The sequence below is a fragment of the Stenotrophomonas sp. GD03930 genome (assembly GCF_029839665.1).
GTDB lineage: Bacteria > Pseudomonadota > Gammaproteobacteria > Xanthomonadales > Xanthomonadaceae > Stenotrophomonas > Stenotrophomonas forensis.
The window spans coordinates 1-57,453 of sequence record NZ_JAOCAV010000003.1; the positions used below are offsets into that span (position 1 = coordinate 1).

The window sequence follows — 57,453 nt, forward strand, 5'->3', positions numbered from 1 at the left end:
ACCCACCCCGCCTACCCACGGATAGCCAGCTTTTGCAGTTGACGTTGACGTTGATTCGGCGGGTGCAGGGCTGCAAGCCCTGCCGGACACCCCTCAACGCCTGGGGGCGAGCTGCTCGAGCAGTTCCCAGGACTTCAGGCCTCGCGGCCCCAGATGATGGGCCAGCACCCGCCGCATCGGCAGCCGCAGGCTGGCCAGGTCGGCCGCGTCAGGCTCTTCATCGGCCGCGAGTGCCAGCAGCGCCGAGCCCGTGGCTGCCGCCTGGCGCTCGCCACTACGCTCGCTCAGCAGCCGTTGCGGCCCTTCCTGCGGGTCCAACGCATAGCGCGCAGCCGGGTCGACCGGCTGGCCGTCGCTGGCGCTGTCCAGTTCGAAACCCAGGCCCAGCGCGGACAGCAGTTCGCGTTCGAAACGACGCAGGGTCCAGGCCAGGCCGGCACCGACCGCCAGCCGCGCGCGCGCCTCACCGTAGGCGAGGTACAGCTCCGGCAACGGGTCCTGGCGAGGGGCCAGGCGCAGGGTCAGTTCACTCAGGTAGAAACCGGCCAGCATTGCCTGGCCGACCAATCGCGGCGCAGCATCCAGCGCCTCGGCAGCGCGCAGTTGCGCCAGCTCGCCGCGCTGCTGGGCGCTGAAACGGATCCACTGCAACGGCTGCAGGGCGGCGCGCAGCACCTGCCCCTTCGCCGTTGAAACACCACGCGCGAGCAGGCCGATGCGGCCATGCTGCGCGCTCAACACCTCGACCAGCAGGCTGGTCTCGCGATAGGCCCGTGCATGCAGCACGAAGCCGGTGTCGTCCTCGATCATCATCGAAGCGACCGGGTCGGCTTACTCGTAGCCGAAGGCCTTCAGCGCGGCCTCGTCATCGGACCAGCCTTCACGCACGCGCACCCAGGTTTCCAGGAACACCTTGGCCCCGAACAGGCGCTCCATCTGCAGGCGGGACTTGGCACCGATCTCCTTCAGGCGCGCACCACCCTTGCCGATCACGATGGCCTTCTGGCCTTCGCGCTCGACCCAGATCACCGCACCGATGCGCAGCAGGTTGCCGTCTTCGGTGAAGCGCTCGATCTCCACCGTGGTGGCGTACGGCAGTTCTTCGCCGAGCTGGCGCATCAACTGCTCGCGCACCAGTTCGCCGGCCAGGAAACGCTGGCTGCGGTCGGTGATCTCGTCCTCGCCGAACATCGGCGGGGCTTCCGGCAGCAGCTTCAGCACGTCGCGCACCAGCGCTTCCAGGCCATTGCGCTTCTGCGCGGAAATCGGGTGCACGGCGGCAAAATCGCGGCCTTCGGTCACCTGCTGCAGGAACGGCAGCAGCGCGCCCTTTTCCTTCAGGCGATCGATCTTGTTGACCACCAGCACCACCGGGATGCCGGCATCGCGCAGCACGTTGAAGGCCAGGCTGTCTTCTTCGTCCCAGCGGCCGGCTTCGATCACCAGCAGGCCGGCGTCGACGCCTTCCAGCGAGCCACGCGCGGCGCGGTTCATCACCCGGTTCATCGCCCGCTTCTGCACCTTGTGCAGGCCGGGGGTGTCGACCAGCACCAGCTGGCCTTCCGGATACGTGGCGATGCCCAGCAGGCGATGACGCGTGGTCTGCGGGCGGTTGGAGACGATGCTGACCTTGGCGCCGACCAGGGCATTGGTCAGGGTCGACTTGCCCACGTTCGGGCGGCCGATGACGGCCACGCTGCCGCAATGATGGGGAGTTTGTTCGCTCACTTGGAATCCAGTTGTTCTAGGACGGCCGCAGCCGCCTGTTGTTCGGCAAGCCGCCGCGAGGCGCCTTCGCCCTCGGTGCTGGCGGCCGGGTCAGCTACGTTGCAGCGTACCCGGAAGTGTTTGGCGTGATCGTCACCGGATTCTGACACCAGCTCGTACTGCGGCAACGCCTTCTGTCGGGCCTGCAGCCATTCCTGCAGGCGGGTCTTGGGGTCCTTCTCGGGCCGGCCGGAGGCCGGCAGTGCCTCGATCGACGCGCTGAACCAGGGCAGTACCACCGCCCGGCAGGCCTCGAAACCGGCATCCAGGTAGATCGCGGCCACCACGGCTTCCACCGCGTCGGCCAGGATCGAGTCGCGGCGATGACCGCCGGACTTCATTTCGCCAGGGCCCAGCGTCAGCCGCTCGCCCAGTTCCAGGCTGCGCCCGATCACCGCCAGCGCGCCTTCACGCACCAGCTCGGCGCGGGCACGGGTCATCGCGCCTTCGTCGGCCTTCGGCCAGCGCCGGTACAACGCCTCGGCCGCCATCATGTTGACGATGCTGTCGCCGAGGAACTCCAGGCGCTCGTTGTGCGGCGCACCCGCACTGCGATGGGTCAGCGCCTGCTTGAGCAGGGCCGCATCGCGGAAGGGATGACCGATCAGGTCGCTACGTTGGATGAATTTACTGGGCACCGCTTCGTGTCAGGTCCTGGGAAGAATCAAAATTGCCAACCACATCGAGGTTGCCGATCAGCGGACGACGCACTTCGTAGTTGACCTTGAGGGTCCAGCCGTTGTCGCGACGATCGAACTTCACATTGGCCGGCTTCACGTTGTCCGAGTAGTTGATGTACAGGCGCTTGAAGAACAGGTCCTGGATGCGGGCCGGTTCCATGTTGCCCACGCCCGGCTCGTTGGCCAGGCTCTTCATCGCCGAGCGCACCGCGTAGTACTCCTGGTACATCGGGAACAGCTTCATGCCGATGTAGAGGAAGAAGCCAACCACGATCAGGACCGTCAGGAACGAGGTCAGGGTCATGCCGCGCTGCGTGTTCATCGTCTTCATTGCGTTCTCCCCAGATACGCGTTGGATGTGAAAATACTCAGGTGATGCCCGATCAGTTGATGCTCGAGCCGATCCGCGACGGCTCGAAGCCATCCTTGCAGAACCAACCCTGGCAGTTCAGCCAGATCAGGAATGCCTTGCCGCGCAGGTTTTCCTCCGGCAGCAGGCCCCAGAAACGGCCGTCATCGCTGTTGTCACGGTTGTCGCCCATCACCAGGTACTTGCCGGCCGGCACGGTCCACTGGCCCTGGCCACGCGGATAGTCGGTCTCCAGCACGGTGTGGGTGCGGCCCGGCAGGTGCTCGACCAGCAGGTTGGCGCCCTCGCCCTGGCCCTTGTGGCCGGCATAGATGCCCTTGTTGTCGTACTTCAGCGGCTCGCCGTTGAGGATCACGCCGTCGCCCTCGAAGACGATGGTGTCACCCGGCACGCCGATCACGCGCTTGATGAAGTTCTCGCCCTTGGCCGGGTCGTTGTCGCTGTGGCCGGGGAAGTGGAACACCACCACGTCGCCACGCGACGGCTCGCCGAACGGCACGATCTTGGTGTTGCTGATCGGCAGGCGCAGGCCGTAGGAGAACTTGTTGACCAGGATGAAGTCGCCGATCAGCAGGTTCGGCATCATCGAGCTGGACGGGATCTTGTACGGCTCGGCGATGAAGCTGCGCACGATCAGCACGATCGCCAGCACCGGGAAGAACGCACGCGAGTAGTCCACCAGCACCGGCTCGGAATCGAGCAGGCCCGCGCGCTGGGCGCGGCGCTTGGCGAGGTACAGCTTGTCCGCGAGCAGGATCAGGCCCGAGGCCAGGGTCAGCACGACCAGGAGGATCTCAAACAGTTTCATTCAGGGTCCTTTGCAACGTCACCAGACGACCGGCCCGCAGGGGCCGGTGCGGGCTTACTTGTTGTCCATCTGCAGCACGGCCAGGAACGCTTCCTGCGGGATTTCCACGCGGCCGACCTGCTTCATGCGCTTCTTGCCTTCCTTCTGCTTTTCCAGAAGCTTCTTCTTGCGCGAAACGTCGCCACCATAGCACTTGGCCAGCACGTTCTTGCGCATGGCCTTGACCGTGGTACGGGCGATGATCTGCGAGCCGACCGCGGCCTGGATGGCCACGTCGAACATCTGGCGCGGGATCAGGTCCTTCATCTTCTCGCACAGCTCGCGGCCACGGCGATCGGCATGGCTGCGGTGCACGATCAGCGACAATGCATCGACCTTGTCGCCGTTGATCAGCACATCCACACGCACGAACGGGCCGGCGTCGAAACGCACGAAGTGGTAGTCCAGCGAGGCATAGCCACGGCTGACCGACTTCAGCTTGTCGAAGAAGTCCAGCACCACTTCGGCCATCGGCAGCTCGTAGCTGATCTGCACCTGGCTGCCCAGGTAGTTGATGCCGATCTGGCTGCCGCGCTTTTCTTCGCACAGCTTGATGATGTTGCCGATGTACTCCTCGGGGGTGAGCACGTTGGCACGGATGATCGGCTCGCGGATCTCCTCGACCTGGTTCACCGGCGGCAGCTTGGCCGGGTTGTCCATGTTGATGATCGAGCCATCGGTCTTCAGCACCTCATACACCACCGTCGGCGCGGTGCTGATCAGGTCCAGGTTGTATTCGCGCTCCAGGCGCTCCTGCACGATCTCCATGTGCAGCATGCCGAGGAAGCCGCAGCGGAAACCGAAGCCCATCGCCTCGGAGCTTTCCGGCTCGAAACGCAGCGCGGCATCGTTCAGGCGCAGCTTGTCCAGCGCTTCGCGCAGGTCCGGGTAATCCTCGGCGTCCACCGGGAACAGACCGGCGAACACGCGCGGCTGCATTTCCTGGAAGCCCGGCAGCGGCTTCGGTGCCGGGTCGCCGGCCAGGGTCAGGGTGTCGCCGACCGGCGCGCCGTGCACGTCCTTGATGCTGGCGGTGACCCAGCCCACTTCACCGGCACGCAGCGCCGGCAGCACCTTGCGCTTCGGCGTGAACACGCCGACGTTGTCGACCTGGTGGTTGCGGCCGGTGGACATCACCTGCAGCTTGTCACCGGGCTTGATCTCGCCCTGCATCACGCGCACCAGCGAGACCACGCCCAGGTAGTTGTCGAACCACGAGTCGATGATCAGCGCCTGCAGCTTCTCGGTGTCGCGCGGCGCCGGCGGCGGGATGCGGTGCACGATCGCTTCCAGCACGTCCTGCACGTTCAGGCCGGTCTTGGCGCTGACCGGCACGGCGTCAGAGGCGTCGATGCCGATCACGGCCTCGATTTCGGCCTTGGCGCGCTCGATGTCGGCGGTGGGCAGGTCGATCTTGTTGATCACCGGCACCACTTCCAGACCCTGCTCGACCGCGGTGTAGCAGTTGGCCACCGACTGCGCTTCCACGCCCTGGGCGGCATCGACGACCAGCAGCGCGCCCTCGCAGGCGGCCAGCGAGCGGCTGACTTCATAGGAGAAGTCGACGTGGCCCGGGGTATCGATGAAGTTCAGGTGGTAGGTCTGCCCGTCCTTGGCCAGGTACGGCAGCGACACCGACTGCGCCTTGATCGTGATGCCACGCTCGCGCTCGATCGGGTTGGAGTCGAGCACCTGCGCTTCCATCTCACGGGCCTGCAGGCCACCGCAGAGCTGGATGATGCGGTCGGCCAGCGTGGACTTGCCGTGGTCGACATGGGCAATGATGGAGAAGTTGCGGATGTTCCGCATCGAATCAGAAGACATAGGTGGCGGCGGCGCGCGGCGTCGTCAGGGTAACGGTCGATTATCGCATGCCCGGCGCCTCGCCGCGAAAACCGCCTCGTCGGGCCGGCCTGGAACGGCCGAAGCCCCGCCGGGGCGGGGCTTCGGGGCAGATGGCCGCCGCCGCAGCGGCCCGGGCAGGCCTTACTGGCCGGCCTTCACCGCCACGAACGCGCTGTTGCCGTTGCCGGTACGCACCAGCAGCATCACCACATCGTCCTTCTTGTAGTTGGACAGCGCGCGGTTGAGGCCATCCACGCTGCCAACCGGGGTGCGCCCGACCTGCAGGATCACCATGCCCGGAGACAGGCCGGCATCACGCGCCGCCTGGCCCTTGACCCCGGTGATGCGCACGCCCTCGTTGCCGTCCAGGCCGAACTGCTTGCGCTGCGGCGCGGTCAGGTCGCTGACGTCCAGGCCCAGCAGGGCATTGGCCCCGGCCTGCGGCGCCGCATCGGGCTTGGCCGTGGCCGCCGCGCGGGCATTGCCCTGGCCATCTTCACTGAGTGCGGTCAGCGTTGCGCTGAGGTCGCGCGGCTTGCCATCGCGGATCACGCCCAGGGTGACCCGGCTGCCCGGTGCCATCGCACCGATCAGCGGTGGCAGGTCCGACCAGCTGTTGACCGGGCTGCCGTTGACCGAGCGCACCACGTCGCCGATCTGCACGCCGGCCTTTTCGGCTGCACTGCCGGCCACGATCTGGTTGACCAGCGCACCGCGGCTGTCCGGCAGGCCCAGGCCCTGGGCCTTCAGCGAATCGATCGGTTCGACCACCGCACCCAGCTGGCCACGGGTGACCTTGCCACTCTTCTTGATCTGCTCGACCGCGCTCATCGCCAGGTCGATCGGGATCGCGAAGCTGATGCCCATGTAGCCGCCCGAGGCGGAGAAGATCTGCGAGTTGATGCCGACCACTTCACCGCGGGTGTTCAGCAGCGGGCCGCCGGAGTTGCCCTGGTTGATCGCCACGTCGGTCTGGATGAACGGCACGTAGCGCTGGTCGGCGCCACCGGTGCTGCGGCCCAGCGCACTGACGATGCCCGCGGTGACCGAGTGATCGAGACCGAACGGCGAGCCGATCGCGACAACCCACTGGCCCGGCTTCAGGGTGTTGGAATCCCCCACGCGCACGGTCGGCAGGTTCTTGCCGTCGATCTTCAGCAGGGCCACGTCGTACTGCTGGTCGCTGCCCACCACCTTGGCGTTGAACTCGCGGCTGTCACCCAGCTTCACCTTCACCTCGCTGGCATCGGCCACCACGTGGTAGTTGGTCAGCACATAACCGTCGGGCGAGATGATGAAACCCGAGCCCATGCCGCGGCCCTTGATGCTGGGGCCGCCATCCTGGCCACCCGGGCCCTGCCCCGGCATCGGGAAGTCCGGACCGAAGAAGCGGCGGAAGAACTCGGGCATGTCATCGTCGCCGCCCATCGGGCCCCGCGAGGCCTGGCGGTTGTTGCGCACGATGGTGGTGTCGACGTTGACCACGCCCGGCCCGACCTGTTCGACCAGGTGGGTGAAGTCAGGTAGGCCGGTGACCAGCGGCTGCGCGGGCGCCCGCGGCGCCGCAGCCGGCGCGGGCTGGGTCTGCGCCGCAGGCGCCGGCGCCTGGGCGCAGGCCATCAAGGGAAGGGTCAGGGCCAGCAGGCCGATGGCCTGCGTGCGGAGTCGGGGAGTCATCGGACGGCAACCTCCGGATCGGGTGGAAAGAGGAATACGGGCCCCGCCGACGGCGGGGCGTGAAAGCGCCCGGCTCAGTCGCGCGGGCGCGGCGGCACCGGCAGGTCATCCTGCAGGCGCGGCTCGAACGGGTAGAACGCAGCACCACCGGCGTGGACCGGGAAGCTGGCATTGAGCGCGCCACCGGCAGCGGGGGCCAGGCTGGAGCGGGGCCACGGTCGCGCCTGCAGTGCTCCCACCTCGCCAAACGGCAGGTTGCGGCTGGCGTTGGCCGGCACGGTCGGGGTCAGCGGCGCCTGCGCGGCGGCCACCGCACGCTGCGGGCTGTCATCACGCTGCGCGACACGCGCGGCCTGCTGGCTGCGGGTCGCGCTGGCGCGACGGCTGTCCTGGCGGCGGCTGGCGGCGGCCATTGCCACCGCCGGTGCAGCCGCCACAGCCATCGCAGCGGTATCCACCGACGCCTCGGTGACCGCAGCCGGGCCGCTCGGCGCCGGCGCCAGTTCAGCCTGGCTGGCGATCACCTGCGGTGCCAGCGGCTCGCCGGGGGCGGTCTCCTGAAGCTTCTCGCCGCCCATGAACAGGGCCACGGCAGCGACCGAGGCGGCCAGTGCGGCACCACCGCCCCAGGCCCGCCAGCCGCTGCGACGCGCCTGGCGGCGCGGCTCGGCCTGCGGTGCCGGTTCGGCCGCGATGGCAGCCGCCACGGCGGCACTGAAGCCGGCCGGGGCCAGTGCCGGGGCCTGCCCGCGCATCACGTCGCCCAGCAGTTGCCAGCGTTCCTGGCAACCCGCCAGCTCCGGATCATGCTCCATGCGGCGCAACAGGAAGCGCGCTTCATCGGCGCCCAGCTCGCCGTCGACCAGGGCCGACAGCTGTTCGCGGTGGCGCTGGTCCAGGCGCTGCCCGGCAGGGGATTGATGGTTCTGCGATTCGTTGAACGGATTGCTGGTCAGATTGCTGGTCATACGCGGCTCTTCTCACGGGTGGCGCTGCCGATGTCCAACAGCGGCCGGAGTTCGGTGTCGATCGCCTCGCGCGCCCGGAAGATCCGTGAACGCACGGTGCCGATCGGGCACCCCATCTTCTGCGCGATATCCTCGTAGCTCAGGCCTTCCACCTCGCGCAGGGTGATCGCCAACCGGAGTTCCTCCGGCAGCGCGTTGACGGCTTTCATCACCGTCTGTTCCAGCTCCTGGCGCATCAACTCGCGTTCGGGCGTGTCGGTATCGCGCAGGCGCGTACCGCTGTCGAACTGTTCGGCGTCGCCGATGTCGATGTCATCGGTCGGCGGCCGCCGATTGTGTGAAGCCAGGTAGTTTTTGGCGGTATTCACGGCGATTCGATGCAACCAGGTTGAGAACTGGGCATCACCACGGAAACTTCCGATCGCGCGGTACGCACGGATGAAAGTGTCCTGGGCGACGTCCTGACATTCGCTCCAGTCGGCGATGTAGCGACCGACGAGGGCCACGACCCGATGCTGGTACTTGCGTACCAGGACATCGAACGCCGCGCTCTCACCGCGCTGCACACGCCGGACCAGTTCCAGATCCAGCTCCTGTGGTGTATCAACCTCGGCCATGAGGGGCCGCACTCCTGTCAGCCCAACCGACGTCGGGCAATGAGACTGCCAATCCCGGGAAAAGTTCAGTCGCCGATCACCTGGCGCCGCACCAGCTTTTAACCACCGTTCCGTTAGCGTCCCGGTCCACGGCCATGGATCCGGGGTCGCCACTCCCCTGCTATTGGGATTTGACGCGGGGGAAACAACCTCTGGATCATAGCCGCTTCTCCATACACAACCGGATGGAACGTCCATGCTCTCAGGCTTCGATGGTCTCCGCTTCAGCCACTGGCACCCCGAGATCCGCGACGACGGCGTGGTGGTTCTCTCCCTGGATCGTCAGGACAGCAGCGTCAACGCGATGTCGCAGGACGTGCTGCTGGAACTGGGCGACCTGCTTGAGCGCATCGCGCTGGACCCGCCGAAGGGCGTGGTGATCCAGTCGCTGAAGAAGGCCGGCTTCATTGCCGGCGCGGACCTGAAGGAATTCCAGGAATTCGACCGCCGCGGCACCGTCAACGATGCGATCCGCCGCGGCCAGGCCACCTACCAGAAGCTGGCCGAGCTGCCCTGCCCGACCGTGGCGGCCATCCACGGCCACTGCCTCGGCGGCGGTACCGAGCTGGCCCTGGCCTGCCGCTACCGCGTGGCCTCCAATGACAGCAGCACCCGCATCGGCCTGCCGGAAACCCAGCTGGGCATCTTCCCGGGCTGGGGCGGCAGCGCGCGCCTGCCGCAGCTGGTGGGCGCCCCGGCGGCGATGGACATGATGCTGACCGGCCGTACCCTGTCAGCCTCGGCCGCGCGCGGGATCGGCCTGGTCGACAAGGTGGTGGCCCCGGCGGTGGTGCTCGACACCGCCGTCGCGCTGGCCCTGTCCGGCACCACCCGCCCGTTCAAGCAGCGCGCGACGGCGTGGGCAACCAACACCTGGCTGGCGCGCACGCTGCTGGCGCCGCAGATGGTCAAGCAGGTCGCACGCAAGGCCAAGAAGGACCAGTACCCGGCGCCGTACGCGCTGATCAGCACCTGGCAGCGCAGCGGCGGCAAGCCGATCCAGGCGCGCCTGGATGCCGAACGCCGCGCCGTGGTGAAACTGGCCAGCACGCCGACCGCGCGCAACCTGATCCGCATCTTCTTCCTGACCGAGCGCCTGAAGGGCCTGGGCGGTGGTGATTCCGGCATCCGCCATGTGCACGTGGTCGGTGCCGGCGTGATGGGCGGCGACATCGCTGCGTGGGCCGCCTACAAGGGCTTCGAAGTGACCCTGCAGGACCGCGAGCAGCGCTTCATCGACCCGGCCATGGAGCGGGCACAGGCGCTGTTCGCCAAGAAGGTGCGCGACGACAGCAAGCGCCCGGCGGTGGCCGCGCGCCTGCGTGCCGACCTGGAAGGCAACGGCGTGGCCGAGGCCGATCTGGTGATCGAGGCCATCATCGAGAACCCGGAGGCCAAGCGTGCGCTGTACCAGACGCTGGAGCCGAAGATGAAGCACGACGCGCTGCTGACCACCAACACCTCGTCGATTCCGCTGGTGGAACTGCGTGACCACATCCAGCGCCCGGCGCAGTTCGCCGGCCTGCACTACTTCAACCCGGTGGCGCAGATGCCGCTGGTGGAAATCATCCATCACGACGGCATGGCGCCGGAGACCGAACGCCGCCTGGCCGCGTTCTGCAAGGCGCTGGGCAAGTTCCCGGTGCCGGTGGCCGGCAGCCCGGGCTTCCTGGTCAACCGCGTGCTGTTCCCGTACATGCTGGAAGCGGCCACCGCGTATGCCGAAGGCATTCCGGGCCCGGTGATCGACAAGGCCGCGGTGAAGTTCGGCATGCCGATGGGCCCGATCGAACTGATCGACACCGTCGGCCTGGACGTGGCCGCCGGTGTCGGCCGCGAGCTGGCGCCGTTCCTGGGCCTGCAGATTCCGGCGGCGCTGCAGACGGTGGAACCGGACAAGCGCGGCAAGAAGGATGGCCAGGGCATCTACACCTGGGAGAACGGCAAGCCGAAGAAGCCGGACGTAGCCAGCGACTACCAGGCACCTGCCGATCTGGAGGACCGCCTGATCCTGCCGCTGCTGAACGAAGCAGTGGCCTGCCTGCACGAAGGCGTGGTGGCCGACGCGGACCTGCTGGATGCCGGCGTGATCTTCGGCACCGGGTTCGCGCCGTTCCGCGGTGGTCCGATCCAGCACATCCGTGCGGTGGGTGCTGATGCGATCGTCGAGCGGCTGAAGGCGTTGCAGCAGCGCCATGGCGATCGTTTCGCCCCGCGCCCGGGCTGGGACAACCCGGCCCTGCGCGAACCGGTGGTGTGAGTTGATCTGCCGGGCCTGCGGCCCGGCACCCGCTGGATCAAAACCCAACGCCAGAGCCAGAGCCAGAGCCAGAGCCAGAGCCGGAGCCGGAGCAACAGCCGGCTCTGGCTTTTCTGTTAGGTGGGTAGTGCGGTGTGGGCAGGCAGGACACGCCGTAAACCCATCCATGGGGCTCGATGGCGCCATCCATGGCGCCAACGGTCCTGCCTGCCCACACCGCCCTACCCCTGACAGTTTCCCGGTGACGGTTGGTGAACTACGAACCCGGTGGGTGTCGACCTTGGTCGACACCTGAGCGAAGCGACCGGCGTTTGATTCTGATTTTGATTTTCTTTTTTCTTCTCCGTGGCTGGACGCCCACGGACACTGTCAGAGGCCGGGCGGGTGGGTTGCGCAGGACCGTTGGCGCCATGGATGGCGCCATCGAGCCCCCATGGGTGAGGGCGCTTTGCTTGCGAAGCACTGCTTCGCAAGCGCCCGAACGCCCAGCCGCCAGCGGCTGGGCCGGACCCCGGAGGGGGGTTTACGGCGTGTCCTGCGCAACCCACCCGCCCGGCCAAACACGAGATACGCATTGCGCGTCCAGCCACGAGGGGCTGCGCCGTTGGGTGGAACCCCAGTCGAGCAAGCTCGACTCTACGGAACAACCTGTTACCCATACGGGGCATGCCCCCGTCACAGCTGCATGCGATGCTGACCACCTGATCCCTGCCAGCGAGAACGCCCGCATGACCACCATCATCGCCCCGCGCGTGCACGACATCGGCGGACTCGAAGTCCGTCGCGCCGTCCCGACCCTGCAGGCACGCAGCATCGGCTCGTTCGTGTTCGTCGACCAGATGGGCCCGGCACTCATGCATCCCGGTACGGCCATCGACGTGCGCCCGCACCCGCATATCGGCCTGGCCACCGTCACCTATCTGTGGTCCGGCGCCATCGGCCACCGCGACACGCTGGGCTCGGACCAGGTGATCCGCCCGGGCGACGTGAACTGGATGACTGCCGGCCGCGGCATTGCCCATTCCGAACGTACACCGCAGCCCGACCGCGATCACGACAACCCGATCCACGGCATGCAGACCTGGGTCGCATTGCCGAAGTCGCATGAAGAGATTGAGCCGGCGTTCTACCACCATGCCGCTGCCACCCTGCCCGAGCAGCGCCGCAAGGGTGCCTGGCTGCGGGTCATCGCCGGCCGCGCCTACGGCGAGGAATCGCCAGTGAAGGTGTTCGCCGACACGCTCAACGTGGCGATCGACCTCGACCCGGATGCGGAGATCGATATCGACAATGGCCACCGCGAGCGCGCGCTGTACATCCTCGAGGGCGACGCGCAGCTGGATGGCGTGGACGTGCCCGCCCAGCACCTGATCATTCCCGAGGCAGGCGCCGTCGGCCGCCTGCGCGCGAAGACCCCGGTGAAGGCGATGCTGTTCGGCGGCGAACCGCTGGATGGCCCGCGCCACCTGTGGTGGAACTTCGTGTCCAGTTCGAAGGAGCGCATCGAGCAGGCCAAGCACGACTGGGAAGCCGGCCACTTCGGCACCATCCCCGGCGACGACAAGGAGTTCATCCCGCTGCCGCAGTACTGAACATCGCGTGTTGCACACATCCGAAGGTGTATCCCTGCACCCGGCGTTGACGCTACAGTCACCCGCTGATCACTGAAATGTGACATAAATCACACTTTCACCGTCAAAGGAGTGCAACACATGAGCATGGGTAAACGCTTGTCCGCCGAGTTCCTCGGCACGTTCTGGCTGGTTCTGGGTGGCTGCGGCAGCGCGGTGCTGGCCGCCAAGTTCGGCGGTGACGGCAATCCGCTGGGTATCGGATTCCTCGGCGTGGCGCTGGCCTTCGGCCTGACTGTGGTGACCGGCGCCTATGCGTTCGGCCACATCTCCGGCGCGCATTTCAATCCGGCGGTCAGCGTCGGTCTGTGGGCCGGTGGCCGCTTCCCGGCCAAGGACCTGGTGCCCTACATCATCGCCCAGGTCGCCGGCGGCCTGCTGGCGGGCTTCATCCTGCTGCAGATCGCCTCCGGTGCCAGTGGCTTCGCCATTGATGGCAGCCAGGCCGGTGCATTTGCCAGCAACGGCTACGGCGCGCTGTCGCCCGGGGGCTACAGCGTGGCAGCCGCTTTCCTGTGCGAAGTGGTGCTCACTGCGGTGTTCCTGATCGTGATCATGGGGTCCACCCATGGCAAGGCACCGGCCGGCTTCGCGCCGCTGGCGATCGGCCTCTCGCTGACCCTGATCCACCTGATCAGCATCCCGGTCACCAACACCTCGGTGAACCCGGCCCGCTCCACTGCCGTGGCGTTCTTCGCCGGCAGCGGTGCGGTCAGCCAGCTGTGGCTGTTCTGGGTCGCCCCGCTGCTGGGCGGCGCGATCGGCGGCATCATCTACAAGTGGATCGGCAACGACCGCTGAGGCCTGTGCGGACCATTGCGGCCGACCATCGGCCGCAATGGTTACGCTTGTAACCGCAATTTGTGCGATCGCTCACGTTCCGTTAAGGTTGAGTTGACCGTCCGTGCACATGCCGGGCGGGGTGGCATCCGGGGATGGGATGCCAACGCCCCCATCCATCGGGCGGCGCCAAACGACACACCACCTTGGGGGATGCATGAAGTTCGCGCCTGTAGTGTTGTCGAGCCTGCTGTTCGCCGTGGCCCAGGCCGCCGCGCAGGCTCCCACCGAATGTCCTTCGCTGCCCGCCAGCAGCGGCCTGCAATGGCAGCAGCAGGCGCAGGCCGATTTCCTGGTCTGCCGCGCCAGCACCGGCGACGGCCGCGAAGTGCTGAGCCTGATGCTCAGTGCACGTGATCCGTCCATTCCACTGAACCGTTCGCTGCGCCAGGAAAAGGGCAGCTTCGGCGGTGAATCACTCTACTGGTACCAGCCCGACCTCGGCGGCCAGCAGCCGCCCGGCTATGCCGAGCGGCGGATCAGCGTGGTCAAGCTCGACAAAGGGCGTTACGCGCAGATTTCGCTGTATCCGGACAGCCCGCAGGAACTGGGCTCGCTGCAGCAGCTGGCGCAGGGCATGAGCCTGACGCCGTCGGCCGTGGCCGCCGGGCGCTGACCGTGATGGGGATGACTGCCTGGCAGCATCCCCGCAATGCGGCCCGATCACCGGGTAATGCCGGCCGCTGGCCGGCCCCCCGATCCGCCTTCGTCCGAGGCGGCTGCCGGCCAGCGGCCGGCACTACCTCAGAACCTGCCTTCCTGGAAATCGACGAAGGCCTGCATCAGCTCCTGCCGCGTGTTCATCACGAACGGGCCGTGCCGCATCACCGGCTCGCGCAGCGGACGACCGGCCACCAGGATCAACCGCGCGCCATCGCGGCCGGCCGAGATGTGCAGCTGCTCGCCACCGCCCAGCACCGCCAGTTCCTGGCGCGCCACGTCACGCGCGGCGTCCTGCTCGCCCACCGTCATCGCACCTTCGAATACATAGGCAAACGCGTTGTGCCCTTCCGGCAGTGCGTAGGTCCAGGCGCGGTCGGGCGCCAGCGTGATGTCCAGGTAGAGCGGATCGGTGGCCGGCTGCACGATCGGCCCGCGGGTACCGTCGACGCTGCCGGCAATCACCTTCACCTCCACGCCGGCGGCCGGCTGCACCCGCGGAATGCGCTCGGGCGCGAACTCCTGGTACTTCGGGTCGGTCATCTTGTCCTTCGCCGGCAGATTCACCCACAGCTGGAAACCGCGCATCTGCCCGCTTTCCTGTTCAGGCATCTCCGAATGCACCAGGCCGCGCCCCGCCGTCATCCACTGCACGCTGCCCGGGGTCAGCAGGCCTTCGTTGCCGTGGTTGTCGCGGTGCCGCATGCGCCCGTCGAGCATGTAGGTCACCGTCTCGAAACCACGGTGCGGATGCTCCGGGAAACCTGCGATGTAGTCCTCGGCGCGGTCGGTGCCGAATTCATCGAGCAGCAGGAACGGATCCAGGTCGGGCAGCGTCGGGCCGCCGATGACGCGGGTCAGGCGCACGCCGGCACCATCGGAGGTGGGCATGCCACGGATGGTGCGCAGTACGCGGACCGGTTCGGGAAAGCTCATGGCGACTCCTGTTGGATGGATGCCCCTGAAGATGGACGCCACACGGCCGTACGCCAATGGACGGCTCCGCAACCGATTGTTCCATCGCTGATGTTCGCTGCACGTCAGCATTCCCTTCGTACGACCAAAGTACTACCGCAGATTCGTCCTGTGCCAATTGACCGTGTCGAGGGCAAGCAGGACTCTTTGTCTGTCTTTCCGGGAGAGAGCACCTCATGAAAGGGTTTTCCAAACTGGGCTGGGCGGTACTCGCCCTGCTCGGCGCGTTCTGTCTGGGCACCGTGGCGCTGCGTCGCGGCGAACACATCAATGCCCTGTGGATCGTCGTCGCGGCGGTGTCGCTGTACCTCGTCGCCTATCGCTTCTACAGCCTGTTCATCGCCAACAAGGTGATGCAGCTCGATCCAACCCGGGCCACTCCGGCGGTGATCAACAACGATGGCCTGGACTACGTGCCGACCAACAAGCACGTGCTGTTCGGCCACCACTTCGCCGCCATCGCCGGCGCCGGCCCGCTGGTCGGCCCGGTGCTGGCCGCGCAGATGGGCTACCTGCCCGGCCTGCTGTGGCTGGTGGTGGGCGTCGTGCTGGCCGGCGCGGTGCAGGACTTCATGGTCCTGTTCCTGTCCAGCCGCCGCAACGGACGCTCGCTGGGTGACCTGGTGCGCGAGGAGATGGGCCAGGTGCCCGGCACCATCGCCCTGTTCGGTGCCTTCCTGATCATGATCATCATCCTGGCCGTGCTGGCGATGGTGGTGGTCAAGGCACTGGCCGAGAGCCCCTGGGGCATGTTCACGGTGATCGCAACGATGCCCATCGCGATCCTGATGGGCGTGTACATGCGCTACATCCGCCCCGGCAAGATCGGCGAGATCTCGATCGTTGGCCTGATCCTGCTGCTGGCCGCGATCTGGTTCGGCGGCAAGGTCGCGGCCGACCCGACCTGGGGCCCGGCGTTCACCTTCACCGGCACCCAGATCACCTGGATGCTGATCGGCTATGGTTTCGTCGCTTCGGTACTGCCAGTGTGGCTGCTGCTGGCACCGCGTGACTACCTGTCGACCTTCCTCAAGATCGGTACGATCATCGCGCTGGCCATCGGCATTCTGGTGGTGATGCCGGAACTGAAGATGCCGGCGCTGACCCAGTTCGCCGCCAGCGGCGATGGCCCGGTGTGGAAGGGCGGCATGTTCCCGTTCCTGTTCATCACCATCGCCTGCGGTGCGGTCTCCGGCTTCCATGCCCTGATTTCCTCCGGCACCACGCCGAAACTGCTGGCCAATGAAGCGCACATGCGCTACATCGGCTACGGCGGCATGCTGATGGAATCGTTCGTGGCGGTGATGGCGCTGGTGGCGGCTTCGATCATCGATCCGGGCATCTACTTCGCGATGAACAGCCCGGCGGCGGTGATCGGCCCGGATGTGGCGTCGGCCGCGCACTACATCACCAATACCTGGGGCTTCACCATCACCCCGGAACAGCTGACCGCCACGGCAGCAGCGATCGGCGAGCCGACCATCCTGCACCGCGCCGGTGGCGCACCCACGCTGGCGGTGGGCATCGCACAGATCCTGCACCAGGCGATACCAAGCAGCAGCGACGCTATGATGGCGTTCTGGTACCACTTCGCGATCCTGTTCGAAGCGTTGTTCATCCTGACCGCGGTGGACGCCGGCACCCGTGCCGGGCGCTTCATGCTGCAGGACCTGCTGGGCAACTTCGTGCCAGCGTTGAAGAAGACCGAGTCGTGGACCGCCAACATCATCGGCACCGCCGGCTGCGTGGCGCTGTGGGGATATCTGCTGTACACCGGCGTGGTCGATCCGTTCGGGGGCATCCAGACGCTGTGGCCGCTGTTCGGCATTTCCAACCAGATGCTGGCCGGCATCGCGCTGATGCTGGGCACGGTGGTGCTGTTCAAGATGAAGCGTGACCGCTACGCATGGGTCACTGCGGTTCCGGCGGTGTGGCTGCTGATCTGCACCACCTACGCCGGCTTCATCAAGATCTTCGACAGCAATCCGGCGCAGGGCTTCCTGGCACAGGCGCACAAGTTCCAGGCGGCGCTTGCCAGCGACACCATCACCGCGCCGGCCAAGTCGGTGGCGCAGATGAAGCAGATCGTGGTCAACGCCTACGTCAATACCGGGCTGACCGCGCTGTTCCTGCTGGTGGTGGGCGCGGTGCTGGTGTATTCGATCAAGACCATCCTGGCCGCCCGCCGCAACCCGCAGCGCAGCGACCGCGAGACCCCGTACGTGGCGCTGAAGCCGCATGAAATGGTGGATCTGTGATGAGCACGCAACTGGTTCCCGCCGGCCAGTACCAGGCGCACCGCCGCATCTGGCGGCGCCTGGTGCAGACCGCTCGGCTGTGCTGTGGGATTCCTGATTACGACAACTACGTCCGGCACATGCTGGAAAAGCATCCGGACCAGGAGCCGATGGACTACAAGACGTTCTTCCGCGAGCGGCAGGAAGCGCGATATGGCGGCCGCAATGGCGGGCGCTGCTGTTGAAGTTGTGTGTGGGTGGCGGGCTTGCAGCCCGCCGCCCGCCGATTCAACTTCAACTGCAACTGCAAGAGCGTCGGCTCTGGGTTTCTGTTTGGTTGGCGGGGCGGTGTGGGCTTGCAGGACACGCCGTAAACCCTTCCATGGGGGCTCGATGGCGCCATCCATGGCGCCAACGGTCCTGCAAGCCCACACCGCCCCACCTCTGACAGATTGCCGGTGACGGCGAGACACATGCGGGGTCAGATCCGTTTCCCGAAGGAAACGGATCTGACCCCATTTTGTTTATCGATATCTGACAGATGTGCCGACCAACGGTCGGCACCCATCAACAGCCGCGTGAACCTGTCGAAGGCGGGGCACTGTGGGTGTGCGGGGTGTGAGCCGCATGGATGCGGCGACCAAGCCCCCATGGATGGGTTTACGGCGTCCCCGCACACCCACAGTGCCCCGCCAACCCACGGAATGCCGCTTCGGCTTTTGACGTTGCCGTTGATTGAAGCGGGTGCAGGGCTGCAAGCCCTGCCGACCTACTCCACCAGGGTGATGGGGGTGAGCGTGACCTTGGCGTTGTTGGCTGCCCCCAGGCGATCGGTATAGGCCTGCCCGCGCTGCAGCAGGTAGAAGCTGTCCAGGTAATCGATGTCGTTGGAGAACCACGACGACGGCATCGCCTTGAGGATCGCGCCGGCAATATCGGCAATGACCGCATACTCCGGTGCGAACGCACCCAGCGCTGCCTTCACACCGTTGCTCAACGCCACCAGCAGGTCCTGGTAGTTGGTGTCACCGTCATCCTCGAACAACTGCACGTTGGCGGCGTTGAACCGATAGTTGCCCCACAGGACCAGCGCCTGCTGCGGCGTATAGTCGGTCTTGTCATGGTCCAGGTAGGGCATGTCGACCGTGGCCATCTCCGGCTCCGCCTTGCCGATCTGCAGCCCGGACACCACCGCGAACACCTCCGCCGCGCCCAGTGCCCACGGCTCCTGGTCGTCGGCCAGGCGGATGCGGTCCAGCCGGGTGATGTCCAGTGATGCACGCGCACCATCGGCCGACAGCTGGAGGCGCTCGGGCGATTGCAGGCCCCGTGCGCGCAGGCCGGCGTTGACCAGCGCCATGCCCTCCTGCACCGAGCGGCGGGTATCGACATCGACGATCAAGACCGGGAATGCCGGTGCCTGCCGTGCGTCCAGCACATGCGCGCGGCCCCGCGCGTCGTAGGCCGTCAGCGTGGTCCAGTCACGATCATTGCCCCGTGGCAGGCTGGCCACCCACAACTGGCGTGGCGCGATGTCAGCCAGCGACTGGCCCTCCGGCACATAGGCGCGCAGCTGCAGCAGCCCCTCGCCCTGCGCTGGCAAGCCCTTGGCCTGGCGCAGCTGCTGATCGTTGCTGGCCAGCGAGACGCTGGCCTGGGTGCGGACGCCCGGGTCGAAGCGCTCCATCACGGCGTCCAGTGCCACGCCCCGTTCCGGTGAGGCCGCCAGCGTGGTGCGCACGGCCTCGGCGAAGCCGGGTTGGGCAATCAATCCCGCCACCTCACGCGCACTGGCCTCGGTTACGGCCTGTATCTGGGCACCACGCGCGGCAGCATCGCCTTGCGCAGCTGCCCCGGCGCTGGCCAACAGCAGTGCCAGCAGCGTGCCCCCCCCAATCATCCGTCGATGCGTCATTCCAGCCCCCAGGCAACGTCGCTGCGGATGAGCGACAGGTGCTGTCTACGCTACGTCGCGATCACCATACGATCCGGTATGTACCGCACAGTTCCGCCTGCGGCCTGCAAAAAAAGAGCCGAGCATCGGCTCGGCTCTACACGGGATCGCGATGCCAGGCGTGGCCCGGCTCAGCCGGTGGCCATCCACTTCAGGATCAAGCCGGTGACATACGCCAGGCCCGTACCGGTGGCATAGCCCACCGTGCCCAGCAGCACGCCCACCGGAGCCAGCGTGGGGTGGAAAGCCGCCGCCACCACGGGGGCCGATGCCGCCGCACCGATGTTGCCCTGCGAACCGATCGCGAAGAAGAACAACGGCGCGCGCAGCAGCTTGGCAACGATCCAGAGCACCAGCACGTGCGTGGCCATCCAGATCGCACCCAGCAGGAACAGCCACGGACGATCCAGCAGCGACAGCAGGTTCATCTGCATGCCGATGCAGGCGATCAGGAAGTACAGGAACACCGTGCCCAGCCGCGAGGCACCCGCCGCTTCCAGCCGGCGTGCACGGGTGAAGCTCAGGCCCAGGCCCATTGCGGTGGACAGCAGGATCACCCACACGAACTGGCTGTCCAGGCTGAACTGGCTGGCCCAGCTGACGTTGGCCTTGAACCAGCCCGACAGCGGCGCCGCGATCGCATGGGCCAGGCCGACACCGCCCAGCGCCACGCCGACGATCACCATCAGGTCGGTCATGCTGGGAATGCGCGCATTCTGCGCCTCGTAGGCACTGATGCGGGCCTTCATCTCGTCGATGGCGCGGGTATCGGCACCGTTGCGGGTGTCGATCTGCTGCGCACGGTTGGCGAGGAACAGCAGGATCGCCATCCACAGGCTGGCGCAGGCCACGTCGACCACCGCGAACTGCCCGAAGGTGGTGGCATCGGTACCGAACACTTCGCGCATCGCGACCATGTTGGCGCCGCCGCCAATCCAGCTGCCAGCCAGTGCGGCCATGCCGGCCCAGGTGTCGCCGGCCACGGTTTCCGGGTGGATCAGCTTCATCAGCTGGAACGAGACGATGGCGCCGAGCATGATGCCGGCCGTACCGGCACAGAACACCAGCAGCAACTTCGGGCCGAGCTTGATGACGCCCTTCAGGTCGATCGACAGGGTCAGCAGGACCAGCGCCGCAGGCAGCAGCACATCACGTGCGACCGGGTTGTACAGTGAGGTGTTGTGGCCGTCGATGACACCGGCGGTGTTGTAGATGGCGGGGATGAAGTAGCACAGCAGCAGTGCCGGCACCCAGGCGAAGATCTTCTTCAGCAAGGGGGTCGGACCGCTGGCAGCCCAGAAGATCAGGGCGAGGGTGGCGGCAATCAGGCCCAGTCCAACGATGTCGTTGCTGATCAGGGCAGTAGCGGGTTCGGTCGGCATGGGATCCTCTGTCGATCGAAAGAGCGGGAAAAAAAAGCGCCGCATGAAGCGGCGCAGGTTGAGATTAACATTGTCTTCACGCCGGGTCATGCTGCAGTGCCGGCCACGACCCCATCCTCTCCGGGAGCCTCCTCATGCAGCTCGGCGCTTTCTCGGTCAGCCTCTCGGTGAAGGACCTGGCCGCCTCCCGTGCGTTCTATGAAGCGCTGGGCTTCTCGGTCACCGGTGGTGACCCGGCACAGAACTGGCTGGTGTTGCGCAGCAACGGCACGGTGATCGGACTGTTCCAGGGCATGTTCGAGGGCAACCTGCTGACTTTCAATCCCGGCTGGGACCAGCACAAGCAGGAACTGCCCCACTTCCAGGACGTACGTGAACTCCAGGCCGAGCTGGACTCCAAGGGCATCGAGCTGGCAGTACGTACCGACCCCGAGGGCCAGGGTACCGGCTACCTGCAGCTGGCCGATCCTGATGGGAATGTGATCCTGATCGACCAGCACGTGGCGCGCCCGGACGGACGGTGACCACTGCTGGGTAGGCGTCGACCTTGGTCGACGGACAGCATGCCAACCAAGGTTGGCATCTACCACGACACAGGCCGCCCATTGCCTGGGTAGGCGTCGACCTTGGTCGACGGGCAGTATGCCAACCAAGGTTGGCATCTACCGGCGCGGCCCGATCAGGCCGGGCGCGATGCGCTGAAATCCAGGGTGGCGCGCGTACCTCGCGCTTCGCAGGGCTGCAGCCGCAGGGTCCATCCCAGGTGTTCGCACAGGCGCGCGATCAGGTCCAGGCCGATGCCCCCACCGCGGTCCGCGCGGTCGCCCCGGGCCATGCGCGCGTGAATCGCGGCGATCTCCTCCGGGCTCATGCCGTGCCCCGGGTCCTGCAGGGTGAGCACTGCCGACGAACTTAGTTGCAGTTCGATATGGCCACGCCCGCTGTTCTCGATGGCATTGCGCAGCAGGTTGCCGATCGCCGCCTGTACCACCGCCAACGGCGCGACGATGTCCACCGGCGCGGCCTGGATGCCGATGCTGAGGTCCTTGTCGCCAAGCAGGTGGCGATGGTCATCGACAATCTCGGGCAGCAGCTGGTCCAGCGCGATGCGCTCGGCGCGAGCGGCCAACCGCGCCGGATCGCGTGCCAGCACCAGCAGCAGCTCGATCAGCTGCTCAACGCTCTGCGCCGTACGCAGCACGCGCTGCATCTGCTGGCGCGCCCGATCCGGCAGGCCCGGCTGTTCCAGTGCCAGTTCCGCGGCGCCGGTCATCACCGCGATCGGCGTGCGCAGCTCATGGCTGGCGGTACTGATGAACACCCGCTCGCGCTCGACGAACTGCTCGTTGCGGTCCAGGTAGTCATTCAGCGCATCGGCGATGGTATGCAGCTCGGAACTGCCGCGCGGGTCCACGTTGATGCGCTGCCCCTGCACCCCCGGCCGCAGCGCACCGATATGCTGGGCCAGCAGGCTCAGCGGACGCACCATCCGCTCCATGCCAAACGAAGCCATCAGCACGGTGACGAAGATCATGATCACCCCGGCCAGCATCACCCAGCGCGTCGCGAACTGCTCCAGGTCATGGAAGTCGGAGATGTCCAGCGCCAGCGCCACCCGCCCCATCGAGCCGGTGTCGCGCACCATCACGGCGGTCTGCCGCCCCTTGATCGGTACCCCATCGTGCAGCCCCGGGTGCAGCGTGCGAACGCTCTCGGGCATGTTGCCTTCATCGAAACGGAACAGGCTGAGCGTGTCCGAGTCCTGCCAACGGTAATGCGGCTCGTGCTCGGTATGGTCGACGATGCTGTCCAGTTCGGAGTTGAGCAGCGCGCGCCAGGCCGCATGCTCGGCATGCTCGTGAACGTAGTTGCCGACGCTGAACACCGCGATCGACAACAGCGCCAGGTAGCCCAGCAACCACCACACCACGCGCCGGTACAGCGGGCCCGGCTTACGCGCCTTCATCGTCTTCCCTGGCCGGATCGCTGGCCGAAGTCACGGCCAGGCGATAACCGACCCGCGGCAGCGTGTGGATCAGCTTGTCGGCAAACGGGCCATCGACGCTGCGGCGCAGTTCGTAGACATGCGAACGCAACAGGTCTCCATCCGGTGGCTCGTCGCCCCACAGCGCGAACTCCAGCTGCTGGCGGGTGACCGCTCCGGGGCTGGCGCGCATCAGCACTTCCAGCAGCTTGCGGCAGGCCGGGTACAGATGCAGTACCTGGCTGCCGCGCTGCGCCTCCAGGGTGGCCAGGTCCAGCACCAGGTCGCCCACCTGCAGCCGCTTGCGCGGATTGCGGCCCTGCGCACGCAGCAGCAGCGCCTCCAGCCGCACCTCCAGCTCGGGAAGAGCAAACGGCTTGGTCAGGTAGTCGTCGGCACCGGCGCGGAAGCCGGCGATCTTGTCCGGCAGCTCGTCACGTGCGGTCAGCATGATCACCGGCACTTCCGAGGCGTGCTCGGCGCGCAGGCGGCGCAGCACCTCCGGCCCCTCCATGCGCGGCAGCATCCAGTCCAGGATCACCGCATCGTAGGGGTGGCTGCCGGCCAGGTGCAGGCCAGTGATGCCATCCGGGGCCACGTCCAGCACATGCCCGCGCGACTCGAAATAGTCGAACAGGTTGGCCACCAGCTGGCGGTTGTCCTCGATCACCAACAGACGCATGCACGAAACATCCACGGAAGTTCGTAACATGGTAGCGCTGCCCATGTCGGAATGCGGTCGCCTTGGCCACCTCCGACGCTTTTCCCACCCCCGCCGCCTCAGAATGGCTGTTTTGCTCCCGGAGCCCGCCGTGCCCGTAGCCCTGCCCCGTCGTTGGCGCCTGCCCCTGCTGTGGCTGCTGATCATTGCCGCGTTGGCGGCCGGTATCGGCATGCGCCAGCCGCAACCGCCGGACGAGCCCCGCTTCGTGCTGGCTGCCCGCACCATGGTCGAGAGCGGGCAATGGCTGCTGCCCCACCGTGGCGTCGAGCTGTATGCGGAAAAGCCTCCGGTGTTCATGTGGCTGCAGGCGGCGGCCTACGAGGTGGTCGGCAGCTGGCAATGGTCATTCCTGCTGCCCTCGCTGCTGGGCGCCCTGCTCAGCCTGTGGCTGGTCTCGGACCTGGCGCGGCGCCTGTGGTCACCCCGGCATTCGCTCTATGCCGTGGCTGCGCTGTTCTGCACCTTGCAGTTCGGCCTGATGGCCAAGCGCGCGCAGATCGACATGGTGCTGGTGGGCATGACCACGGTGGCCCTGTGGGGCCTGATGCGCCACCTGTGCGAGCGACGCAACCTGCCCGCCCTGTGGCTGGCCGGTTTCGCCGCCGGTGTCGGCACGGTGACCAAGGGCGTGGGTTTCCTGCCGCTGCTGATGGTCCTGCCCTGGTTCGGCTGGTGGCTGTACCAGCGTCGCCGCGGCCATGTGGTGGACGGCCCGCATCCGGCCAGCCTGCTCTGGCTGATCCCGGCCTTCCTGCTGGGCGTGGGGGTGTGGCTGGCACCGCTGGGCTGGGCCCTGCTGCATGCGCCCAGCGCCGAGCTGCAGGCCTACGCGCATGAGCTGTTGTTCAAGCAGACCGGCACCCGCTACGCCAACGCCTGGCATCACCGCCAGCCGGTCTGGTACTACCTGCAGGTGATCCTCACCCTGTGGCTGCCGGGCAGCCTGCTGCTGCCGCTGCTGTTCAAGCCATGGTGGCGCCGCCTGCGCCGTGGCGACCGCCGGCAGTGGCTGCTGCTGGGCTGGGCGCTGCTGGTGCTGGTGTTCTTCAGTGCCAGCCCGGGCAAGCGCGAGGTCTATCTGCTGCCGATGCTGCCGGCCATGGCGCTGGCCGTCGCACCGCTGCTGCCGGGCCTGCTGCGCCGGCTGTGCGTGCGCCGCTACCTGTTCGGCTACAGCGTGGTGCTGATGCTGGCCACTGGCGTGCTCGGCGTGATGCTGATGACCGAACACCCGTGGGCGGTGGCGCAGCTGGAGCGCCGGGCCATGCCTGACACCCTGCTGCCGGTGCTCGGCGACGGTCTGCTGACCTTCGCCATCGCCCTGGCCACGTTGATCGTATGGCTGCGGGTACGGCGCGCTGCGACACTGGTGCTGCTGACCCACGGCATGCTGTGGATGCTGTACGGACTGGTGCTGATTCCGGCGCTGGATCCCTATGCCTCGGCCTCGGCGCTGATGCGCCGGGTTGGCACACGAATCGGCCCCGATGCCGAACTGGCGCTGGTGGCCTGGCGCGAACAGAACCTGCTGCAGGCCGACCGCCCGGTGCGCGAGTTCGGCTTCAAGCGCCCCTGGCCCGAGCAATGGCACGATGCGGGCCCGTGGCTGGCCGAAGCGCCGGACAAGCGCTGGCTGCTGGTACTGGACGATGCGATGAGCCCCTGCGTGGACCCGGCCAAGGTGATCGACATCGGCGTGGCAAACCGCAATCGCTGGCAGCTGCTTCCGGGTACCGCGTGGGACCCGCAATGCCATGCCGAGCGGGCCGGGTCGACCGCCGAAGAAGACTGAACCTTGGCGCGTGCCGGGCAAACATTAACCCGGCACGAACGAGCGTCCGACCCTTCTCCGACATCCAGGTGACGAGCATGGCCGCGGATTCCCGAACCGCCCTTTCCCAGCATGCCCGTCCGTCCCATTGATTCGGTAGCGCCGCTTGCGACATCGCCGCTGGCGTCAAGATTTGCCGTAACTCACCTCTGGCTGCCTGTCGCCATCGGCCTGCCCGTGTTCGCGCTGCTGATGGGCTTCGGTGGCGACCAGTGGCTCGCCGACCACCTGTTCCGCCTTGAGGGTGGCCACTGGGCGTTACAGGACGCCTGGGTCACCCGCACGCTCGTCCACAAGGTCGGCAAATGGATGAGCACGGCAGCCGCGCTGGTGGCGATCCTGTTGTGCTTCCATCATTGGCGCAAGGGCCGTGACCGGACCCTGCGCTGGGCGCTGCTTTATGTCGTTGTTGCCATGGCGTTGAGCACCGGAGTGATCTCCCTGCTGAAGTCGCTGATACCGATGGAATGCCCATGGGATCTGCTGCGCTATGGCGGCCACCAGCCCTTCATCGGATTGTTCACCCTGCGCCCGGCCGGCATGGCGCCGCAGGCGTGTTTCCCGGCCGGGCACGCCAGCGCGGGCTACGCCTGGCTTTGCCTGTACTTCTTCGCCCTGCTGTGGCGGCCGTCGTGGCGCTGGGCGGGGTTGTGGATCGGCCTGGGCAGCGGCCTGGTGTTCGGCATCAGCCAGCAGCTGCGCGGTGCGCACTTCCTTTCGCATGACGTTGCCACGGCCTTGACGTGCTGGCTGCTTTCGTTGGGCCTGTATGTCCTGATCCGCCGTCAGCTGGACCGTCCCCACCGCCAGGAGGCAAACGCATGAGCGCATCGGTCCAACGCTCTACCCGCCTGCCGGCCCTGGCAAGCGTCCTGCGCTGGCGGCCGCAGCTGTCCACCGAAGCACTGATCGCGCTGACCAGCCTGTTCTTCGCGGTGGCCGGCAACGGCCTGTTCTGGCACAGCGCGATGGCCAGCCATCCGGGCAGCCTGCGCTACGCCCTTTCGCTGCTGCTGTTGCTGCTGGGTACGCACGGCGTACTGCTCAGCATCCTGGTCTGGCGCTGGAACGCCAAGGTGGTGATCAGCCTGCTGCTGCTGGTGACTGCATTCGCCGCGCACTACATGAGCCGTTACCACATCTACCTGGATGCGGACATGCTGCGCAACGTGCTGGCGACCGACCCCAAGGAAAGCCGCGAACTGATGACGGTGTCGCTGGTGTGGCCGGTGCTGCTGTTGGCGGTGCTGCCGATGGTGGTGCTGTGGCGGGTGCAGCTGCGCCGCCGCAGCTGGGGCCGCAGCCTGCTGTGGCGCCTCGGCTTCCTGGTGGTGGCCGCAGTGACCGCGGTCGGCGGCGCGTTGATCTCGTTCCAGGACGTCTCGGCGCTGATGCGCAACCAGCGCGAAGTACGCTATCTCGCCACCCCGGCCAACGTGCTGCTGGGCATGCCGCGTGCACTGCGTGGCGACAATCCGGTGCAGCGCGCGCCGAAGCTGCCGATCGGCACCGACGCCAAGGCCACCCCGCGTGCACCGGCCAGCAAGCCGCGCCTGCTGGTGATCGTGATGGGCGAGACCGTGCGTGCGCAGAACTGGGGGCTCAACGGCGGCCGCAACACCACGCCGGAACTGGCGCAGGCGCCGGTGATCAACTTCCCGGACATGCACTCGTGCGGTACCAGCACCGAAGTCTCGCTGCCGTGCCTGTTCTCGCCATGGGGCCGCCACGACTACGACGAGAAGAAGATCCGCGCGCACCAGTCGCTGCTGCATGTGCTGAACCGTGCCGGTATCGCACCGCTGTGGCGTGACAACCAGTCCGGCTGCAAGGGCGTGTGCGAAGGCCTGGACTTCCAGTCGTTGTCCGACGCGACCACGCCGGGGCTGTGCGCCGATGGCCGCTGCATGGATGAGATCCTGCTGCAGGACCTGGCCACCCAGGTGCGCGCCAAACCCGGTGACCGGGTGGTGGTGCTGCACCAGCTGGGCAACCATGGACCGGCCTACTTCGAGCGCTATCCGCCGGCATTCCGCCGCTTCACCCCGACCTGCGATACCCGTGACATCGGCCGTTGCTCGCGCGAAGAGATCACCAACAGCTACGACAATGCCGTGCTGTACACCGATCACTTCCTGAGCAAGACGATCGGCACGCTGCAGGGCCTGCAGGACTACGACACGGCGATGATCTACCTGTCCGACCACGGCGAGTCGCTGGGCGAGAAGGGCCTGTTCCTGCATGGCGTGCCCTACGCCATCGCCCCGGCCGAGCAGACCCGCGTGCCGATGACGATGTGGTTCTCGCCGGGCTTCGCCAGCAGCCGTGGACTGGACCTGCAGTGCGTGCGCAAGCGTTCGGCGGCGTACGCCGACCACGACAACCTGTTCCCGTCGGTGCTGGGCCTGATGCAGGTGAAGACCTCGCTGTACGAGCGCGACCGCGACGTGTTCGCCAACTGCGAAGGGTGAGGGTTGTTCGGCAGGGCTTGCAGCCCTGCACCTGCAGAGGCAACTGCAACCGCAACGGCCGAAGCAACAGCAACAGCGTGCATTCCGTGGGATGGCGGGGTGGGTCCGGTGGCGGGAGACGCCGTAAATACGTCCATGTAGGCTCGGTCGCCGCATCCATGCGGCTCACGCCCCCGCCACCGGACCCACCCCGCCTTCGACAGTTTTCCGCGATCTGTTGGAACGGCAGTCTGCTCTGGTGGGTGTCGACCTTGGTCGACACGGTAGATCTGATTCAAATTTGATTTTCGATATCTGACAGATGTGTCGACCAAGGTCGACACCCACCAACGGCCGCCGCGATCTGTCAGAGGTGGGGCGGTGTGGGCTTGCAGGACCGTTGGCGCCATGGATGGCGCCATCGAGCCCCCATGGATGGGTTTACGGCGTGTCCTGCAAGCCCACACCGCCCCGCCATCCCACGGATAGCCCGCTTCTGCTGTTGCTTCGGTCTTTGCCGTTGCTTCTGCGGGTGCAGGGCGCCGCCCTGCCGAACCCAACCGACTTCCGCCACTTGCGGTGGCAGCGGCTGCCCACTAGCCTTCGGCCGTCGTTCACCACCCAAGGACCGCCCGTGAAACACCGCCATCTCCTGCTGGCCTCGGCAATCGCCGCCGCCACGCTGGCCCTGGTCGCCTGCAAGAAGGAACCGTCGCCCGGCACCGAGACCGCCGGCCCCAGCGCGCCGGCCGGCGAAACCGCCGACCAGTTCGTGGCCCGCATCAATGCCGAATTCAAGGCCGCCTACCCGGAGATGACCTCGGCGCAGTGGCTGTCCTCCACCTACATCAACAGCGATTCCGAACGCATCGCGGCCAAGGCCAACGAGCGCTCGCTGACCCAGCTCAACAGCTGGATCGAGCAGGCCGCCAAGTTCGACGGCAAGCCGATGAGCGAGGACAGCAAGCGCGCCATCCACCTGCTGAAGCTGATGTCCTCGATGCCGGCGCCGCGCGACCCGGCCAAGCTGGCTGAGCTGACCCAGATCGCCACCCGCATGGAGGGCAGCTACGGGGCCGGCAAGTACTGCACCGATGCCAACGATCCGAACTCCTGCCGCCAGCTGGGCGAACTGGAGCAGGTACTGGCGCGCAGCCGCGACTACGACAAGCAGCTCGATGCCTGGCAGGGCTGGCACAGCACCACGAAGAGCATGCGCGGCGATTACCAGAAGTTTGTCGGCCTGGTGAACGAAGGTGCCAAGGGCATGGGCTTCACTGATGCCGGCCAGATGTGGCGCAGCGGCTACGACATGCCGCCGGAGCAGATCGGCCCGGAGACCGACCGCCTGTGGGAACAGGTCAAGCCGATGTACGAGCAGCTGCACTGCTACGCACGCGGCAAGCTGGACAAGACCTATGGCAAGGACAAGGCGGAAGTGGGCAATGGCCTGATTGCCGCGCACCTGCTGGGCAACATGTGGCAGCAGGACTGGTCGAACCTGTGGGACCAGCTGGAACCCTACCCGGGTGCCGGCAGCCTGGACATCACCGCAGCGCTTGAAAAGCAGTACCAGAGCAACCTGAGCGCAGCACTGGCCAAGGCTGGCAAGGACGCCAACGTGGCCGCCCAGTACAAGGCGCAGCGCGAGGCCGAACTGCGTACCGCCAGGCAGATGACCGAGCGCGCGCAGGACTTCTACGTGTCGCTGGGCATGCCCTCGCTGCCGCAGTCGTACTGGGAAAAGACCCAGTTCATCAAGCCCGATGACCGCGACGTGGTCTGCCACGCCAGCGCCTGGGACATGAACATGGAAGGCGATGTGCGCACCAAGATGTGCATCAAGCCGAACGAAGAGAACTTCACCACCATCTACCACGAGCTGGGCCACATCTATTACGACCTGGCCTACAACCCGCTGCCGCCGCTGTTCCAGGGCGGTGCCAACGATGGCTTCCATGAAGCGATCGGCGACACCATCGTGCTGGCGATGACCCCCAAGTACCTCAGCTCGATCGGCCTGGTCGATGCGCCGACCGAGAGTCGTGAGGCAGTCATCAACAACCAGATGCGCATGGCGCTGTCGGGCGTGTCGTTCCTGCCGTTCGGGCTGATGATCGACCGCTGGCGCTGGGGCGTGTTCGACGGTTCGATCACCGCCGACAACTACAACAAGGCGTGGTGGGACCTGAAGGCCAAGTACCAGGGCGTGGCCCCGGCCAGCACTCGTGGCGAAGAGTTCTTCGACCCGGGCGCGAAGTACCACGTGCCGGGCAACACCCCGTACACCCGCTACTTCCTGGCGCGCATCCTGCAGTTCCAGTTCTACAAGGGCTTGTGCGATGCGGCCGGCTACAAGGGCCCGCTGCATGAGTGCACCTTCTACGGCAACAAGGAAGCCGGCCAGAAGTACTGGGCGATGCTGAGCAAGGGTGCCAGCCAGCCGTGGCAGGCCACGCTGAAGGAACTGACCGGCACCGACAAGCTCGATGCCGGCCCGATGATCGAGTACTTCACTCCGGTCAACGAGTGGCTGAAGCAGCAGAACGAAGGCCAGATGTGCGGCTGGCAGGCCAACGCGGCCCCGGCGGCGAAATGAAAGAGGGGCGGATCCGCAAGGATCCGCCCCTTTCTGGTAGTGCCGGCCGCTGGCCGGCAACTACGCGATGAAGACACAACGGGCAGCCGGCCAGCGGCCGGCGCTACCGAAATGCCTGTCAGCTGTTCTTCTTCGCCGCCATCGCCGCGGCCAGCTCGGCCTTGAATTCCTCGAAGGTCTGGCCCTTCTCCTTCGCTTCGGCCTGCGCGGCATCGCGCAGCGCATCGGAGTACATCAGGCGCACCGGCGTGCCGTTGCGCTCGTGCAGTTCACCGGCCTGCATGATCAGCGCCAGCACCTGCGCAGCGCTCTCGCTGTGGCCAGCGATGCGGCCGTCCATGCCCAGCACCCATTCGCCGTCACGGCGCACGACCCCGGCCAGCAAGGTGCGCTGTGCATCGCGCAGTTCCGCATGCGGCTCCACCGGCGAGGCCTGGGCTGCAGCCTTGTTGGCGGCCTGCTTTTCCTGGCGACGGCGCTGGTCGCGGCGGGTCTTGGAGCTGGTGGACATGGTGCGGTACCGCTGCGAAGGGGGGCGCAAGGATAGCGCACCCCGCCCGCCGCGCCGTTTCACACCCCCTCAGTCCAGCACTTTGCCGTGCCGCCAGTAGCCCATGAAGGTGATCGCGCGGCGGTCCAGCCCACAGTCGCGGACCAGATGCCGGCGGATCGCCATCACGGCCCCGGCCTCGCCCGCCACCCATGCGTACAGCGGCCCGGCCACGCTGGCATCGGCCTGCTCCCAAAGGATCTGCGCATCGACGTCGATCTCCTCCAGCTCATCGCCGGCGGCCACGCTCGAGGCCGCTGCCAGGCGTTCCTGCACCGCCTGCAGCAGAGGCTGGCCGTAGGCCGCCTGCCCGCGCGGCAGCCAGACCAGTTCGGCGCTGGCCGGCGCGGTCAACGGCACCGCATCACCGGCCTGGGCCACTTCCAGCAGGGCCAGCGTGCGTGGCGGGTCCGCCAGCGCGGCCAGTTCCTCAAGAATGCCGGCCACGGCCGGCAACGCGGTCTCGTCGGCCACCAGCAGCACCTGACCCACACCGGCCGGCGGCTTCCATTCCCAGCCTTCGCTGCTGTCGGCGCAGTCGGCATCCGGAGCAAGCAGCACCACACGGTCTCCCGGGCGTGCATGCATGGCCCAGCGCGAGGCGGGCCCGGTCACGCCGTGGATGACGAAATCGACGTCGACCTCGCCCTGCTCAGCGCGCAGCTGGCGGATGGTGTAGGTGCGCATCGGAGGGCGCTGGTCGTCAGGCAGGGCCCGGTAGCGCGGGTACCAGTCCTCGCCGCTGGGGACCTGCGGCAGGTCCTGGCCGGGCAAGGGGAAGAACACCTTGATCCGCTGGTCCGGGCCTTCGGTCTTCATCCGTGCCACGTCGGCACCGGTGAACACCATGCGGTCCAGCGAAGGGGAAAGCACGCGGCGCTCTTTCAGCGCCACCTCGAACAGGCGGTAGGTCTGCTGCGCAGCCATGGGGGAACCTCATGCAACGACATTGGATCGGCTGGCTGTCGTGCACCCCTGCACCGGCTGGCTGGAGTCCCCAGCCTAATCCGGTGGTGTTCGGTCGCAAGGGTTGCAGGCATCGCGCCCCGCCCTACCCCTGCGCGCTGCTCAATGGCCCGTGCAGGCTGCCTGCGCCACGCGTTCACGCTGGTGTTCCCAGTACCAGAACACGAATCCGACGGCGAAAAAGGCGGCCTGGCCCAGTGCCAGGTGCAACGGGCTGGCACTGAGCAGCGGCGATACCACGCCCGCCACCACGGTGCTGATCATCAGCTGCGCAAAGGCCTGCAGCGAAGACGCCAGGCCTCGCTGATGCGGGTACATGTCCAGCACCGCCAACGCCAGGATCGGGAAGATCAGCGCCATGCCCATGCCGCCCAGGAAAATCGGCATCACCGCCCACGGCAGCAAGAACTGCGGCGCCAGTGCAACGTAGCCGACGTTCAGCAGTACCGACAATGCGCAAAGCGCGAAACCGATGGCGACCTGGCGGGTGGGCGTGGTGTGCCCGGCCATGCGCCCGGACAGGAACGAGCCGGTGGTCATGCCGCCGATGGTCGGAATGAACAGCCAAGCGAATCCCCCCTCGCCCAGATGCAGATGCTGCATCACGAACACCGGCGCCGAGGAGATGTACAGGAAGATGCCGCCGAAGCCGATGCTGCCGGCCAGCGCCAGGCGCAGGAAACGCGGATTGAAGCCGATGCGCACGTAGTCGCGCATCAGCACCCTCGGCGACAGCGGCACCCGCGCCTCGACCGGATGCGTTTCCGGCAGGAAGCGTGCGGTGGCCGCCAGCAGCACCAGTGCGAACACCACCAGGAACCAGAAGATCAGCGGCCAACCCGCACCACTGAGCAGGATCCAGCCGCCGATGATCGGCGCGATCGCCGGGGCGATGCCGAACAGCATCGACACCTGGCTCATCAGCCGCTGCGCGTCATGGCCGTGGTAAAGGTCGCGGATCACCGCGCGGCCGACGATCATGCCGACACCCGCCGACAGGCCCTGCAGCGCGCGGAACGCCAGCAGCGTGGTCAGGTCGGTGGACAGCGCGCAGCCGACCGAGGCGCCGACAAACACCACCAGGCCGCCGAGGATCACCCGCTTGCGGCCCCAGGCATCGGACAGCGGGCCGTGCGCCAGGCTCATCAGGCCGTAGAACAGCAGGTACACGCTGATGGTCTGCTGCACCGCCACCTCGTCCACCGCCAGGCGCTGGGCCAGCTGCGGGAAGGCCGGGAAGATGGTGTCGATCGAGAACGGACCGAACATGGCCAGGCCGGCGAGCAGCAGGGCCATGCGGCGGGTGGAAGGAGCAACAGCGGCGGTCATGGGGAGGGCGTCCGGCAGGGCCATGCGCGGCACGCACGGCGGGCGCCGGTCCCCCTGCAGCAGGGACGGCGCCAGATGAATTCGGGTATCCGCCCATCATAGGTGGGGATTGCGCCCGATGCCATGCAGCAGTGCACAAAACGCACGGACGGGCCATCGGCCATTCAGGCGCGGCTGCATCCGCCGGGGGCGGCCCACGGGCCCGCGACGGGCTATAATCGGCAGGCAACACGGTGGGAGAAGCGGAACACCGCTGCCGAAGGCGCAACGCCCGTAATCGCTCAGGCCCGATACCACCCGTAACACAACTCTGGAGAGACCGGTTCGATCCGGCGCCGAAGGGGCACGAAGCTGCGGCCAGCCGCACTTCCAAACTCTCAGGCAAAAGGACAGAGGGGCGCCCCGCAGACCGCCGACCGGCGGCTTGTGCCCGTGCGTGTGCCCTTTCCTGACGGATCCTTCGCCATGTCCCAGAACACCCCTTCCCTGCGTGAGCTCGAGCACCATTCCGCGTTCGTCGAGCGCCACATCGGCCCCAACGATGCCGAGATCGCGCAGATGCTCGACGTCGTCGGCCACGCGTCGCTGGATGCGATGACCGATGCCATCGTGCCGGCCAAGATCAAGTCGCCCGCACCGCTGGCACTGCCCGAATCGATGACCGAAGTGCAGGCACTGGCGAAGATCCGTGCGATCGCCGACAAGAACACCGTGCTGCGCAGCTTCATTGGCCAGGGCTACTACGGTACCCACACGCCGAACGTGATCCTGCGCAACATCCTGGAAAACCCGGCCTGGTACACCGCCTACACCCCGTACCAGGCGGAAATCTCGCAGGGCCGCATGGAAGCGCTGATCAACTTCCAGACCCTGTGCGCCGACCTCACTGGCATGGAAATCGCCAACGCCTCGCTGCTGGACGAAGCCACCGCCGCCGCTGAAGCGATGACCCTGGCCAAGCGTTCGGCCAAGTCGAAGTCGGACACCTTCTTCGTGCACGACGCCGTGCACCCGCAGACGCTGGAACTGCTGCGTACCCGCGCCGAGCCCATGGGCATCGTGCTGCGCGTCGGTACCCCGGCCGAAGCGCTGGAAGCGGAAGCCTTCGGCCTGCTGCTGCAGTACCCGGACACCTTCGGCCAGGTCGGCGACTACAAGGCGCTGGTCGAGGCCGTGCACGCGCGCGGCGGCCTGGTGGCCGTGGCCACCGACCTGCTGGCACTGACCCTGCTGGCTGCCCCCGGCGAATGGGGCGCGGACATCGTGGTCGGCAACAGCCAGCGTTTCGGCGTGCCGTTCGGCTTCGGCGGCCCGCACGCCGCGTTCATGGCCTGCCGTGATGCCTACAAGCGTTCGATGCCGGGCCGCCTGATCGGCGTCTCGGTGGATGCGCAGGGCAACCCGGCCTATCGCCTGACCCTGCAGACCCGCGAGCAGCACATCCGCCGCGAGAAGGCCACCTCCAACATCTGCACCGCGCAGGTGCTGCTGGCGGTGATGGCGTCGATGTACGCCGTCTACCACGGCCCGGACGGCCTGACCCGCATCGCCCGCCGCACCCACCGCCTGGCCTCGATCCTGGCCGCGGCGCTGCGCACGGCCGGCGTGCAGGTCGGTGGCGACTTCTTCGACACCCTGCATGTCACCGGCGTGCACGCCGATGAGATCCACGCCAAGGCCCGCGCCGCCGGTTACAACCTGCGCGCGATCGACAGCGACTCGGTCGGCATCAGCCTGGACGAAACCGCCACCCGCGCCGACGTGGTCGCGCTGGCTGCCGTGTTCGGTGCGCAGGCCGACGTCGACGCACTCGATGCCAGCACCGCCGACGCGCTCCCGGCCGGCCTGCTGCGCCAGTCCGCGTTCCTGACCCACCCGGTGTTCAACACCCATCACAGCGAGCACGAACTGCTGCGCTACCTGCGTTCGCTGGCCGACAAGGACCTGGCGATGGATCGCACGATGATCCCGCTGGGCTCGTGCACGATGAAGCTCAACGCCACCGCCGAGATGATTCCGGTGACCTGGCCGGAGTTCTCGCAGATCCATCCGCTGGTGCCGGCCGACCAGGCGCTGGGCTACAAGGAACTGATCGACACGCTGGAAGCGATGCTGGTGGAGTGCACCGGTTACGACGCGGTCAGCCTGCAGCCGAACTCCGGCGCGCAGGGCGAATACGCCGGCCTGCTGGCGATCCGCGCCTACCACCGCTCGCGGGGCGAAGGTCATCGCGATATCTGCCTGATTCCGGACTCGGCGCATGGCACCAACCCTGCCTCGGCGCAGATGTGCGGCATGAAGGTGGTGGTGACCAAGACCGACGCCAACGGCAACGTCGATGTCGAAGACATCCGCCTCAACGCCGAGAAGTACAGCGACCGCCTGGCCGCGATCATGATGACCTACCCGTCCACGCACGGCGTGTTCGAGGAAGAGGTGGTGGAGATCTGCGAGATCATCCACAAGCACGGCGGCCAGGTGTACACCGACGGTGCCAACATGAACGCGCTGGTCGGCGTGGCCAAGCCGGGCAAGTGGGGTTCGGACGTTTCGCACCTGAACCTGCACAAGACCTTCTGCATCCCGCACGGCGGTGGCGGCCCGGGCGTCGGCCCGTGCGCGGTCAAGGAGCACCTGGCCCCGTTCCTGCCGGGCAAGCTGGGTGACCACGGCCCGGTCGGCATGGTCAGCGCGGCCAGCTTCGGCAGCGCCTCGATCCTGCCGATCAGCTGGATGTACATCGCCATGATGGGCAGCGAAGGCCTGCGCAAGGCCACCCAGGTCGCGCAGCTCAACGCCAACTACATCGCCAAGCGCCTGGCCCCGCACTTCAAGACCCTATACACCGGCCGCAACGGCCTGGTGGCGCACGAGTGCATCCTCGACGTGCGTCCGCTGGAAAAGACCAGCGGCATCGGTGCCGAGGACGTGGCCAAGCGCCTGATCGACTTCGGCTTCCACGCCCCCACCCTGAGCTTCCCGGTGGCCGGCACGCTGATGGTCGAACCGACCGAGAGCGAATCGCTGCACGAACTGGATCGCTTCATCAACGCGATGATCCAGATCCGCGAGGAAATCAGCGCGATCGAAGACGGCCGCCTGGACCGCGAGGACAACCCGCTGAAGAACGCACCGCACACTGCCACCGCAGTGACCGCAAGCGAGTGGACCCACGCCTACCCGCGCGAACTGGCCGCCTTCCCGCTGGCCAGCCTGAAGCAGAGCAAGTACTGGCCGCCGGTAGCGCGCGTCGACAACGTGTACGGCGACAAGAACGTGATGTGTGCCTGCATCCCGGTCGATGCCTACAAGGACGATGAAGTCGAGGCGTAAGCCTTCGATCCATCGGAAATGAAAACGGCCCGCGCAAGCGGGCCGTTTTTTCAAGGGTCTGTGGAGCAAGGTCCACACCCACAAAAATCCGATCACGGGTCCGGCATCTGCCCCAGGCTCAACTGCCAGGACACGCCGAAGCGGTCCTGCACCCATCCGTAGCGGTTGTTGAAATCGTAGTCGCCCACCGGCATCAGCCAATGACCGCCCTCGCCCAGCACCCGCGCCGCGCGCTCGAACTGCTCGGCGCCGGCACACTCGACGAACAGCGAAATCGAGGGCGAGAAGGTGAAGTCGTGTACGTCCAGGCTGTCAAAACACAGGTAGTGGGTGCCGCCGAGCAGGAAGATGGCCTGGCGGACCTGGCCGGGCACGCCGGCACCGGCCCCCTCCGGGTGGCGCTGCAGGGCCAGCAACCGGAAATCGGCAAAGGCTTCGGCATACAGGGCCAGGGCGGCTTCGGCCTGGCCGGTGAACATCAGGAACGGACGGCTGCGCAGCATGCGGAACTCCTGTTCGACGGGCCGGTGACGGCCCACACAATCAGCATCGCACGCCCGATGTGCAGCCCCCGTGGTAGTGCCGGCCGCTGGCCGGCAGCTTCCATCACGCCTCGCGCATCCGCCGCGCGATGGCACTGCCAGCGGCGATGGTGGCGGTCAGTGCCACCATCGACAGGAACTGCAGGCGGGTGTGCGACTCACTCAGCAGCAGGCCGAAGATCAGCGCCAGGATCGCCAGCGCGCAGCAGGTCAGCCACGGGAAACCGGCCATGCGGAACGGCAGGCGCGTGCCCAAGCGGTCCGCGCGGCGGCGCAGCACCAGCTGCGAGACCAGCGACAGCGTCCACACCAGCAGGCAGGTGGAACCGACGATGTTCAGCAGCACCGGCAGTACCCGGTCCGGGAACAGCAGTTCCATCACCGTGGCGGCGAAACCGAACAGCACGCTGGCCAGCACGGCGACCACCGGTACCTGGCGCGGATCGGTCCAGCCAAGCACGGCCGGGGCTTCGCGGCGCTGCGCCAGCGAATACATCATGCGCGAGGCACCGTAGAGGTTGGCATTGAGCGCCGACAGCAGCGCGATCACCGCGATCAGGGTGATGGCGGTGCCCGCCCCCGGAATACGGGCGATATCCAGCACCGCGGCGAACGGCGACTTCAGCGCCTCGCTGGTCCACGGCACCACGGCGATGATCACGCTCAGCGAGCCGATGTAGAACACCAGGATGCGCCAGGCCACGGTGCGGATGGCACGGGCGATGCTGCGCTCGGGGTCTTCGGTTTCAGCGGCGGCGACGGCCACGATCTCGGTGCCGCCGAAGGCGAACACCACCACCAGCAGCGCTGCACCGATACCAGCCAGGCCCTTCGGTGCGAAGCCGCCATGCTCGGTGAAGTTGCTCAGGCCCGGTGAGGTCACCTGGGGCAGCCAGCCCATCAGCAGCGCCACGCCGATGGCAATGAACGCCAGGATCGCCACCACCTTGAGGATGGCGAACCAGAACTCGAATTCGCCGAAGTTCTTCACCCCGAGCAGGTTGATCGCGGTGAAGAACAGCATGAACGCCAGCGCCGCCATCGGTACCGGTATCGATGGCCAGACCGTGGCCAGCAGGCCAGCCGCACCTACCGCCTCGGCGGCGATCACGATCACCAGCTGCACCCACCACAGCCAGCCGACGGTGGCGCCGGCCGTGGCGCCCATGGCGTCGGCGGCGTACACCGAGAACGCACCGCTGGTCGGCTTGGCCGCCGCCATCTCGCCCAGCGCGTTCATTACGATGATCACCAGCGCACCGGCGACCAGATAGGACACCAGCACCGCCGGACCGGCCGCCTGCACACCCACGCCCGAGCCGAGGAACAATCCGGCACCGATGGCGCTGCCCAGGCCCATCATGATCAGCTGGCGGGGCTTGAGCGAATGTCCGAGGCGGGACGGCGAAGCGGTCGGAATCGAATTGGGCATCGGCGGGGCTGGCGGCGGGCTACAGGGGCGACACCTTACCCTGTCCCATGCCCACGGGGATAGGCACAGCGCAGCAGGCGTCTCAGGCCAGCGCCGGCTCGCCGACGTTCCCACCGATTCGGGCCCGGTAGGCACGCGGCGAGAAACCGGTTTCAGCCTTGAATTTGCGGGTGAACGCACTCTGGTCGCTGAAACCGCAGGCCTGGCCGATGCAGGCGATGCTGTCGTCGCCATGCAGCAGGTGCATGGCCATCTGGATCCGCAGCCGGGTCAGCACCTGCTGCGGGGTCATCTGGAACACCTTGCGGAAGCTGCGCTCCAGCTTGGACAGCGAGAAGCCGGTGATATCCAGCAGGGTCTGCATGCGCACGTTCTCGGCGTAATGCGCATTGAGGTGGGCCAGGGCCAGCCGCAGCTGCTCGTACTGGGTGCCGAGGCTGTCCTTCTGGCCGAGGTCGCGGGAAATGCCGATCAGGCCCTCGATGGCCCCATCGACCAGCAGCGGGCGCTTGCAGGTCAGGCACCAGCCCGGTTCGCGGTTGGCGAACAGGTGCAGCTCCATCAGGTTCTCGATCACCTCGCCGGACAGCACGCGGGCGTCCTGGTCGACATAGTCCGCGCTGAGCCCGGTCGGGTAGATCTCGGCCGCGGTACGCCCGATCACATCCTTGCGCGCGCGCAGTCCCAGCCGCCGCAGCATGGTCTGGTTGACGTGGGTGTAACGCCCCTGGCGGTCCTTGATGAAGAACAGCACGTCCGGAATGGCGTCGAACAGGGCTTCGATGTCGGCGGGCTCGACTCGCATGCGGCAAGCATAGCCGAGGCGGCCTTGCCGGTGCGATCACCCTTGCGGGACTTGCGCTTAACGCCGCCAGGGCCACCGTGGGGGCCAGCCCCCACCGGAGAACCCGCCATGCCCCGTGGTGACAAGTCCGCCTATACCGAGAAGCAGAAGCGCCAGGCCGAGCACATCGAAGAGAGCGAACGCCAGCGCGGTGCCAGCGAAGGCACGGCCGAGCGCATCGCCTGGGCCACGGTGAACAAGCAGGATGGGGGTGGCAAGCGCAGCGGCAGCGCGCGCAAGAGTGCCGGGAAGACTGCCAGCAAGGCACCGGCAAAGAAATCGGCCACGACGTCGGCAGCCAGGAAGACGGCTGCACGCAAGACCGCGGCTAAGAAAGCGCCTGCGAAGAAGACCGCCGCCAGGAAGACGACTGCCGGCAAGGCCACAACGAAGAAGACCGCCGCAAAGAAGGCACCCGCTCGCAAGACGCCGGCCACGAAGGCGAGCACCGCCGCGTCACGCAGTGCCGCCGCGAAGAAGGCAGCCAAGACCCGTGCCGCGAAGAAGAGTGTGCGCAAAGCGGCGGCGAAGAAGGCGGCGCGCACCCGCGCCAGTGGCTGATCGCGAGCCATCCACCGGAACGCGGCCGCAGTGCCCTGCGGCCGCACATTTCCAACGTAAGTGACGTGCTCAGGCCGCGCGACGTGGCACGGCGGAAGCTGCTGCGCCTTCCACCTTGAACACCGACACCGACGTAGTCAGCGCATGCGCCTGTTCTTCCAGCGCGCGGCTGGCGGCGGTGGCTTCTTCCACCAGCGCAGCGTTCTGCTGGGTGACCTGATCCATCTGCACCACCACCTGGTTGACCTGCTCGATGCCGGCCGCCTGTTCCTTGCTGGCCGCGGCAATGTCGCTCATCAGCTGGGTCGTGCGCGAACTGGCCTGGGCCACGCGCGCGATCGCAGCTTCCGATTCCACGGTCACTGCCAGGCCACTCTTCACCTTGGCGGCAGCATCTTCGATCAGTTCCTTGATCTCCTTGGCGGCGACACCGGCGCGCTGCGCGAGCGTGCGCACTTCGCTGGCGACCACGGCGAAGCCACGGCCCTGCTCGCCTGCGCGGGCGGCTTCGACTGCAGCGTTCAACGCGAGGATGTTGGTCTGGAAGGCAATGCCATCGATCACCGTGGAGATTTCCGAGATGCGGGCCGACGACTGGTCGATCTCGCCCATCACCGACGCCATCTGTGCCATCGCCTGTTCGGTCTCGCGCACCGCGGCACCGGCGGCGTGTGCTTCGCTGTCGGCCTGGCGGGCCAGCTCGGCATTCTGGCGCACGGTGGACGTCAGTTCCTCCATCGATGCAGCGGCCTCTTCCAGGTTGGCCGCCTGCTGCTCGGTGCGGCGCGACAGGTCGTTGTTGCCGGCGGCCAGTTCCTGTGCCGCGTTGTTGATGCTGTCGGCCGCCACCTGGATGCCACGCACAATGCCGGTCAGCTGCGCGGTGGTGGTGTTGGCGTCGTCGCGCATGCGCGCGAACACGCCGTCGTACTCGCCGTCCATGCGTGCGGTCAGGTCGCCATGCGAGATCGCGCGCAGCACGTCGGAGACATCGGCGATGCTGGCCTGCGAGCTGGCCATCATGCCGTTGAGATGCTCGACCATCGCCTTGAACTGGTACTGGAACGCGGCGGCATCGCCGCGCATGCTGAAGTCACCGGCGCGCGCGGCGCGGGCCAGTTCATCGATCTGCGCGTTGATCGCCATCAGGCTCTGCTTCACGGCGGACAGGGTGCGGGTCAGCGCGCCCTTCTCGCCCGGGTAGTCCGGCAGGTCACGGCTGAGGTCACCGATGGCGTAGCGCTGCATCACCTCGGCCATCAGCAGTTCCACCTGCACGTGCGATTCGACCAGGCTGTTGGTGGCCTGCACCATGCGGCCGAAATCACCCGGGAACGCGCTGGCATCCATGCGATAGCGGATCGCGCCCGCCTCATGCTGCTCGGCCATCTGCAGCTGTGCGCCGATCGCGGCCTGCACGCTCTGCCGCACACTGGCCATCGCCTGGCCCAGCTGGGTCAATTCGTCACGACCGCCAAGCCGGAACTCCTGGTCCAGCTCGCCCTTGGCTAGGCGCTCGGCCAGGTTCACTGCGCGCGCCAGCGGACCGGTCAGGCTGCGGCCGATCATCACCGAGGCAGCAATGCCAACCAGCAATGCAACGCCGCCCAGCACCAGCAGCTGCAGCAGGCTGCGCTCGCCCAGGCGGATCGCCTCGGCGGCTGCATCACGGCTTTCCTTCTCTTCGAAGTCCACGCCGTCGGACAGCGCCTTGTTCCAGCCGTTGGCCGCTTCCTGCACCGGGCCCAGGGTCAGCGCCACCGCGCCGGGATAGTCACCCTGCTCCATCAACTCGCTGGTCTGCTTGTTGAGCGGGCGAGCGATGGCGCGCTTGGCTGCGATGGTTTCAGCGATGGCCTTGCCGTCGGCATCGCTGGGTAGCGCCTGGTAAGCGGACCAGCTGGCCTCGTAGCGCTTGACCAGATCGGCAATGCGCTGCTCGTCGTGGCCACGGTCATCGCCCTGGCGGATCAGCATCTCGCGGCGCACCACCATCATCTGGTTGTTGGCATCGAGCATCTGCGACAGCAACCGCACCTTGGCCACGCTGACATCGACCACCTGCTGCATCGCGCGCTTCTGCACGACGCTGGCGGTGGCGCCCGTGGCCACCACGGCGGCAACCAGCAGCAACAACAGGCCAAAGCCCAGCCCAAGACGCCAGGCAACCCTGACATTCCTCAAGTAGTTCATCGGTACATCCAAAACGGGGGGATGCGCCCGTATCGGCCGGGCCACCGGCATTCTTGATCGCCAACACGCACGGGCGTCGGCAGCCGTTCACCTTGGTGATGCCACGCACGGCGCTTCTGCGACAAGGGCCCGGGCCACGCCAGCGCTGCCCTGCTCATGCCGGCATCAGGCCGCTTTCACGGGGGCTGCGCAGCCTCTCCGGGCAGGGTAGAGCTGCCATCTGCCGGAGTCCTCCATGCCCGTACCCCGCCCCGCCCTGCTCGCCCTGTCCTTGCTGATCTCGCCCGCCTTCGCGCAGGTACCGCCGCCGGCCCAGTTGCCGGAGCCCATTGCCGAGAAGGCAGGACCGGACATCGCGGCCCGCTCGCCGCTGCACGCGCAGGTACTGCTGGACCGGGCCAATTTCTCGCCCGGCCAGATTGACGGCGAGGTCGGCAGCAACCAGCGCCGCGCGGTGTCCGGCTTCCAGGCCGCGCATGGCCTGACGGTGACCGGTGAACTGGACGACGCCACCTGGAAAGCGCTGCAGGCCGATACGGTTGGGCCGCTGGCCAGTTACACCCTGACCGCCGAGGATGTGGCCGGCCCGTTCCAGGCGATTCCCAAAGGGCCCGCCGCACAGGCCAAATTGAAATCGCTGGGCTACGGCAGCGTGGCCGAAGCCCTCGGCGAGCGCTTCCACGCCTCGCCGGAACTGCTGAAGGTGCTCAACCCCGGCGTCGATCTGGCCAAGGCGGGCACCCGCATCCAGGTTCCCAATATCGCACCGGCCGCATTGCCGAAGGCCACGAAGATCGTGGTCGACAAATCCGACTCCACCCTGCAGCTGCTGGATGCGCAGGGCAAGGTGATTGCGCAGGTGCCGGTGTCATCCGGCAGCCAGCACGACCCGTTGCCGATCGGTGAATGGAAGATCCTCGGTGTCTACCGCGACCCTCCGTTCCACTACAACCCCAAGCTGTTCTGGGATGCCCGCAAGGGCGAGAAGAAGGCCACGCTGCCGCCGGGCCCGAACAATCCGGTGGGGCGGGTCTGGATCGATCTGTCCAAGCCGCATTACGGCCTGCACGGCACACCTGAGCCCGGCCACGTCGGCAAGACCGAATCGCATGGCTGCGTGCGCATGACCAACTGGGATGCGCTGCGCGTAGCCGATGCAGTGGATACCTCGGTACCCGTGGTGATGCAGGAGTGAGCCGATGCGTCTTTCGCAGCTGATTGTGCTGGGCGTGCTGCTGGGCCTGGGTGCAGGTTGGTGGTTGCGCCGGGATGTGGCTCAACCGGTGGCCGTTGCCCAGCCTGCCCCGCAACCCACAGTCGCTGCAACGCCGGTGAAGGCGCCTGCAGCTGCGCAGGTGGATGCAGCGCCTTCCGCATCGGTGGCACCGTCGGCCAACGCGAGCGGCACGCCAACCGGCCTGTTGCTGCCCGTACAGGGCATCGAAGCCTCGCAGCTGCGCGACACCTTCACCGATGCACGCAGCGAAGGGCGCGTACACGATGCCATCGACATCATGGCCGACACCGGGACGCCGGTGCTGGCCGTGGCTGATGGCACCGTAGAAAAGCTGTTCGACAGCAAGCGCGGCGGCCTGACGATCTACCAGTTCGAACCCAGCGGACGCTGGTGCTACTACTACGCGCACCTGCAACGCTATGCCGATGGGCTGGCGGAAAAGAAGGTGATCAAGCGCGGCGAGGTGATCGGCTACGTCGGCAGCACCGGCAATGCCAGCGCCGAGGCCCCGCACCTGCACTTCGAGGTACATGTGCTGGGGCCGGAGAAGCAGTGGTGGAAAGGCGAATCGGTCAACCCATACCCGCTGCTGCGGGCGGGAGGCTAGCGCGTCTGCCGCTTGGCAGAGCCAGTCGCAGTGATGCCCGATTTAGGCACGATCCTACCCAAATTGGGTATTTGGCAATTGCACTGCCGGGCATGGCCCGGCGCTACCGGGGTGGAGGACGGCGTCGCCAGCGCCGCAGCGCGATGCTGGCAGCCGCCAGTCCGCCACCGGCAATCAGTAAAAGGAGCGCCACCGGCTGCCAGAAGAAGAACGGCCACAGCCAGAGGTAGTCCAGGTCGGTCAGCTTCAGCACGTCCATCGGCGGCAGCAGGTCCACCGAGGCCGCACGGCCGGCCAGCGCCGGGTCGACCGCCAGCACGGTCAGCCGCAGCCAGGAACGGCCACGCGGCAATGCATCACCGCGGCCGTAGCCGAAATACGAGGCGGCGAAGCGGTCTGGCTCGACCGATTCCAGTGCACGAATGACGTCGGCCGTTGCCGAAGCCGAGCGCGTATCCGCGCGGAACTCATTGCGATCGGTCGGCGTTTCAGCGCGCAGGCGCACCTCCGGATCGATCGACGGCTCGAGGCCATCGTCCGCATAGCGCAGTCGCAGGCGCAAGGGATCGTCGATGAAGCGATAGACCGTGATCTCGGCCGTCGCGCCGGGCTGCAGCACCAGTGGCAGGGTCTGCGTGCGCGAGGCCAGATAGTTGGCGGCTGCGCCCAGCAGCAGCACGATGCAGGCCAGCGCCCACAGGCTCCACAGCAGCCACAGGGCCACCCGTGCCACCGTCTCGCCTTTCATGCCGAACCTCCGGTCACGCGCTGCATCCCTGCTGGCATTGGCCACAACGTAGCGCAGAACTGCACGTGCCTACAGTGCCGGCGTAAAGCAGCGCGTGAACCCACCCGGTACCTCGCCAGATAGCGAGGCCGGGCATCGCACATGCGGAAGGAGTCAGGCCGGCCTGACTTCCCTGCAGACCAGCTCGGCAAGTTCGCGGCAGGCGAAGAACAGCCCTTCCACCACACCTTCGTCCAGGTGCCTGCGCGGCGTCGCCATGCTGGCGCAACGGTTGGCCGCATGCAGCATCTCCACCGCGGTGAGGATGCCCACGGCGGCACGGTCGATCCGCGCCAGGGACTGACGTCGTCCGTCGGACAGGGCCTCCTCCGGCCACAACATGCCATCGGAGCCTTCGCCATCACGGATGCGGGTGAGGCAGCCCTGGAACGTGCTGAGATCGTCGGCGGGATTGGCGTCGTCGTTGATGGGCTCAACAACATGGAACGGCGGGGTCTTGCGACTGGTCATGGCGTCGGCTTCCGTGGCTGTACTTGACAGCGCCACCGCGCGGAAGCGGGTGGCGGACGGTGCGGGTTGCAAACCGGGATAGATAGTTACCAATGACCGGCGGGTCCGAAGACCCCCACGCACCGCCCGCCATAAAGGCCGACGGATTGCCAGCCGGCACCGCTTCAGGACGGTGCCGGCTGGCAAGCGTAAGTAACACCTATCTCGGGTTTGCACGCCCGGCCACCCTTTTCCGGTGGCGCGCCATGGTGTCTACGCCTGCATGCTCGATTCAATGAGAAAAATCCGAAAGGTTCGAATGAATCGAGAGCGCAGGGCGAAGTGTTGCATGCCCGGGGAATGGTGGATGCGACAGGAATAGGCGCGACTGTGCTGGTGCACGGACGAGAGCGACGTGCGGTGACGCGAACAACCCTCACTTCAGAATGGCGCGTGACGTTTATCGCTTACCAGAAGTTGTATGCGGGGAGCATGAGGGATATGTGGCTTGGGAGAATCTGACGTGGTCGGCCGATTTGGCGTGCTGGACGCGACATGTTGGTGGCTTCGGTTTTGCCAGCCATGGGCTGGCACTACTGGAGCCTCACCCCGGGGCCGCCGAAGATTGCTCCGGCCAAAAAAGAAGCGCCGCGACCCCACAGGGAGTCGCGGCGCTCTTTTTTCAGTTGAACAGCGTTACCTCAGGCGAACGGATCCTGCAGGACCATGGTGTGGTCGCGGTCCGGGCCGGTGGAAACGATGCTGATCGGGCAACCGGCCAGCTCTTCCAGCGAACGCAGGTAGGCACGTGCGGCCGGCGGCAGCTCGTCCCAGTTGGTGATGCCGTGGGTGTTCTCGCTCCAGCCCGGGAACTCCAGGTACACCGGGGTGCAGTCTTCCCAGCCCTGCGCGTCCAGCGGCGCGTACTCGGTGCGCTTGCCGTTGTATTCGTAGGCGATGCAGACCTTCAGCTTTTCCATGCCGTCCAGCACGTCCAGCTTGGTGATGCACAGGCCGCTGATGCCGTTGATGGCCACGGCGCGCTTCAGCGCAACGATGTCCATCCAGCCGCAACGACGCGGGCGACCGGTCGAGGCACCGTACTCGGCGCCGCGGTCACGGATGCCCTGGCCGACTTCGTCGTCCAGTTCGGTCGGGAACGGGCCGCCGCCGACGCGGGTGGCGTAGGCCTTGGCGATGCCCAGCACGTAGTCGATCGAATCGGCGCCGACGCCGGAACCGGCCAGTGCGCCACCGACGGTGGTGTTGGAGCTGGTGACGTACGGGTAGGTGCCGTGGTCGATGTCCAGCAGTGCGCCCTGCGCACCTTCGAACAGCACGCGCTTACCCTGCTTGCGCAGGTCGTGCAGGATGCCGGCCACGTCGGACTTCATCGGCTGCACGTATTCGCCGAAGGCGAGCGCTTCGTCGAAGGTCTTCTGGAAGTCGACCGCATCGGTGTTCAGATACTTGGTCAGCACGAAGTTGTGGTAATCCAGCGCGGTGCGCAGCAGTTCTTCCAGCTGCTTCGGGTAATGCAGGTCGGCGATGCGGATGCCGCGACGCGCCACCTTGTCTTCGTAGGCCGGGCCGATGCCGCGACCGGTGGTGCCGATCGCCTTGCCGCCGGCAGCGCGTTCGCGCGCCTGGTCCAGGGCGATGTGGTACGGCATGATCAGCGGCGCGGCCGGGGAGATCTTCAGGCGCGAACGCACTTCCACGCCGGAGGCTTCCAGCTCGGCGATTTCCTTCTGCAGCGCGGCCGGCGAGATCACCACGCCGTTGCCGATCAGGCACAGCGCATCGTCACGCAGGATGCCCGACGGAATCAGGTGCAGGACGGTCTTCTTGCCATTGATGACCAGGGTGTGGCCGGCATTGTGGCCGCCCTGGAAGCGCACCACGGCGCCGATTTCCTCGGTGAGCAGATCGACGATCTTGCCCTTGCCTTCATCGCCCCACTGGGCACCCAACACTACGACAGACTGACCCATGACGGGCTCCTCGATTTGTTGCGGCCATCGGGGCCGCGGACGGGTAAACCGTGGCGGGGCTGGCCAGCACCTGGATGGCGGCTCCAAACGGGGAGCGCCGGCGATGGAAGGCCCAGACACGGAAAAAGCCGAACGGGGAGGCCCGTCCGGCTTTTGTGCATTATCCGGGTTTCCGGGGTCGGGTGCCACCTTTCCGACGGGCGGCTTCACCGGCCGGTCAGCCGCCCCGCCCGGTCGTGCCGGCCCTGGCCGGCAATGCCAACCAAGGTTGGCATCTACCAGAGCCGAGCCACGCATGTACCGGCCGGTCAGGCGCCTTCCCGGTAGTGCCGGGCCCACCACAGCAGGCTCAGCCCGGCCAGCAGCACCAGCCCGCCGAAGCTGCGCAGGGCCGGGCTGGGCAGGTCCAGCAGGCGCTCGGCCATGCGCTTCCAGGCGAACGGGGCGACGAACAGGAACAGGCCTTCCAGCACCGCCACCAGGCAGACGGCGGCGAACAGATCTTTCATGGGGGACTCCGGAAAAAGCACGGGGCCCGGCATCTGGCCGGGCCCCGTGGGGTAATGCCCTGCGACCTCAGCGGTCGTTCTTCAGGTACTGCAGGAACGGGTCGTTCTTGTCGAGCACGATCACGCCGTTGCCGTCGGTCATGGAGCCACGGTAGGCCTCCAGGCTGCGGTAGAACGCGTAGAACGACGGGTCGGCCGAGCCGGCCTTGCCGTAGATGCGGGCGGCATCGGCATCGCCTTCACCGCGCAGGCGCTGTGCATCGCGCTCGGCCTCGGCGATCAGCACGGTGCTGTCACGGTCAGCCTGGGCGCGGATGGTCAGCGACTGTTCCTCGCCTTCCGCACGCAGCTTGGCCGCTTCCTGCTTGCGCTGCGCGCGCATGCGCTCGTACACGTCGTTGATCACCTGGCTGTCGGTCGGCAGGTCCACCTGCTTGATGCGCAGGTCGATCATCTGCATGCCCAGCCCGGCCACGGCCTCGTTGATCCCCTTCAGCTGCTCGGCGATCAGCTCGCTGCGGTCGCCGGAGACCAGCTGCTGCAGGGTGCGCGAGTTGATCTGGTTGCGCAGCGAGTCGGTGATGATCGGGGCCAGGCGGGCATTGGCGATGCGCGGATCCCCACCGGTGGCACGGAAGTAGTCACCCACGTTGGAGATGTAGCCGATGGCGAAGAAGTCGACGCTGACGTCCTTCTGCTCGGCGGTGAAGTAACGCGCCGGGGCGGTGTCGAGCACCTGGAAGCGGCGGTCGAAGACCTTCACCGTTTCCACCACAGGCACCTTGAAGTGCAGGCCCGGCTTGATGTCCGAACGCACCACCTTGCCCAGGTTCAGGACCATGGCGGTCTGGTCCTCGCGGACCACGTACACCGAGCCGAGCAGGCCCAGCGCTACCGCTACGATCACGGCGATCCAGATTGGACTCTTCATCGGCTGCCCTCCTCACGGCCGCTCGGTCGCCCGGTCGGGCGGCCCACCGGCCGGCCCGGATCACGGGAAGCTTCCGCCGCTGCCCCCGGCAGCGACGGCATCACCACGTCCGGGTTCGCCACTGCGGCCGGGGCCGAGGTGCTGGGACGGGTATCGCCGGTCATCGGCACGTAGATCAGCTGGCGGCCATCGCCACCGATCACCTTGCGGTTCTCGCTCAGCACCTGCTGCACGGTCTCCAGCCACAGGCGCTTGCGGGTCACTTCCGGGGCGTCCTTGTACTGGGCCTGCAACAGGCTGAAGCGCTGCGCGTCACCCTCGGCCTTGGACACCACGGCCTGCTTGTAGCCCTCGGCGGTGGTACGGGCGCGCGAGGCCTGGCCTCGGGCTTCCGGCACGACCTTGGCGGCGTAGGCCTGGGCTTCGTTGATCAGGCGTTCCTTGACCTGCTGGGCGCCGTTGACCTCGTCGAAGGCCGGCTTCACTTCCTCCGGCGGACGGGCGTCCTGCAGGGTCAGGCCGGTCACGGTCAGGCCGGTCTTGAACGCCTTCAGCAGCGCCTGCAGGCGCTCTTCGGCGGCCACGGCCAGCGGGCCACGGTTGTTCAGCACGGCATTGAGGTCGGCGCGGCCGACTTCCTCGCGCACCGCGCTCTGCGCCGACTGCTCAAGCACCTGGTTGGCATCGACCGTGCCGAACAGGTACTGCTGCGGGTCGTCGATGCGGTACTGGACGTTCAGCGAGACGTTGACGATGTTCTCGTCACGGGTCAGCACCGGCACCTGGATCGAGAACGTCTTGATCTCGGTGGCATTGACCTTGGTGACCGATTCGATCGGCCACGGCAGCTTGAAGTTCGGGCCGGGCTGCAGGATGCGCGAGAACTGGCCGAAGCGCAGCACCACGCCACGCTGCTGTTCGCCGATCAGCTGGAAGCTGGAGAACAGCACCAGCAGCACCACGGCCGCGACGATCCAACGCACGATGCCGCCGTCGAACAGGTCCTTCAGCGGCCCGGGCAGTCCGCCCCAGCCACCACCATTGCCACCGCCGCGCGACCCGAACGGCCCGCGTCGATTGTCCTCGGGGCCTTGTCCGCCCTTGTTGCCGCCGGGTGTATTCCAGGCCATGCACGCTCCATCAAGATGTGGGCTGCGGCGCGGGCCCTTCCCGCGGCGCCAGCCGTGAAACCATTACCGATCATACAAGATGGGGCGGATCGGCAGGATCGAAAGGGGGGCAACGGGGTAAGGTGGCGTTTTCCTCGAAGTCAGGCAGCGCCGATGGCCCCCACCACCCCGTTCACCGCCTTCCGCATCGAAAACGACGACGCCGGCTACCGCAGTGGCCTGGCCCGGCTCAGTGTCGACGACCTCAACCCCGGCCAGGTGCTGATCCGCGCCCACTGGTCCTCGGTCAATTACAAGGATGCGCTGGCAGGCACCGGCAAAGGGAAGATCCTGCGCCGCTTCCCGCTGGTGGGCGGCATCGACGTGGCCGGCACCGTGGTCGCCAGCACCGACCCGGACTGGCGTGAAGGCGACGCGGTACTGGCCACCGGTTGCGGGCTCAGCGAGACCCGTGACGGCGGCTACAGCCAGTACGTGCGGCTGGAGTCGCGCGCGGTGATTGCCCAGCCGGCCGGGCTGAGCCCGCGCGAGGCGATGGTGCTGGGCACCGCCGGCTTCACTGCCGCGCTGGCGCTGCTGCGCATGCAGGACAACCGGCAGACCCCGGACCTCGGCCCGCTGGCGGTCACCGGCGCCAGCGGTGGCGTCGGTGCGCTGGCGCTTTCGATCTTCAGCCGTGCCGGCTACAGCGTGCACGCGATCAGCGGCAAGCCGGACCAGGCCGACTTCCTGCGCGCCATCGGTGCCAGCGAGGTGCTGCCGCGCGCGGCGCTGGCCGACACCGGCCCGCTGCAGTCGGCGCGCTTCGGCGGTGGCCTCGACAATGCCGGCGGCCCGATGCTGGCCAGCCTTCTGGCGCAGACCGTGCCCTATGGCAGCGTGGTCAGCGCCGGCCTGGCTGCCAGCCCGACGCTGGACATGACGGTGATGCCGTTCATCCTGCGCGGTGTGTCGCTTCTGGGCGTGTCTTCGGCAAACGCACCACGCGCGCTGCGCGAGGAAGTGTGGGCACGCCTGGGCAACGAGTGGAAACCGCAGCACCTGGACCGCATCTGCACCGCCGAGGTCGGCCTTGATGGCCTGCCGGCGGTGTTCGAGCGGATGCTGGCCGGTGGTTCGCTGGGGCGCACCGTGGTGCGGATCGACTGAACGTCGCAGGCAGGCGACGGACGGCACGCGCGCCCCTCCCGCCGGTAATGTGCCCGCACTACACTGCGGGCATTACATGGGGAACAACATGGCACGCATTCTGATTGTCGACGACTCACCGTCGCAGCTGTTGGGGATACAGCGCATCGTCGAGAAGCTCGGGCACCAGATCCTGACCGCCACCGATGGCGCCGCAGGGGTCGAAACCGCAAAGGCCGAGCTGCCCGACCTGGTCCTGATGGACGTGGTGATGCCCAACCTCAACGGCTTCCAGGCCACCCGCACCCTCGCCCGCGACGAGGCCACCCGGCACATCCCGGTGATCCTGGTGACCACCAAGGACCAGGACACCGACCGCATGTGGGGCATGCGCCAGGGCGCCAAGGCCTACATCACCAAGCCGTTCTCGGAAGACGAACTGTCCGAGGTGCTGGAGCGGGTGTTCGCCGGGCAGGGCTGAAACATTCCGGTGGGTGCCAACCTTGGTTGGCACGCCTTTGCTTGGTGGGTGCCGGCCAGCGGCCGGCACTACCTTCAAATGGTTTCGCCGAACGCCTTGGCCAGGTTCCGGTAGGCCTTTTTCTGCGCCTCGTCGGTCGCCGCCGGGGCCACGATCTCGATCTCGACGATCTGGTCGCCGTCCGGATTGCCCGGCAGGCCGCGCCCGCGCAGGCGCAGCTTGCGGCCGGCATCGGAATCGGCCGGGATCTTCAGCTCCACCGCACCGCCCAGGGTCGGTACGCTGATGCTGGTGCCCAGCGCGGCCTGCCATGGCGTGACCGGCAGCGTGTAGAGGATGTTGCGGCCATCGACCTCGAACTGCGGGTGCGCGGCGTACTCCACTTCCAGCAGCAGGTTGCCACCGTGGTTGCCCTGCCCTGCCAGGCGGATCACCTGACCCGGGCGGATGCCCTTGGGCACGCGCACGTCCAGCTGCTTGCCGTTGACGGTGATGCGCAGGCTGTCGCCGTTGTAGGCCGCCTCCAGCGGAACCGACAGCTTGGCGCGGGTATCACGGTTGGGCGCATGGCCCTGGCTGCTGAAACCCGGCCCCGGGCCGGCACCGCCACGCTGGCGTGCGAACAGGCTCTCGAAGAAGTCGCTGAAGCCGCCATTGGGGCCGCCACCGCCGAACACTTCCTCGAAATTGAAGCCACCTGCGCCACCGTAGTTCGGCGGCACGTTGAATTCCTCGCCCGGGCGGTATCCCTGCGCGCGCAGCTGGTCGTAGGCCGCGCGCTTCTCGGGATCGCGCAGCGCCTCGTAGGCCTCGTTGACCGCCTTGAACTTGTCTTCGGCCCCGGCCTCCTTGCTGACATCCGGGTGGTACTTGCGTGCCAGCCGGCGATAGGCGGTCTTGATCTCCGCCTCGCCCGCGCTCGGTTCCACCCCCAGGGTGGCGTAGTAATCCTTGAATTCCATCCAGCTACCTCGATTCGCTTCGGCCGCGCCGGTGGCGCCGCCCCGGGTTCATTCTACGCGCCGGCGATGCTACGCCGCTGCTCGTGCGGCCCCGGTGAGGCCGACTGATCCTGCGCAATGCGCTTGCCATCCCCCTGCCCCAGGCTATGGCTGGAAGGCCGTCCGGCAAAGCCTGAAGATGGGGCCTGCACACCGGTTTTCCAATGTCTTGACGCCCCTGTCCCATGCGGGCCACTAGCCTGCCCCTGCAAGGAGTTCACCATGACCATCCACGTTGGCGACCGCATCCCGGAAGTGACCCTCAAGCGCATCCGTGAGGGCATCGAAACGCTCGATACGCATTCGCTGTTCGACGCACGCAAGGTGGTGCTGTTTGCCGTGCCCGGTGCATTCACCCCGACCTGCTCGGCCCGTCACCTGCCAGGCTACGTCGAAAAGTTCGAGGTGTTCCGCCAGCGCGGCATCGACGTCTACTGCATGGCGGTCAACGATCCGTTCGTGATGAAGGCCTGGGCGGCCGAGCAGAAGGTGCCCGATGGCCTGCTGATGCTGTCCGATGGCAATGCCGAACTGACCCGCGTGCTCGGCCTGGAACTCGATGCCAGCGCCTCGGGCATGGGCATCCGCTCGCGCCGCTTCGCCCTGTACGTGGTCGACGGCGTAGTGCGCGCAGCCTGGATCGAACAGCCCGGCCAGTTCGAAGTCTCTTCAGCCGAGTACGTGCTGGAGCACCTGCCCACCTGACTACCAACCGCAAGAGGAAACGGCCAGCCATGTCCAGCAAGCCAGCCAAAGCCCCCAAGCCCGCCGCGAAGATTCCCGGCATCAGCGACCGCAAGACCCTGCGTGACCGTGCCCGGCGCAACATCGAGGATGGTGCGATCACCGACAGCTACAGCGCCGACCGCAAGGTGGTGATCAAGCTGCTCAACGATGCCCTGGCCACCGAGTATGTGTGCGTGCTGCGCTACTACCGGCACTACTTCATGGCCAAGGGCATGCTGGCCGACGCGGTCAAGGCCGAGTTCCTCGAGCATGCACAGCAGGAACAGGCACACGCAGGCAAGCTGGCCGAGCGCATCGTCCAGCTCGGCGGCGAGCCAGACTTCAACCCCGATACCCTCACCGCACGATCGCATGCCGAGTACAAGGAAGGCAGCGACCTGCGCGACATGGTCCGCGAGAACCTGGTGGCCGAGCGCATCGCCATCGACAGCTACCGCGAGATGATCAACTTCATCGGCGACCGCGATACCACCACCAAGCGCATCCTCGAAGAGATCCTGGCGCAGGAAGAGGAACACGCCGACGAATTCGCCGACCTGCTGGATGGGTGGATCGGGGAATGATCTGGTAGTTGACCACCTTGGTGGGCGCCTTTGTCGCGTGCCAACCAAGGTTGGCACCTAGCAGAGCACGACGATGTCGTTGGCGCTGGACCGAGCGCCGACCAAGGTCGGCACCTACCGCAGGACGTTGAACCGCACCTGCGTCCATGCCCCATCGGCCGCCAGCGCGGTCAGGGTGTGTGCGCCCGGGTCGGCGAACTCACGCTGCATCAGCTGCGCACCACGGGTCTGTGCGATCCAGCGTCCATCCAGCAGCCAGTCCACCGCCTGCTCGCTGCCCAGTGCGCGCAGCTGCAGGCGCACGCCATGCTCTGCATTCGGCGCGCGCGCCAGCGTGGCGCCATCATTGAGCCCGTCGATGTGCAGTGCGACGCTGGCCTCGCGGCCATCATCACGGCAATCCGGCGACAACGGCGGCAGCTGCGAGGCCTCGCGCGTGGCCTTGGACAGCCAGGGCGACAGCAGCGCCGGCCAGCGCGCGATCTCACGCGCCACTTCTTCATGGGGCGCGCTGCAATCGGCGGATACACGCAGGCCGCTGCGGGCATCGGCCAGGTAGCGCTGTCGGCCCGGCTGCCAGCGTCGTGCTTCGCGCTCGGGGAAGGTTGGCGGTGCCGCGCCCTCAAGCAGGTAGGCCGGCATCCGCCGCTGGCAGAGTGCGGCCGGCAAGCCTTCGGCCCGCTCGCCGGTCGGCCAGCAGATGTCTTCCTGGCTGACGCTGGCCGGCATCGGTGCGGCGGCCGAGTCACCGCGCTGGCGCGGCAGGCTGTCCACCACTTCGAACATCAGTGGCAGTGCGGTGACCGCGCCGTACTGCCCGGGAAGCGGCGTGCCATCCGGACGCCCCACCCACACGCCCACGGTGTAGTGGCGGGTACTGCCGATCGCCCACGCATCGCGGTAGCCATAACTGGTGCCGGTCTTCCAGGCCACGCGCGGGCGGCCGCCGACGTCGAAGGTGCCGATGCTGTAGCCCGGGCGCGGATTCGACTCCAGCATCTCGCGCACGATCCAGCTGGCGCCCGGCGAGGCCAGGCGGCGTTCGATCATCGGCTCGTCATCGGTGTAGCGCACGCGGCCGGCGATGCCGTTGCGGTTGAGCGCAGCGAAGGCGCCGACCAGATCCTCCAGGCGCGCGCCGGTGCCGCCCAGGATCAACGACAGGTTGGGCGTGCTGCCAGGCGGGAAGCGCAGCTGGATGCCGGCGTGCGACAGGCGCGCGGCAAAGCGCGCCGCGCCGACCCGCTGCAGCAGGTCCACCGAAGGCACGTTGAGCGACAGCCGCAACGCGCTGGCGGCGCCGATTGGCCCGTTGAACGCCATGTCGAAATTGCCGGGGCGGTAGCTGCCGAAACTCTGCGGTGCATCGACCAGCAGGCTTTCCGAATGGATCAGGCCATCATCCAGCGCCATCGCGTACAGGAATGGTTTGAGCGTGGAGCCCGGCGAGCGCCAGGCCTGCACCATGTCCACGTGGCCCAGCCGCTGGCGATCGCCGAACGCCAGGGTGCCGACATAGGCGCGCGCCTGCAGGGTCTGGTTGTCGACCACCAACAGCGCTGCAGACGTGCGTTCCGGCAGCGTCGAGAAATAGCTGGCCACGCGTTCTTCCAGCGTGCGCTGCAGGCCGATGTCGATGCTGCTCTGGATGCGTGCCTGGCCCGGATGCGCCGAATGCAGGCGCTGGGCCAGCAGCGCGGCGTGCAGCGGCGGCCGCAGCGAGCGTGCCACCACGTTCTCGATGCGCGCGTCCTCCACCTCGTCCGGCGTCCATGCACCCAGTTCGGCCATGCGTGACAGCACCTTGTCGCGCGCCTTCTGCGCCGCTTCCGGGTGGCGGTCCGGGCGCAGCCGGCTCGGCGCCTGCGGCAGCACCGCCAGCAACGCAGCCTCGGCGTGCGACAACTGCGCCGCCGGCTTGCCCAGGTAGGCCCAGCTGGCCGCTTCCACGCCCTCGATAGTGCCGCCGTAAGGCGCGCGCTCCAGGTACAGGGCCAGGATCTGCCGCTTGCTCAGGTGCACTTCCAGCTGCACCGCGCGCAGCATCTGCTTGAGCTTGCCCCACGGCGTGCGCGTGTGCGGGTCGAGGATGCGTGCGACCTGCATGGTCAGGGTCGAACCGCCGGACACGATGCGGCCGCCGCGCAGCAGCTGGCCACTGGCACGCAGGATCGCCAGCGGGTTGATGCCCGGATGCCGCCAGAACCAGCGGTCTTCGTAGGTCAGCAGCGCCTGCAGGTACAACGGCGAGACGCTGTCGATCGACGCCGGATAGCGCCACACGCCCTCGGCATCGGCGAACGCACGCAGCGGCGTACCGTCGGCAGCCACCACCAGGGTACTGGTATCGCGCTGCTTCGGCAGCGGCGGCGGGAAGGCGAAATCCAGCACCAGCAGCAGCGCCAGCGTAGCGGCCGTGCCCCATCGCAGCCACGGCCACAGCGGCCGCAGCCAGCGGCGCAGGGCCGCCAGCCGGGTCGTCATCGTGCGTTTCATTGCAGGTTGCCAGTGGGACGGGCCGCGCCGTCGCGGCCCGTCCGCGCGGTCACGGCTGCACCACCGTGATCGTGGTCGGGTTGCTGCGGCCCACGCCACGCAGCTGCGGGCGGTACATGTCCTCCACCAGCGGCGGCGGCACCGAGTAGGTACCCGGGGTCACCGCACGCACCAGGTAGAACACGCTGGCCTTGCTGCCACGCGAGAGCTTCAGCGCGGCCACATAGCGGTCGTCGCGGAACTCCTCGTGCTTGGTGTCGGCCGCTTCACCACGGTCGCTGATGGTGATGCCATCGACCACCACGTCGGCCCACTGCTTGGCATCGCCCAGGTTGAAGTTCTCGATCTCCAGGCCGGCCGGCAGCAGGTCGGTCAGCAGCGCGTCGGGCATCGTGGTATCGGCGGTGACGGTGACGCGCACGATCAGCGCCTCGCCTTCCTTCAGCGGGCGCGGCGACCATGGCTTGCCATCGGTTCCGTAGTAGCTGCGCTCGATGCCGAGCACGCTGTTGTCCGGTGCCGGCGCGCTGCGCGGGATGCCGGCCACGTCGATGCTGGCGAACATCGGCGGCTGGCCCTGCGGGGTGAAGCGCACGCCACTGGCCAGTTCGCTGGCGCTGAAGTTGCGGCCGAACAGCTTGCGTTCGCTGATCGCTTCGGTCGTGCCGCCGATCACCAGCTCACCGGCCACCAGCGCCTTCTGGTTGGCAGCCAGGGCCTTGCCGAGGCGGGCGATGGCCACCTGTTCCTGCGTGCTCAGCCACATCCAGCCGGCATTGCGGCGCGCATCCAGGCCACGGCCCAGATCCACCGCACGCGCATCCCAGGCCGGCTTGGCCAGCTTGTTTTCGTGGGTCAGCGCGATCATCAGCGCGTCATCACGGATCGCGCTGCCGTAGTCGCCGAAGTACGACGGGCGTTCGCTGCTGGACTTGGCGAAGGCCGCGGCCAATGCCGCCTGGCCACGCTTGGCATCGCCCTGCAGCGACAGCGCCACGCCCAGGTGGACCAGCGACAGGCCGCCGACCGCCTTGCTGCGCTCGTTGTCGTACAGCGTGCGCAGGGTACCCAGCGGCGCGCGGTTCACCCGGGCCAGCACATAGCCCGAATACGCCTGGTTGGCGAACTTCAGCTTCTCGCGGTCGTCCTGGCCGTAGAACTGGTTGCCACCGGACAGCAGGTCCTCGCTGAGGCGGTTGAGCGCCTTCTGCAGCACGTTGTCGGGCACCGCGAAGCCGGCATCCTTGGCGTCGAGCAGGAACTCGGTGATGTAAGGGGTCAGCCACGGGTTCACGTAGCCATCGT

49 protein-coding genes and 1 riboswitch (1 of these 50 only partly in view) are annotated in these 57,453 nt (G+C 67.1%); of the genes, 19 read left to right on the forward strand and 30 right to left on the reverse strand.

The features are described from left to right. Window positions 1–93: 93 nt before the first annotated feature. The 9 genes from recO to rpoE all read right to left on the reverse strand — a co-directional run bounded on the left by recO (window position 94) and on the right by rpoE (window position 8,771). On the reverse strand, window positions 94–813 hold the full coding sequence (gene recO, locus N5C18_RS15710; RefSeq protein WP_279945065.1) for a DNA repair protein RecO: 720 nt from the start codon (window positions 811–813) through the stop codon (window positions 94–96). Window positions 814–831: 18 nt separating this feature from the next. Beyond that, window positions 832–1,728, reverse strand: a complete 897-nt coding sequence (gene era, locus N5C18_RS15715; protein WP_005410599.1) for a GTPase Era — start codon at window positions 1,726–1,728, stop codon at window positions 832–834. Continuing rightward, window positions 1,725–2,405: a ribonuclease III gene (gene rnc / locus N5C18_RS15720; RefSeq protein ID WP_053450480.1), complete on the reverse strand. Its 681-nt coding sequence runs from the start codon at window positions 2,403–2,405 to the stop codon at window positions 1,725–1,727. Before rnc ends, era begins: the two co-directional genes overlap by 4 nt. Next, the gene (locus N5C18_RS15725) at window positions 2,395–2,778 is read right to left on the reverse strand and encodes a DUF4845 domain-containing protein (protein ID WP_006462472.1); all 384 of its coding nucleotides are present in this window, start codon (window positions 2,776–2,778) and stop codon (window positions 2,395–2,397) included. Before N5C18_RS15725 ends, rnc begins: the two co-directional genes overlap by 11 nt. Window positions 2,779–2,830: 52 nt before the next feature. After that, window positions 2,831–3,625 (reverse strand): signal peptidase I, encoded by a 795-nt coding sequence (gene lepB, locus N5C18_RS15730; RefSeq protein ID WP_006462474.1) that lies wholly within the window; start codon window positions 3,623–3,625, stop codon window positions 2,831–2,833. 54 nt (window positions 3,626–3,679) lie between these two features. After that, on the reverse strand, window positions 3,680–5,473 hold the full coding sequence (gene lepA, locus N5C18_RS15735; protein ID WP_279945351.1) for a translation elongation factor 4: 1,794 nt from the start codon (window positions 5,471–5,473) through the stop codon (window positions 3,680–3,682). Window positions 5,474–5,650: 177 nt separating this feature from the next. Continuing rightward, window positions 5,651–7,186, reverse strand: a complete 1,536-nt coding sequence (locus N5C18_RS15740) for a DegQ family serine endoprotease (protein WP_279945067.1) — start codon at window positions 7,184–7,186, stop codon at window positions 5,651–5,653. A gap of 74 nt (window positions 7,187–7,260) precedes the next feature. Continuing rightward, window positions 7,261–8,142 carry an RseA family anti-sigma factor gene (locus N5C18_RS15745; RefSeq protein ID WP_345782068.1) on the reverse strand — a complete coding sequence of 294 codons (882 nt, stop codon included), beginning with the start codon at window positions 8,140–8,142 and terminating at the stop codon, window positions 7,261–7,263. 8 nt (window positions 8,143–8,150) lie between these two features. Continuing rightward, window positions 8,151–8,771: an RNA polymerase sigma factor RpoE gene (gene rpoE / locus N5C18_RS15750; protein ID WP_006462516.1), complete on the reverse strand. Its 621-nt coding sequence runs from the start codon at window positions 8,769–8,771 to the stop codon at window positions 8,151–8,153. 235 nt (window positions 8,772–9,006) lie between these two features. Here rpoE and N5C18_RS15755 point away from each other — a divergent pair, with 235 nt between their 5' ends. From N5C18_RS15755 to N5C18_RS15770, 4 genes are all read left to right on the forward strand, one after another. After that, a complete protein-coding gene (locus tag N5C18_RS15755) occupies window positions 9,007–11,070 on the forward strand; it encodes a 3-hydroxyacyl-CoA dehydrogenase NAD-binding domain-containing protein (RefSeq protein ID WP_053511850.1) in 2,064 nt (687 codons plus the stop codon). A gap of 728 nt (window positions 11,071–11,798) precedes the next feature. Next, complete coding sequence (locus N5C18_RS15760; RefSeq protein WP_053512092.1) at window positions 11,799–12,662, forward strand: pirin family protein; 864 nt, start codon at window positions 11,799–11,801, stop codon at window positions 12,660–12,662. A 120-nt stretch (window positions 12,663–12,782) separates the two neighbouring features. After that, window positions 12,783–13,502: an aquaporin Z gene (gene aqpZ, locus N5C18_RS15765; RefSeq protein WP_053512093.1), complete on the forward strand. Its 720-nt coding sequence runs from the start codon at window positions 12,783–12,785 to the stop codon at window positions 13,500–13,502. 196 nt (window positions 13,503–13,698) lie between these two features. Next, window positions 13,699–14,157, forward strand: coding sequence for a hypothetical protein (locus N5C18_RS15770; RefSeq protein ID WP_008266318.1), 459 nt, complete (start codon window positions 13,699–13,701; stop codon window positions 14,155–14,157). Between the two features lie 128 nt (window positions 14,158–14,285). Here the strand turns inward: N5C18_RS15770 and N5C18_RS15775 are convergent, their stop codons facing one another. Further along, a complete protein-coding gene (locus N5C18_RS15775; RefSeq protein WP_279945073.1) occupies window positions 14,286–15,137 on the reverse strand; it encodes a pirin family protein in 852 nt (283 codons plus the stop codon). 215 nt (window positions 15,138–15,352) lie between these two features. Between N5C18_RS15775 and N5C18_RS15780 the strand changes: the two genes are divergently transcribed. Next, window positions 15,353–17,434: a carbon starvation CstA family protein gene (locus N5C18_RS15780; RefSeq protein WP_006462520.1), complete on the forward strand. Its 2,082-nt coding sequence runs from the start codon at window positions 15,353–15,355 to the stop codon at window positions 17,432–17,434. Next, window positions 17,434–17,658, forward strand: coding sequence for a CstA-like transporter-associated (seleno)protein (locus N5C18_RS15785; RefSeq protein WP_005410613.1), 225 nt, complete (start codon window positions 17,434–17,436; stop codon window positions 17,656–17,658). Before N5C18_RS15780 ends, N5C18_RS15785 begins: the two co-directional genes overlap by 1 nt. A gap of 524 nt (window positions 17,659–18,182) precedes the next feature. Here the strand turns inward: N5C18_RS15785 and N5C18_RS15790 are convergent. Beyond that, entirely contained in the window at window positions 18,183–19,313 is a 1,131-nt protein-coding gene (locus N5C18_RS15790; protein ID WP_279945075.1) for a DUF3103 family protein, read from the reverse strand. Between the two features lie 185 nt (window positions 19,314–19,498). Next, complete coding sequence (locus N5C18_RS15795; protein WP_040007302.1) at window positions 19,499–20,749, reverse strand: DUF819 family protein; 1,251 nt, start codon at window positions 20,747–20,749, stop codon at window positions 19,499–19,501. A 134-nt stretch (window positions 20,750–20,883) separates the two neighbouring features. Here N5C18_RS15795 and N5C18_RS15800 point away from each other — a divergent pair, with 134 nt between their 5' ends. After that, window positions 20,884–21,273, forward strand: a complete 390-nt coding sequence (locus N5C18_RS15800; RefSeq protein ID WP_053511935.1) for a VOC family protein — start codon at window positions 20,884–20,886, stop codon at window positions 21,271–21,273. A 155-nt stretch (window positions 21,274–21,428) separates the two neighbouring features. Here N5C18_RS15800 and N5C18_RS15805 read toward each other — a convergent pair whose 3' ends face one another. Both N5C18_RS15805 and N5C18_RS15810 read right to left on the reverse strand, forming a co-directional pair. Next, window positions 21,429–22,715, reverse strand: a complete 1,287-nt coding sequence (locus N5C18_RS15805; RefSeq protein WP_053511934.1) for a HAMP domain-containing sensor histidine kinase — start codon at window positions 22,713–22,715, stop codon at window positions 21,429–21,431. Next, window positions 22,702–23,415 carry a response regulator transcription factor gene (locus tag N5C18_RS15810; RefSeq protein WP_053511933.1) on the reverse strand — a complete coding sequence of 238 codons (714 nt, stop codon included), beginning with the start codon at window positions 23,413–23,415 and terminating at the stop codon, window positions 22,702–22,704. The genes N5C18_RS15805 and N5C18_RS15810 overlap by 14 nt, the downstream gene beginning before the upstream one ends. A 130-nt stretch (window positions 23,416–23,545) precedes the next feature. Between N5C18_RS15810 and N5C18_RS15815 the strand changes: the two genes are divergently transcribed. From N5C18_RS15815 to N5C18_RS15830, 4 genes are all read left to right on the forward strand, one after another. Beyond that, window positions 23,546–25,249, forward strand: coding sequence for a glycosyltransferase family 39 protein (locus tag N5C18_RS15815; protein ID WP_271260426.1), 1,704 nt, complete (start codon window positions 23,546–23,548; stop codon window positions 25,247–25,249). Between the two features lie 111 nt (window positions 25,250–25,360). After that, entirely contained in the window at window positions 25,361–26,113 is a 753-nt protein-coding gene (locus tag N5C18_RS15820) for a phosphatase PAP2 family protein (RefSeq protein ID WP_279945078.1), read from the forward strand. Further along, on the forward strand, window positions 26,110–27,759 hold the full coding sequence (locus N5C18_RS15825) for a phosphoethanolamine--lipid A transferase (protein ID WP_279945079.1): 1,650 nt from the start codon (window positions 26,110–26,112) through the stop codon (window positions 27,757–27,759). Before N5C18_RS15820 ends, N5C18_RS15825 begins: the two co-directional genes overlap by 4 nt. Window positions 27,760–28,372: 613 nt before the next feature. Further along, entirely contained in the window at window positions 28,373–30,337 is a 1,965-nt protein-coding gene (locus tag N5C18_RS15830) for a M2 family metallopeptidase (RefSeq protein ID WP_164241806.1), read from the forward strand. 118 nt (window positions 30,338–30,455) lie between these two features. Here the strand turns inward: N5C18_RS15830 and N5C18_RS15835 are convergent, their stop codons facing one another. The 3 genes from N5C18_RS15835 to N5C18_RS15845 form a co-directional block, all read right to left on the reverse strand. Next, window positions 30,456–30,848 (reverse strand): hypothetical protein, encoded by a 393-nt coding sequence (locus tag N5C18_RS15835; RefSeq protein ID WP_008265644.1) that lies wholly within the window; start codon window positions 30,846–30,848, stop codon window positions 30,456–30,458. A gap of 69 nt (window positions 30,849–30,917) precedes the next feature. After that, window positions 30,918–31,814 carry a siderophore-interacting protein gene (locus N5C18_RS15840; protein WP_164087451.1) on the reverse strand — a complete coding sequence of 299 codons (897 nt, stop codon included), beginning with the start codon at window positions 31,812–31,814 and terminating at the stop codon, window positions 30,918–30,920. A gap of 141 nt (window positions 31,815–31,955) precedes the next feature. Continuing rightward, a complete protein-coding gene (locus N5C18_RS15845; RefSeq protein ID WP_053511928.1) occupies window positions 31,956–33,182 on the reverse strand; it encodes a multidrug effflux MFS transporter in 1,227 nt (408 codons plus the stop codon). Window positions 33,183–33,482: 300 nt separating this feature from the next. Continuing rightward, window positions 33,483–33,585: riboswitch (glycine riboswitch) on the forward strand. 62 nt (window positions 33,586–33,647) lie between these two features. Here N5C18_RS15845 and gcvP point away from each other — a divergent pair. Continuing rightward, the gene (gcvP, locus tag N5C18_RS15850) at window positions 33,648–36,515 is read left to right on the forward strand and encodes an aminomethyl-transferring glycine dehydrogenase (protein WP_279945081.1); all 2,868 of its coding nucleotides are present in this window, start codon (window positions 33,648–33,650) and stop codon (window positions 36,513–36,515) included. Between the two features lie 92 nt (window positions 36,516–36,607). On the opposite strand, the gene N5C18_RS15855 is transcribed toward gcvP, so the two are convergent. The 3 genes from N5C18_RS15855 to N5C18_RS15865 all read right to left on the reverse strand — a co-directional run bounded on the left by N5C18_RS15855 (window position 36,608) and on the right by N5C18_RS15865 (window position 39,294). Further along, window positions 36,608–37,018: a VOC family protein gene (locus tag N5C18_RS15855; RefSeq protein WP_279945082.1), complete on the reverse strand. Its 411-nt coding sequence runs from the start codon at window positions 37,016–37,018 to the stop codon at window positions 36,608–36,610. Window positions 37,019–37,121: 103 nt separating this feature from the next. After that, on the reverse strand, window positions 37,122–38,489 hold the full coding sequence (locus N5C18_RS15860; RefSeq protein WP_053450498.1) for an amino acid permease: 1,368 nt from the start codon (window positions 38,487–38,489) through the stop codon (window positions 37,122–37,124). Between the two features lie 82 nt (window positions 38,490–38,571). Continuing rightward, window positions 38,572–39,294 (reverse strand): AraC family transcriptional regulator, encoded by a 723-nt coding sequence (locus tag N5C18_RS15865; RefSeq protein WP_006463165.1) that lies wholly within the window; start codon window positions 39,292–39,294, stop codon window positions 38,572–38,574. 108 nt (window positions 39,295–39,402) lie between these two features. Here N5C18_RS15865 and N5C18_RS15870 point away from each other — a divergent pair, with 108 nt between their 5' ends. Further along, entirely contained in the window at window positions 39,403–39,894 is a 492-nt protein-coding gene (locus N5C18_RS15870) for a hypothetical protein (RefSeq protein WP_279945084.1), read from the forward strand. Between the two features lie 69 nt (window positions 39,895–39,963). Here N5C18_RS15870 and N5C18_RS15875 read toward each other — a convergent pair whose 3' ends face one another. Next, window positions 39,964–42,087 carry a methyl-accepting chemotaxis protein gene (locus N5C18_RS15875; RefSeq protein WP_279945086.1) on the reverse strand — a complete coding sequence of 708 codons (2,124 nt, stop codon included), beginning with the start codon at window positions 42,085–42,087 and terminating at the stop codon, window positions 39,964–39,966. 235 nt (window positions 42,088–42,322) lie between these two features. Between N5C18_RS15875 and N5C18_RS15880 the strand changes: the two genes are divergently transcribed. Further along, complete coding sequence (locus tag N5C18_RS15880) at window positions 42,323–43,282, forward strand: L,D-transpeptidase family protein (RefSeq protein WP_279945088.1); 960 nt, start codon at window positions 42,323–42,325, stop codon at window positions 43,280–43,282. 4 nt (window positions 43,283–43,286) lie between these two features. Beyond that, window positions 43,287–43,931: a M23 family metallopeptidase gene (locus N5C18_RS15885; RefSeq protein ID WP_279945090.1), complete on the forward strand. Its 645-nt coding sequence runs from the start codon at window positions 43,287–43,289 to the stop codon at window positions 43,929–43,931. Between the two features lie 103 nt (window positions 43,932–44,034). On the opposite strand, the gene N5C18_RS15890 is transcribed toward N5C18_RS15885, so the two are convergent. From N5C18_RS15890 to hflK, 6 genes are all read right to left on the reverse strand, one after another. Beyond that, a complete protein-coding gene (locus N5C18_RS15890) occupies window positions 44,035–44,679 on the reverse strand; it encodes a hypothetical protein (protein WP_279945091.1) in 645 nt (214 codons plus the stop codon). A gap of 153 nt (window positions 44,680–44,832) precedes the next feature. Further along, window positions 44,833–45,189 carry a hypothetical protein gene (locus N5C18_RS15895; protein WP_049457945.1) on the reverse strand — a complete coding sequence of 119 codons (357 nt, stop codon included), beginning with the start codon at window positions 45,187–45,189 and terminating at the stop codon, window positions 44,833–44,835. A gap of 680 nt (window positions 45,190–45,869) precedes the next feature. Beyond that, complete coding sequence (locus tag N5C18_RS15900; RefSeq protein ID WP_006463282.1) at window positions 45,870–47,162, reverse strand: adenylosuccinate synthase; 1,293 nt, start codon at window positions 47,160–47,162, stop codon at window positions 45,870–45,872. Between the two features lie 308 nt (window positions 47,163–47,470). Then, window positions 47,471–47,671, reverse strand: a complete 201-nt coding sequence (locus N5C18_RS15905; RefSeq protein WP_279945092.1) for a DUF2065 family protein — start codon at window positions 47,669–47,671, stop codon at window positions 47,471–47,473. Between the two features lie 67 nt (window positions 47,672–47,738). Beyond that, the gene (locus N5C18_RS15910) at window positions 47,739–48,602 is read right to left on the reverse strand and encodes a protease modulator HflC (RefSeq protein ID WP_006463283.1); all 864 of its coding nucleotides are present in this window, start codon (window positions 48,600–48,602) and stop codon (window positions 47,739–47,741) included. Beyond that, a complete protein-coding gene (gene hflK, locus N5C18_RS15915) occupies window positions 48,599–49,732 on the reverse strand; it encodes an FtsH protease activity modulator HflK (RefSeq protein WP_053510401.1) in 1,134 nt (377 codons plus the stop codon). The genes N5C18_RS15910 and hflK overlap by 4 nt, the downstream gene beginning before the upstream one ends. 153 nt (window positions 49,733–49,885) lie before the next feature. On the opposite strand from hflK, the gene N5C18_RS15920 reads away from it, so the two are divergent. Beyond that, on the forward strand, window positions 49,886–50,881 hold the full coding sequence (locus N5C18_RS15920; protein WP_164241813.1) for a YhdH/YhfP family quinone oxidoreductase: 996 nt from the start codon (window positions 49,886–49,888) through the stop codon (window positions 50,879–50,881). An 88-nt stretch (window positions 50,882–50,969) separates the two neighbouring features. Further along, complete coding sequence (pilH, locus tag N5C18_RS15925) at window positions 50,970–51,341, forward strand: twitching motility response regulator PilH (protein WP_005410644.1); 372 nt, start codon at window positions 50,970–50,972, stop codon at window positions 51,339–51,341. Window positions 51,342–51,415: 74 nt separating this feature from the next. On the opposite strand, the gene N5C18_RS15930 is transcribed toward pilH, so the two are convergent. After that, the gene (locus N5C18_RS15930) at window positions 51,416–52,303 is read right to left on the reverse strand and encodes a DnaJ C-terminal domain-containing protein (RefSeq protein WP_049457947.1); all 888 of its coding nucleotides are present in this window, start codon (window positions 52,301–52,303) and stop codon (window positions 51,416–51,418) included. 261 nt (window positions 52,304–52,564) lie between these two features. Between N5C18_RS15930 and N5C18_RS15935 the strand changes: the two genes are divergently transcribed. Beyond that, window positions 52,565–53,047 carry a peroxiredoxin gene (locus tag N5C18_RS15935; RefSeq protein WP_279945093.1) on the forward strand — a complete coding sequence of 161 codons (483 nt, stop codon included), beginning with the start codon at window positions 52,565–52,567 and terminating at the stop codon, window positions 53,045–53,047. 29 nt (window positions 53,048–53,076) lie between these two features. Beyond that, entirely contained in the window at window positions 53,077–53,652 is a 576-nt protein-coding gene (locus tag N5C18_RS15940; RefSeq protein ID WP_006463374.1) for a ferritin-like domain-containing protein, read from the forward strand. Between the two features lie 114 nt (window positions 53,653–53,766). Here the strand turns inward: N5C18_RS15940 and pbpC are convergent, their stop codons facing one another. Next, on the reverse strand, window positions 53,767–56,148 hold the full coding sequence (pbpC, locus tag N5C18_RS15945) for a penicillin-binding protein 1C (RefSeq protein ID WP_279945095.1): 2,382 nt from the start codon (window positions 56,146–56,148) through the stop codon (window positions 53,767–53,769). A 49-nt stretch (window positions 56,149–56,197) separates the two neighbouring features. Continuing rightward, window positions 56,198–57,453, reverse strand: partial view of an alpha-2-macroglobulin gene (locus tag N5C18_RS15950; protein ID WP_279945097.1) — the final stretch only. Its footprint extends 3,652 nt past the window's final position; only the last 1,256 of its 4,908 coding nucleotides appear in the window; the start codon falls outside the window, past its right edge; it ends in the stop codon at window positions 56,198–56,200.

Bases quoted from the DNA above. Each gene is read 5' to 3' on its own strand.
- recO (WP_279945065.1), bottom strand. From the start codon at position 813: ATGATGATCGAGGACGACACCGGCTTCGTGCTGCATGCACGGGCCTAT.
- N5C18_RS15725 (WP_006462472.1), bottom strand. From the start codon at position 2,778: ATGAAGACGATGAACACGCAGCGCGGCATGACCCTGACCTCGTTCCTG.
- lepB (WP_006462474.1), bottom strand. From the start codon at position 3,625: ATGAAACTGTTTGAGATCCTCCTGGTCGTGCTGACCCTGGCCTCGGGC.
- lepA (WP_279945351.1), bottom strand. From the start codon at position 5,473: ATGCGGAACATCCGCAACTTCTCCATCATTGCCCATGTCGACCACGGC.
- N5C18_RS15740 (WP_279945067.1), bottom strand. From the start codon at position 7,186: ATGACTCCCCGACTCCGCACGCAGGCCATCGGCCTGCTGGCCCTGACC.
- rpoE (WP_006462516.1), bottom strand. From the start codon at position 8,771: ATGGCCGAGGTTGATACACCACAGGAGCTGGATCTGGAACTGGTCCGG.
- N5C18_RS15755 (WP_053511850.1), top strand. From the start codon at position 9,007: ATGCTCTCAGGCTTCGATGGTCTCCGCTTCAGCCACTGGCACCCCGAG.
- N5C18_RS15760 (WP_053512092.1), top strand. From the start codon at position 11,799: ATGACCACCATCATCGCCCCGCGCGTGCACGACATCGGCGGACTCGAA.
- aqpZ (WP_053512093.1), top strand. From the start codon at position 12,783: ATGAGCATGGGTAAACGCTTGTCCGCCGAGTTCCTCGGCACGTTCTGG.
- N5C18_RS15770 (WP_008266318.1), top strand. From the start codon at position 13,699: ATGAAGTTCGCGCCTGTAGTGTTGTCGAGCCTGCTGTTCGCCGTGGCC.
- N5C18_RS15775 (WP_279945073.1), bottom strand. From the start codon at position 15,137: ATGAGCTTTCCCGAACCGGTCCGCGTACTGCGCACCATCCGTGGCATG.
- N5C18_RS15780 (WP_006462520.1), top strand. From the start codon at position 15,353: ATGAAAGGGTTTTCCAAACTGGGCTGGGCGGTACTCGCCCTGCTCGGC.
- N5C18_RS15785 (WP_005410613.1), top strand. From the start codon at position 17,434: ATGAGCACGCAACTGGTTCCCGCCGGCCAGTACCAGGCGCACCGCCGC.
- N5C18_RS15790 (WP_279945075.1), bottom strand. From the start codon at position 19,313: ATGATTGGGGGGGGCACGCTGCTGGCACTGCTGTTGGCCAGCGCCGGG.
- N5C18_RS15795 (WP_040007302.1), bottom strand. From the start codon at position 20,749: ATGCCGACCGAACCCGCTACTGCCCTGATCAGCAACGACATCGTTGGA.
- N5C18_RS15800 (WP_053511935.1), top strand. From the start codon at position 20,884: ATGCAGCTCGGCGCTTTCTCGGTCAGCCTCTCGGTGAAGGACCTGGCC.
- N5C18_RS15805 (WP_053511934.1), bottom strand. From the start codon at position 22,715: ATGAAGGCGCGTAAGCCGGGCCCGCTGTACCGGCGCGTGGTGTGGTGG.
- N5C18_RS15810 (WP_053511933.1), bottom strand. From the start codon at position 23,415: ATGCGTCTGTTGGTGATCGAGGACAACCGCCAGCTGGTGGCCAACCTG.
- N5C18_RS15820 (WP_279945078.1), top strand. From the start codon at position 25,361: ATGCCCGTCCGTCCCATTGATTCGGTAGCGCCGCTTGCGACATCGCCG.
- N5C18_RS15825 (WP_279945079.1), top strand. From the start codon at position 26,110: ATGAGCGCATCGGTCCAACGCTCTACCCGCCTGCCGGCCCTGGCAAGC.
- N5C18_RS15835 (WP_008265644.1), bottom strand. From the start codon at position 30,848: ATGTCCACCAGCTCCAAGACCCGCCGCGACCAGCGCCGTCGCCAGGAA.
- N5C18_RS15840 (WP_164087451.1), bottom strand. From the start codon at position 31,814: ATGGCTGCGCAGCAGACCTACCGCCTGTTCGAGGTGGCGCTGAAAGAG.
- N5C18_RS15845 (WP_053511928.1), bottom strand. From the start codon at position 33,182: ATGACCGCCGCTGTTGCTCCTTCCACCCGCCGCATGGCCCTGCTGCTC.
- gcvP (WP_279945081.1), top strand. From the start codon at position 33,648: ATGTCCCAGAACACCCCTTCCCTGCGTGAGCTCGAGCACCATTCCGCG.
- N5C18_RS15855 (WP_279945082.1), bottom strand. From the start codon at position 37,018: ATGCTGCGCAGCCGTCCGTTCCTGATGTTCACCGGCCAGGCCGAAGCC.
- N5C18_RS15860 (WP_053450498.1), bottom strand. From the start codon at position 38,489: ATGCCCAATTCGATTCCGACCGCTTCGCCGTCCCGCCTCGGACATTCG.
- N5C18_RS15865 (WP_006463165.1), bottom strand. From the start codon at position 39,294: ATGCGAGTCGAGCCCGCCGACATCGAAGCCCTGTTCGACGCCATTCCG.
- N5C18_RS15870 (WP_279945084.1), top strand. From the start codon at position 39,403: ATGCCCCGTGGTGACAAGTCCGCCTATACCGAGAAGCAGAAGCGCCAG.
- N5C18_RS15875 (WP_279945086.1), bottom strand. From the start codon at position 42,087: ATGAACTACTTGAGGAATGTCAGGGTTGCCTGGCGTCTTGGGCTGGGC.
- N5C18_RS15880 (WP_279945088.1), top strand. From the start codon at position 42,323: ATGCCCGTACCCCGCCCCGCCCTGCTCGCCCTGTCCTTGCTGATCTCG.
- N5C18_RS15885 (WP_279945090.1), top strand. From the start codon at position 43,287: ATGCGTCTTTCGCAGCTGATTGTGCTGGGCGTGCTGCTGGGCCTGGGT.
- N5C18_RS15890 (WP_279945091.1), bottom strand. From the start codon at position 44,679: ATGAAAGGCGAGACGGTGGCACGGGTGGCCCTGTGGCTGCTGTGGAGC.
- N5C18_RS15895 (WP_049457945.1), bottom strand. From the start codon at position 45,189: ATGACCAGTCGCAAGACCCCGCCGTTCCATGTTGTTGAGCCCATCAAC.
- N5C18_RS15900 (WP_006463282.1), bottom strand. From the start codon at position 47,162: ATGGGTCAGTCTGTCGTAGTGTTGGGTGCCCAGTGGGGCGATGAAGGC.
- N5C18_RS15905 (WP_279945092.1), bottom strand. From the start codon at position 47,671: ATGAAAGATCTGTTCGCCGCCGTCTGCCTGGTGGCGGTGCTGGAAGGC.
- N5C18_RS15910 (WP_006463283.1), bottom strand. From the start codon at position 48,602: ATGAAGAGTCCAATCTGGATCGCCGTGATCGTAGCGGTAGCGCTGGGC.
- hflK (WP_053510401.1), bottom strand. From the start codon at position 49,732: ATGGCCTGGAATACACCCGGCGGCAACAAGGGCGGACAAGGCCCCGAG.
- N5C18_RS15920 (WP_164241813.1), top strand. From the start codon at position 49,886: ATGGCCCCCACCACCCCGTTCACCGCCTTCCGCATCGAAAACGACGAC.
- pilH (WP_005410644.1), top strand. From the start codon at position 50,970: ATGGCACGCATTCTGATTGTCGACGACTCACCGTCGCAGCTGTTGGGG.
- N5C18_RS15930 (WP_049457947.1), bottom strand. From the start codon at position 52,303: ATGGAATTCAAGGATTACTACGCCACCCTGGGGGTGGAACCGAGCGCG.
- N5C18_RS15935 (WP_279945093.1), top strand. From the start codon at position 52,565: ATGACCATCCACGTTGGCGACCGCATCCCGGAAGTGACCCTCAAGCGC.
- N5C18_RS15940 (WP_006463374.1), top strand. From the start codon at position 53,077: ATGTCCAGCAAGCCAGCCAAAGCCCCCAAGCCCGCCGCGAAGATTCCC.
- pbpC (WP_279945095.1), bottom strand. From the start codon at position 56,148: ATGAAACGCACGATGACGACCCGGCTGGCGGCCCTGCGCCGCTGGCTG.